The 53263-nt window shown below is 30.2% G+C and carries 55 protein-coding genes and 2 pseudogenes (1 of these 57 running past the window's edge); 36 read left to right on the top strand and 21 right to left on the bottom strand.

The window, feature by feature from the left end; translation table 11 throughout:
* Positions 1 to 380 precede the first annotated feature (380 nt).
* Positions 381 to 1292 carry an AEC family transporter gene (locus tag CLRAG_RS02225; RefSeq protein ID WP_065076878.1) on the bottom strand — a complete coding sequence of 304 codons (912 nt, stop codon included), beginning with the start codon at positions 1290 to 1292 and terminating at the stop codon, positions 381 to 383.
* A gap of 348 nt (positions 1293 to 1640) precedes the next feature.
* Between CLRAG_RS02225 and CLRAG_RS02220 the strand changes: the two genes are divergently transcribed.
* The 3 genes from CLRAG_RS02220 to CLRAG_RS02210 are packed head-to-tail and all read left to right on the top strand — an operon-like array spanning position 1641 to position 3784.
* The gene (locus CLRAG_RS02220; RefSeq protein ID WP_242872076.1) at positions 1641 to 2753 is read left to right on the top strand and encodes an SLC13 family permease; all 1113 of its coding nucleotides are present in this window, start codon (positions 1641 to 1643) and stop codon (positions 2751 to 2753) included.
* 16 nt (positions 2754 to 2769) lie between these two features.
* Positions 2770 to 3318 carry a LytTR family DNA-binding domain-containing protein gene (locus CLRAG_RS02215; protein WP_065076876.1) on the top strand — a complete coding sequence of 183 codons (549 nt, stop codon included), beginning with the start codon at positions 2770 to 2772 and terminating at the stop codon, positions 3316 to 3318.
* A 31-nt stretch (positions 3319 to 3349) separates the two neighbouring features.
* Positions 3350 to 3784 (top strand): hypothetical protein, encoded by a 435-nt coding sequence (locus tag CLRAG_RS02210; RefSeq protein WP_065076875.1) that lies wholly within the window; start codon positions 3350 to 3352, stop codon positions 3782 to 3784.
* 74 nt (positions 3785 to 3858) lie between these two features.
* On the opposite strand, the gene CLRAG_RS02205 is transcribed toward CLRAG_RS02210, so the two are convergent.
* From CLRAG_RS02205 to CLRAG_RS02185, 5 genes are all read right to left on the bottom strand, one after another.
* Positions 3859 to 4308, bottom strand: coding sequence for a hypothetical protein (locus CLRAG_RS02205; protein WP_065076874.1), 450 nt, complete (start codon positions 4306 to 4308; stop codon positions 3859 to 3861).
* Between the two features lie 36 nt (positions 4309 to 4344).
* Positions 4345 to 5520 carry a 4Fe-4S binding protein gene (locus CLRAG_RS02200; protein WP_065076873.1) on the bottom strand — a complete coding sequence of 392 codons (1176 nt, stop codon included), beginning with the start codon at positions 5518 to 5520 and terminating at the stop codon, positions 4345 to 4347.
* Positions 5517 to 6152, bottom strand: coding sequence for a sulfite exporter TauE/SafE family protein (locus tag CLRAG_RS02195; RefSeq protein WP_065076872.1), 636 nt, complete (start codon positions 6150 to 6152; stop codon positions 5517 to 5519). Before CLRAG_RS02195 ends, CLRAG_RS02200 begins: the two co-directional genes overlap by 4 nt.
* A gap of 170 nt (positions 6153 to 6322) precedes the next feature.
* Entirely contained in the window at positions 6323 to 7150 is an 828-nt protein-coding gene (locus CLRAG_RS02190) for a methyl-accepting chemotaxis protein (RefSeq protein WP_065076871.1), read from the bottom strand.
* 303 nt (positions 7151 to 7453) lie between these two features.
* The gene (locus CLRAG_RS02185; protein WP_065076870.1) at positions 7454 to 8092 is read right to left on the bottom strand and encodes a phosphoribosyltransferase; all 639 of its coding nucleotides are present in this window, start codon (positions 8090 to 8092) and stop codon (positions 7454 to 7456) included.
* A gap of 329 nt (positions 8093 to 8421) precedes the next feature.
* Between CLRAG_RS02185 and CLRAG_RS02180 the strand changes: the two genes are divergently transcribed.
* The 7 genes and pseudogenes from CLRAG_RS02180 to CLRAG_RS21360 form a co-directional block, all read left to right on the top strand.
* A complete protein-coding gene (locus CLRAG_RS02180; protein WP_065076869.1) occupies positions 8422 to 8886 on the top strand; it encodes a GreA/GreB family elongation factor in 465 nt (154 codons plus the stop codon).
* Between the two features lie 201 nt (positions 8887 to 9087).
* Entirely contained in the window at positions 9088 to 10491 is a 1404-nt protein-coding gene (locus CLRAG_RS02175; protein ID WP_275507567.1) for a TrkH family potassium uptake protein, read from the top strand.
* Positions 10492 to 10519: 28 nt separating this feature from the next.
* On the top strand, positions 10520 to 11167 hold the full coding sequence (locus tag CLRAG_RS02170; protein WP_065076887.1) for a potassium channel family protein: 648 nt from the start codon (positions 10520 to 10522) through the stop codon (positions 11165 to 11167).
* A gap of 55 nt (positions 11168 to 11222) precedes the next feature.
* Positions 11223 to 11354 carry a transcriptional regulator gene (locus CLRAG_RS20365; RefSeq protein ID WP_207644781.1) on the top strand — a complete coding sequence of 44 codons (132 nt, stop codon included), beginning with the start codon at positions 11223 to 11225 and terminating at the stop codon, positions 11352 to 11354.
* A 10-nt stretch (positions 11355 to 11364) separates the two neighbouring features.
* Positions 11365 to 12675 carry an acyl-CoA thioesterase/bile acid-CoA:amino acid N-acyltransferase family protein gene (locus CLRAG_RS02165; RefSeq protein WP_065076886.1) on the top strand — a complete coding sequence of 437 codons (1311 nt, stop codon included), beginning with the start codon at positions 11365 to 11367 and terminating at the stop codon, positions 12673 to 12675.
* Positions 12676 to 12741: 66 nt separating this feature from the next.
* Positions 12742 to 13083, top strand: a pseudogene (locus tag CLRAG_RS02160) (flavodoxin family protein); the annotation flags it as partial.
* A pseudogene (locus tag CLRAG_RS21360) lies at positions 13073 to 13180 on the top strand (nitroreductase family protein); the annotation flags it as partial. The pseudogenes CLRAG_RS02160 and CLRAG_RS21360, both read left to right, overlap by 11 nt.
* Positions 13181 to 13218: 38 nt before the next feature.
* Here the strand turns inward: CLRAG_RS21360 and CLRAG_RS02155 are convergent.
* Positions 13219 to 13761 (bottom strand): CGNR zinc finger domain-containing protein, encoded by a 543-nt coding sequence (locus CLRAG_RS02155; protein WP_065076867.1) that lies wholly within the window; start codon positions 13759 to 13761, stop codon positions 13219 to 13221.
* Between the two features lie 129 nt (positions 13762 to 13890).
* Here CLRAG_RS02155 and CLRAG_RS02150 point away from each other — a divergent pair, with 129 nt between their 5' ends.
* Together CLRAG_RS02150 and CLRAG_RS02145 are read left to right on the top strand one after the other, a co-directional pair.
* Positions 13891 to 14832: a 4Fe-4S double cluster binding domain-containing protein gene (locus CLRAG_RS02150; protein ID WP_065076866.1), complete on the top strand. Its 942-nt coding sequence runs from the start codon at positions 13891 to 13893 to the stop codon at positions 14830 to 14832.
* Between the two features lie 78 nt (positions 14833 to 14910).
* Positions 14911 to 15645 carry a histidine phosphatase family protein gene (locus CLRAG_RS02145; protein WP_065076865.1) on the top strand — a complete coding sequence of 245 codons (735 nt, stop codon included), beginning with the start codon at positions 14911 to 14913 and terminating at the stop codon, positions 15643 to 15645.
* Positions 15646 to 15666: 21 nt separating this feature from the next.
* On the opposite strand, the gene CLRAG_RS20820 is transcribed toward CLRAG_RS02145, so the two are convergent.
* The 3 genes from CLRAG_RS20820 to CLRAG_RS20810 form a co-directional block, all read right to left on the bottom strand.
* On the bottom strand, positions 15667 to 15813 hold the full coding sequence (locus CLRAG_RS20820; protein ID WP_167351547.1) for a hypothetical protein: 147 nt from the start codon (positions 15811 to 15813) through the stop codon (positions 15667 to 15669).
* A 15-nt stretch (positions 15814 to 15828) separates the two neighbouring features.
* Positions 15829 to 15987 carry a hypothetical protein gene (locus CLRAG_RS20815; RefSeq protein WP_023161945.1) on the bottom strand — a complete coding sequence of 53 codons (159 nt, stop codon included), beginning with the start codon at positions 15985 to 15987 and terminating at the stop codon, positions 15829 to 15831.
* Positions 15988 to 16049: 62 nt separating this feature from the next.
* Positions 16050 to 16187 (bottom strand): CPC_1213 family protein, encoded by a 138-nt coding sequence (locus CLRAG_RS20810; RefSeq protein ID WP_167351546.1) that lies wholly within the window; start codon positions 16185 to 16187, stop codon positions 16050 to 16052.
* 208 nt (positions 16188 to 16395) lie between these two features.
* Between CLRAG_RS20810 and CLRAG_RS02140 the strand changes: the two genes are divergently transcribed.
* Complete coding sequence (locus tag CLRAG_RS02140; RefSeq protein WP_065076864.1) at positions 16396 to 17397, top strand: DUF4003 domain-containing protein; 1002 nt, start codon at positions 16396 to 16398, stop codon at positions 17395 to 17397.
* Between the two features lie 132 nt (positions 17398 to 17529).
* Here CLRAG_RS02140 and CLRAG_RS02135 read toward each other — a convergent pair whose 3' ends face one another.
* The 4 genes from CLRAG_RS02135 to CLRAG_RS02120 all read right to left on the bottom strand — a co-directional run bounded on the left by CLRAG_RS02135 (position 17530) and on the right by CLRAG_RS02120 (position 22486).
* Positions 17530 to 19365: an ABC transporter ATP-binding protein gene (locus CLRAG_RS02135; RefSeq protein ID WP_065076863.1), complete on the bottom strand. Its 1836-nt coding sequence runs from the start codon at positions 19363 to 19365 to the stop codon at positions 17530 to 17532.
* Positions 19359 to 21089: an ABC transporter ATP-binding protein gene (locus tag CLRAG_RS02130; protein WP_065076862.1), complete on the bottom strand. Its 1731-nt coding sequence runs from the start codon at positions 21087 to 21089 to the stop codon at positions 19359 to 19361. Before CLRAG_RS02130 ends, CLRAG_RS02135 begins: the two co-directional genes overlap by 7 nt.
* A gap of 130 nt (positions 21090 to 21219) precedes the next feature.
* Positions 21220 to 21741, bottom strand: coding sequence for a CDP-diacylglycerol--serine O-phosphatidyltransferase (gene pssA, locus CLRAG_RS02125; protein ID WP_065076861.1), 522 nt, complete (start codon positions 21739 to 21741; stop codon positions 21220 to 21222).
* A gap of 28 nt (positions 21742 to 21769) precedes the next feature.
* Positions 21770 to 22486: a TVP38/TMEM64 family protein gene (locus CLRAG_RS02120; protein ID WP_065076860.1), complete on the bottom strand. Its 717-nt coding sequence runs from the start codon at positions 22484 to 22486 to the stop codon at positions 21770 to 21772.
* A gap of 168 nt (positions 22487 to 22654) precedes the next feature.
* Here CLRAG_RS02120 and CLRAG_RS02115 point away from each other — a divergent pair, with 168 nt between their 5' ends.
* The 3 genes from CLRAG_RS02115 (at position 22655) to CLRAG_RS02105 (ending at position 25675) form a co-directional block, all read left to right on the top strand.
* Positions 22655 to 23344, top strand: coding sequence for a response regulator transcription factor (locus CLRAG_RS02115; protein ID WP_065076885.1), 690 nt, complete (start codon positions 22655 to 22657; stop codon positions 23342 to 23344).
* Entirely contained in the window at positions 23337 to 24662 is a 1326-nt protein-coding gene (locus CLRAG_RS02110; protein ID WP_065076859.1) for a sensor histidine kinase, read from the top strand. The genes CLRAG_RS02115 and CLRAG_RS02110 overlap by 8 nt, the downstream gene beginning before the upstream one ends.
* 164 nt (positions 24663 to 24826) lie before the next feature.
* Positions 24827 to 25675 (top strand): MerR family transcriptional regulator, encoded by an 849-nt coding sequence (locus tag CLRAG_RS02105; RefSeq protein WP_065076858.1) that lies wholly within the window; start codon positions 24827 to 24829, stop codon positions 25673 to 25675.
* Here CLRAG_RS02105 and CLRAG_RS02100 read toward each other — a convergent pair.
* A complete protein-coding gene (locus tag CLRAG_RS02100) occupies positions 25659 to 26072 on the bottom strand; it encodes an Lrp/AsnC family transcriptional regulator (RefSeq protein WP_023161938.1) in 414 nt (137 codons plus the stop codon). The genes CLRAG_RS02105 and CLRAG_RS02100 overlap by 17 nt on opposite strands.
* A gap of 106 nt (positions 26073 to 26178) precedes the next feature.
* Between CLRAG_RS02100 and CLRAG_RS02095 the strand changes: the two genes are divergently transcribed.
* The 3 genes from CLRAG_RS02095 to CLRAG_RS02085 all read left to right on the top strand — a co-directional run bounded on the left by CLRAG_RS02095 (position 26179) and on the right by CLRAG_RS02085 (position 28736).
* On the top strand, positions 26179 to 26934 hold the full coding sequence (locus tag CLRAG_RS02095; protein ID WP_065076857.1) for an MBL fold metallo-hydrolase: 756 nt from the start codon (positions 26179 to 26181) through the stop codon (positions 26932 to 26934).
* Positions 26935 to 27142: 208 nt separating this feature from the next.
* Positions 27143 to 27805 (top strand): TetR family transcriptional regulator, encoded by a 663-nt coding sequence (locus CLRAG_RS02090; protein ID WP_065076856.1) that lies wholly within the window; start codon positions 27143 to 27145, stop codon positions 27803 to 27805.
* 19 nt (positions 27806 to 27824) lie between these two features.
* Positions 27825 to 28736, top strand: a complete 912-nt coding sequence (locus CLRAG_RS02085; protein WP_065076855.1) for a nitroreductase family protein — start codon at positions 27825 to 27827, stop codon at positions 28734 to 28736.
* Positions 28737 to 28971: 235 nt separating this feature from the next.
* Here the strand turns inward: CLRAG_RS02085 and CLRAG_RS02080 are convergent, their stop codons facing one another.
* Positions 28972 to 30009: a threonine aldolase family protein gene (locus CLRAG_RS02080; RefSeq protein WP_065076854.1), complete on the bottom strand. Its 1038-nt coding sequence runs from the start codon at positions 30007 to 30009 to the stop codon at positions 28972 to 28974.
* Between the two features lie 289 nt (positions 30010 to 30298).
* Between CLRAG_RS02080 and CLRAG_RS02075 the strand changes: the two genes are divergently transcribed.
* The 7 genes from CLRAG_RS02075 (at position 30299) to CLRAG_RS02045 (ending at position 39226) form a co-directional block, all read left to right on the top strand.
* Positions 30299 to 31126 carry an ABC transporter permease gene (locus tag CLRAG_RS02075; RefSeq protein ID WP_065076853.1) on the top strand — a complete coding sequence of 276 codons (828 nt, stop codon included), beginning with the start codon at positions 30299 to 30301 and terminating at the stop codon, positions 31124 to 31126.
* 1 nt (position 31127) lies between these two features.
* Positions 31128 to 31910 carry an ABC transporter permease gene (locus tag CLRAG_RS02070; protein WP_013239263.1) on the top strand — a complete coding sequence of 261 codons (783 nt, stop codon included), beginning with the start codon at positions 31128 to 31130 and terminating at the stop codon, positions 31908 to 31910.
* 16 nt (positions 31911 to 31926) lie between these two features.
* Entirely contained in the window at positions 31927 to 32988 is a 1062-nt protein-coding gene (locus CLRAG_RS02065) for an ABC transporter ATP-binding protein (RefSeq protein WP_065076852.1), read from the top strand.
* Between the two features lie 3 nt (positions 32989 to 32991).
* Entirely contained in the window at positions 32992 to 34050 is a 1059-nt protein-coding gene (locus tag CLRAG_RS02060) for an ABC transporter substrate-binding protein (RefSeq protein WP_065076851.1), read from the top strand.
* Between the two features lie 33 nt (positions 34051 to 34083).
* The gene (locus tag CLRAG_RS02055) at positions 34084 to 35850 is read left to right on the top strand and encodes an adenine deaminase C-terminal domain-containing protein (protein WP_242872075.1); all 1767 of its coding nucleotides are present in this window, start codon (positions 34084 to 34086) and stop codon (positions 35848 to 35850) included.
* Positions 35851 to 35881: 31 nt separating this feature from the next.
* Positions 35882 to 37186, top strand: a complete 1305-nt coding sequence (locus CLRAG_RS02050) for an amidohydrolase (RefSeq protein ID WP_065076850.1) — start codon at positions 35882 to 35884, stop codon at positions 37184 to 37186.
* 327 nt (positions 37187 to 37513) lie between these two features.
* Positions 37514 to 39226 (top strand): sensor domain-containing diguanylate cyclase, encoded by a 1713-nt coding sequence (locus CLRAG_RS02045; protein WP_065076849.1) that lies wholly within the window; start codon positions 37514 to 37516, stop codon positions 39224 to 39226.
* A 140-nt stretch (positions 39227 to 39366) separates the two neighbouring features.
* On the opposite strand, the gene CLRAG_RS02040 is transcribed toward CLRAG_RS02045, so the two are convergent.
* Positions 39367 to 40131 carry a DeoR/GlpR family DNA-binding transcription regulator gene (locus tag CLRAG_RS02040; protein WP_065076848.1) on the bottom strand — a complete coding sequence of 255 codons (765 nt, stop codon included), beginning with the start codon at positions 40129 to 40131 and terminating at the stop codon, positions 39367 to 39369.
* Between the two features lie 179 nt (positions 40132 to 40310).
* On the opposite strand from CLRAG_RS02040, the gene CLRAG_RS02035 reads away from it, so the two are divergent.
* From CLRAG_RS02035 to CLRAG_RS02005, 7 genes are all read left to right on the top strand, one after another.
* Positions 40311 to 40748 (top strand): PTS sugar transporter subunit IIA, encoded by a 438-nt coding sequence (locus CLRAG_RS02035; protein ID WP_065076847.1) that lies wholly within the window; start codon positions 40311 to 40313, stop codon positions 40746 to 40748.
* Between the two features lie 252 nt (positions 40749 to 41000).
* Positions 41001 to 42101: a PTS fructose transporter subunit EIIC gene (locus CLRAG_RS02030; protein ID WP_065076846.1), complete on the top strand. Its 1101-nt coding sequence runs from the start codon at positions 41001 to 41003 to the stop codon at positions 42099 to 42101.
* 198 nt (positions 42102 to 42299) lie between these two features.
* Positions 42300 to 42620 (top strand): PTS fructose-like transporter subunit IIB, encoded by a 321-nt coding sequence (locus CLRAG_RS02025; RefSeq protein WP_065076845.1) that lies wholly within the window; start codon positions 42300 to 42302, stop codon positions 42618 to 42620.
* Between the two features lie 70 nt (positions 42621 to 42690).
* Entirely contained in the window at positions 42691 to 43668 is a 978-nt protein-coding gene (locus tag CLRAG_RS02020) for a Gfo/Idh/MocA family protein (protein ID WP_065076844.1), read from the top strand.
* A gap of 137 nt (positions 43669 to 43805) precedes the next feature.
* On the top strand, positions 43806 to 46160 hold the full coding sequence (locus CLRAG_RS02015; protein ID WP_065076843.1) for a glycyl radical protein: 2355 nt from the start codon (positions 43806 to 43808) through the stop codon (positions 46158 to 46160).
* A 14-nt stretch (positions 46161 to 46174) separates the two neighbouring features.
* A complete protein-coding gene (locus CLRAG_RS02010) occupies positions 46175 to 47086 on the top strand; it encodes a glycyl-radical enzyme activating protein (protein ID WP_065076842.1) in 912 nt (303 codons plus the stop codon).
* Between the two features lie 41 nt (positions 47087 to 47127).
* Complete coding sequence (locus CLRAG_RS02005; protein ID WP_065076883.1) at positions 47128 to 47805, top strand: fructose-6-phosphate aldolase; 678 nt, start codon at positions 47128 to 47130, stop codon at positions 47803 to 47805.
* A gap of 313 nt (positions 47806 to 48118) precedes the next feature.
* On the opposite strand, the gene CLRAG_RS02000 is transcribed toward CLRAG_RS02005, so the two are convergent.
* From CLRAG_RS02000 to CLRAG_RS01985, 4 genes are all read right to left on the bottom strand, one after another.
* The gene (locus tag CLRAG_RS02000) at positions 48119 to 48673 is read right to left on the bottom strand and encodes a rubrerythrin family protein (protein WP_063601064.1); all 555 of its coding nucleotides are present in this window, start codon (positions 48671 to 48673) and stop codon (positions 48119 to 48121) included.
* 106 nt (positions 48674 to 48779) lie between these two features.
* Positions 48780 to 49442 carry a chloramphenicol acetyltransferase gene (locus CLRAG_RS01995; protein WP_065076841.1) on the bottom strand — a complete coding sequence of 221 codons (663 nt, stop codon included), beginning with the start codon at positions 49440 to 49442 and terminating at the stop codon, positions 48780 to 48782.
* A 360-nt stretch (positions 49443 to 49802) separates the two neighbouring features.
* Positions 49803 to 50630 carry a pentapeptide repeat-containing protein gene (locus tag CLRAG_RS01990; protein ID WP_065076840.1) on the bottom strand — a complete coding sequence of 276 codons (828 nt, stop codon included), beginning with the start codon at positions 50628 to 50630 and terminating at the stop codon, positions 49803 to 49805.
* A gap of 31 nt (positions 50631 to 50661) precedes the next feature.
* Positions 50662 to 50889 carry a DUF2164 domain-containing protein gene (locus CLRAG_RS01985; protein WP_065076839.1) on the bottom strand — a complete coding sequence of 76 codons (228 nt, stop codon included), beginning with the start codon at positions 50887 to 50889 and terminating at the stop codon, positions 50662 to 50664.
* Between the two features lie 208 nt (positions 50890 to 51097).
* Between CLRAG_RS01985 and CLRAG_RS01980 the strand changes: the two genes are divergently transcribed.
* The 3 genes in view from CLRAG_RS01980 to CLRAG_RS01970 are tightly spaced (at most 5 nt apart) and all read left to right on the top strand, a layout consistent with a single transcriptional unit that may run on beyond the window.
* Positions 51098 to 51628, top strand: coding sequence for an RNA polymerase sigma factor SigX (locus CLRAG_RS01980; protein WP_065076838.1), 531 nt, complete (start codon positions 51098 to 51100; stop codon positions 51626 to 51628).
* A 3-nt stretch (positions 51629 to 51631) separates the two neighbouring features.
* Positions 51632 to 52738: a zf-HC2 domain-containing protein gene (locus CLRAG_RS01975; RefSeq protein WP_065076837.1), complete on the top strand. Its 1107-nt coding sequence runs from the start codon at positions 51632 to 51634 to the stop codon at positions 52736 to 52738.
* 5 nt (positions 52739 to 52743) lie between these two features.
* On the top strand, positions 52744 to 53263 hold the 5' portion of the coding sequence (locus tag CLRAG_RS01970) for an ABC transporter ATP-binding protein (protein ID WP_065076836.1). It continues 386 nt past the right edge of the window; 520 of the gene's 906 nt are visible here — the first part of the coding sequence; the start codon lies at positions 52744 to 52746; its stop codon lies off the right edge, out of view.

Here is a 53263-nt window from a genome sequence, read left to right as displayed (position 1 = left end):
CATACAGTGATTCTATTTCAAATGATTTTCTTCCCATAATTAAAACTCCTTTCTCCGTACATTTAGTATTTGGAGAAGAATTTTAATTATTCTGTATAAGTTAATATTTTAGTTAGAAACCCTATATGAGTGATTCTAATTGAAATTTAACTTATACATAAAATATACTAACAAAATTGAAAGCACATTTAAAAACTTTTTTTATAAGTCTTAGTGAGGTATTTTAGAAAATCTTAGAAGCTTATATATGTCTGAGGTACGAGTTTATATAAGCTCCTTTAGATTTTCAAAATACCGAGCTTTAGACTTATAAAAAGTTTTTAGTGTGATGAAATTTGTTAGTATATGGCTGGTATAAGTTGATTTTCTGGTTAGAAACTCTATATGAAAAGTTTAATTACAATTGGTATAGTAACTATTGAGAGCAGTGATGAAAAGGATACTATAAAAGCAGAATACTCTTTGTTTTTGTTAAAGTTTTCTGCAAAAATTGTTGTAAATGCTCCTGCAGGCATAGCTTGCATTAAGATTAATGTCTTTAATACCATAGAATGTTCTTTAAATAAAAGTGAAACTACGTATAATGCTGCTGGTATAAGTATAAGTTTTATGAGTGAACCATAGTACATACTCTTGTCTTTAATAATCTTACTAAGCTCACTTCTTGACAATAAACTTCCTATTATGAGCATAGATATAGGAGTTGTGAGACTTCCCACCATTTTCATTGTGTTCATAAACATAGGGGGGATTTTTATTGAAAATACCATAATTAGAAGTCCAATTATTGCAGAAACTATTCCTGGATTTTTAAGAGATTTTATTACTTCTTTAAAGCTGCTTGTATTATTAAATAGCATTACACCATAAGTCCATACAAAGATATTGAAAACCATGTTAAATATAGCAGCATAAACAACTCCCTCATTTCCAAAAATACTTTGAGCTACAGGAAATCCCATAAAGCCGCAGTTTGAAAACACCATTGCAAATTGAAGAACGTTCTTCTTATTTTTATCAACTCCTATAAGTAAAGGCTTTACGAATAGTGGAGTTAATGTAAATATTATAAAGCTGTAGATAAAAGCCCTTATAATATTATTTGCAACATTTGAACCATAAGAAATACTAAATGAAGAAATAACTAAAAAAGGAGTGGTTATTTCTACTAATAGCTTGGACAATCCATTTGATAAATTTTCATCTATAATATTTTTCTTTCCACCATAAAAACCTACTAATGCAACTAAAAACAACGATATTATTTGAGTTATTACTGTATTTGTTCCCATATATTAACCTTCCTGCTATTTATTGTTTTATAAAAAATTATATAAACAAATTTATCATATACAGATAAGATGTAAGTTGTCAAACATTAAGTTAGCAATTGAAAAGCTTTTATATCTGACTCAAATAGCGTATAAGGGGGGATAGATAAGAAATTGAAATAAATATTGACTTATTAGTAAATAAGATTTACACTAATGTTTGATAAACTGGTTCTTTCTATACAATTCGTTAGAATTATGGAATAGAAAAGTTTAGCGGCAATAAGTTTTACATTGCGGCAACGTAGACAAGCCTTGTGCTGATTTTGAAGTACGGGTAATTTTTTGATGTTTTCTCTAGGGGGAAATATGGCTATAAATGTGTTAAATAAAATAAAATTAAAATTATGTGAAGATATTTTTTTCTCGGCTTCTTTATTAGCAGTAATAATTACTTCTTTTTTTAATATTCCTCGTATAGATTACATAGATTTCAAAGTAATAGCTTGCTTATTTGAATTAATGATTATAATAAAAGTTTTTGAAGAATACTCTTTGCTTAGTTATATTTCGGTAGCTATTTTAAATAGTTGTAAAAATCAAAGAATATTAACTCAAGTATTGTGTTTAATTTCATTCGTATTTTCAATGCTTTTAACAAATGATGTGTCATTATTGACGGTGCTGCCTATTATGGTATTAATCTCACAAAAAAGTGATTTTAATATTATTATACCTTCAGTTATGGTAACAATTTCTGCAAATTTGGGAAGCAGTGCAACACCCATGGGGAATCCACAAAATCTTTATATTTTTTCATTTTTTAAATTAAATGCAAAAAGTTTTTTCGATTTTTCACTACCCATTTGTATCATTAGTTTAATTTTAATCATATTAATAAGTTTTATTATTAAGCCAAAGCAAATTAATTGTGATATGAGTTGTATTAAAGTAGTTGAAAAAAAGAAAATTGGTATATTTTCAATATTATTTGTTCTTATAATTTTAAGTGTTTTTGGTATGGTGTATTATTTAGCTTCATTATTTGTAGTGGTACTAATTACTTTCATTTTAAACAAAAGTACATTTAAAAAGGTTGATTATAGATTGCTAATTACTTTTATATGCTTTTTTATTGCAGTTGGCAATATATCAAATATATCTATTTTAAAAAGTAATTTATCAAATATTACTCAAACCATGGGAGCAAGTTATATTGTCTCGATTATTTTAAGTCAAATGATCAGCAATGTACCGAGCACAATTTTGTTGGCTCCTTTTACCAAGTATAGCTATGCTCTGTTTTGTGGTGCAAATATTGGTGGGCTTGGAACTCCAATTGCTTCTTTAGCTAGCCTTATATCATATAAGATATTTGTCAATGAATATCCAGAGAAGAAGAAGGAATATTTAATGAAATTTACTATTTTAAACTTTTTTTTCTTAGTTGTTTTAGGAACTTTTTTTTATAGTAGAATGTGAAAAATGAGGTTTTATCATGGAAATGAATTTAATTTGTTCTCAAAATATGACCAGAGTATTAGAAGAAATACTTAATACCCGGAAAATAAAAATTAGTAAGGATGCCAATGTGTGTGTAATTGAAAAAGGATTTCCTTTAGAAAAGGGAAAAATAGGCATATATTTTGATATGACGACCATAAATGTTTTAATGGATTATTTAGATGAAATTTCAACAAGTAAAGAGGAGTTTAAAAATATAATTACAGGAAGATGCGAAAAAGATGAGCTTAAAGTATTAACTTACGATGACATTTATTATTTTGAAGCTATGGGTAATGACGTTTTCGGTAGGACAAGGGACAAAAAATATAAAGTAAAGGAAAAGCTTTATGAGTTAGAAGAGAAGCTAGAAAGTAAAGGATTTATAAGAGTGAGTAAATGTTTTGTTGTAAATATAGAGAAGGTAGATCGTATAATTTCTTGGTTTAATAGTAAGCTTATATTAAAAATTATGAATATAGATGAAGAAGTTTATGTTACACGAAAATATTTGAACGATTTTAAGAAATTCCTCGGCGTATAGAGAGGTTTATAAATTTTGAGGTGATTTGAATATGAAGGAAAACGTAAAAGACTTTTTATTTAACTTAATAATATCTGTATTTATTGGATTATTTGTTGGTATGTGCCAAGTAACGGTTGTAAATATGAATGGCGTAGTTGCGTCTATATTAATTATATCTTGTATACTTGGTGGTGTTATCGGAACAATTTCCAGGTTTGTATTCATTTATATGTTTGGGATAAAACAAATTGATGCAAAATTATCTTTTTTAGCAGTGTTTGTTATAATAGGAGTTATTTCATATATACCATCGTTTTATAACTATTTAGTTTATGATGAAAAAATTGTAACGGTGACATTAGCCTCAATTTTAATATCAGCGGAATTTCTAGGAATGGGCTTTTGCTACTATTCCTATAAAAAATATTTGAAGTTTAATTTGAAACTTATAAATAAGAAGAAACAACTAAGAGGAAATCGTTAAATGTGTCAAAAAGTAACTAAATAAAAGTAAGGTTCGAGACTCTATGTGAACCTTACTTTTTATCTGATGGCTACCTACTTTCTTAAATTTACTCTGACAGCATATCCAGTCGTTATTTTATATACTCCTTGCAGAGAAACTACATTTTTATTTAAAGATTTAAATTGAGGTTTATCATTTTTAGTATCATATTTAATATAAAAATCATATTTACCATCGCTGTCAAAATCTATACTTTGAGAAATTACTTTAGGTATATTTTTACCCACATAATCAATTTCAACAAAGCCTTTAGACCTATCAGAAAAAAGACCCTGAAATACAGGTTTGTGTATTTTTATGTTATAATCCTTAAAAGAAATAGTCTTATTTACTTCACCGCCGGTATATATAGGAGAAACTTTTAGTGAAGTTATATTAACAAACTCTTTAGCCCAGAAGTCATTAGCTATAAAAGTGGCTAGTACTACAAATAAGGACAAAACAGCAGCAGTATATCCTAAAAAAGCTTTCAATTTGATCATTTTTAATCCGCCTTTCTTTTTATTATTTAATTGCTTCTAAAAAAAGCTGCCTGTAGTTATAAGTTTTAAAAGTCTATAGACTCCCTTAATCATAGCTCCACCACCAATTGTAAGTGCAAAAATATATGCAGGATAGAGAAATAAATACCTTGATAAATTAGTTTTCACACCTATTTTTGTACCTTTTATGTGATAAGATACAGCAGAAGCAGGACATGTATCTATACATTTTCCACATTTGGTACAGGTCATTAAAGCTTTCCCATTTGCAAGACTGTTCTCATCTATTGAGTAAGTTGGGCATTCTCTTACACACTTTTTGCAATTTAAGCATTTGTTTTTATCTATTCTTATTTCAAATATATTTATTTTGTTAGAAAAGGATTGGAAGGCTCCAAAGGGACAAAATAGTCCGCATTGAGTTCTTTTTCCAGTAAGTATAGGTAGTATTATAACTAAAATTAAGAATAAGGAGTAAAAAACTATAGTTTTAATTAACACTATTGTGGAAGTTATTTGTTCTGCTTCCGTAACTGCTTTAAAGGGACAAAGCCAATCACAGTAAACAGGAGCAAGAGTAGCAGCAGACAATAAAACAATGGATATTAAAATAGCAAAGGATAAATAAGTCCACTTCCTATTTATTTTCAACTTTGGTTTTTTACATAGTGAAGAACAGCCTTCATCAAGTCCTCCATAAAAACAAGCCCAACTGCACCAGCCCCGTCCAAAGGATATACTAGCTCCAAGCCAAATTACTATCATACTTGCAATGCTAGCAAATCCATTTAAAAGAGAACCAGGGAAAATTATGGTTTTGGTTAAAGCAGCAGGTATTATAATCATTGGAATAACCATATGACAAAATGGGGTTTCTCCATTAATAAAGGTGGATTCATTATAGAAAATACTTCCTCTTACTTCTATTAAATTAGTCATAAAACTGACTGCAAAAAGTAGGGCATAGACTACAAAAAATATCTTCCTATATTTATAAGTTTTCTTTGTGTACACCATAAGAAAAAATATTATATTTATAAAAATATAGCCTATGGAAAAAGAAATTTTCATTAAAGGTTCCTTTGGAAGGGAACTGCCGCCACTTAACAAAACAATACTTAACAGTAATATTGGTATACAAGCAGCTACTGATTTTGCAAATTTTTTGCCTGTACTTGTTTCTGCTATTTTTTTAGTTTCTAAATTATTCAACTTAACATCATCTCCTTAAAAAGCATCATTATTCCTGAATACATGTAAAACACTCCAATTATCAAAGAACACATTTGACCTATTAATTTAATTTGCTTACCTTTTAAAACACCTATAAATGGAATGGGTATGAAATAAACAGCAGTGCCTACGAAAAAGGCAGCAAAGTACAAAATGCTACTGATGATATTAGTAAAGAAAGCAGCATCTGAAAAAGCTAAAATGAATGGTGGACATACATTTATACCTGTTAAAAATCCTAAAAGAACTACAGTAGTAAAGCCCTTTTCTTTATTTGAGTAGTTAAAAAACTTATTAAAGTATTTAATATTGCAAAATCTATGTGACTTTGAAAATGTGTAAACTATAAGTGTAAATGATAAAAATATATAAGACAGTGCAAATATAATTTCTTTATAGTGAGATTGTTTTATTATAAAGTTTCCTGTAATCCACGCCAAAAGAGCAAATAGTATATAACCAAGAAGTCTTCCTAACATAAATTTGGATAAACAAATAAAATTCCATTTTGTCTTTTTGTCTTCACTTAAAATATAGGGAACAAATACAGGAATACAAGAAGCAAGGCAGTAGCCACCGCTTGAAAGTCCCAAGATAAATCCTTTGAACATAAGTTAACCTCCTTTTTATTACAAATTTATTATATTGGGTTTTATAAATGTAAACTATAGTTTTCTTTTAACATGCAATATAGAGTATATAAGATGCATTTTTGAAATGCTTGCACAAAATAAAAATAGGGTGCATATGGCACCCTAAAATACAATTTATTAAAATAAAATTATAGATCATCTGCAAATTTTTCTAACAGTTTTGCAGTAGAATTTAACTGTTCAATGGATGAAGAAATTTTTTGTAAAGCTGCTGATTGTTTGGATGATATACTTTCAACATTAGCTACTTTATCATTTACTTTTTCTACTGATGAGGATATACTTTTAATAACATGTTCTATTTTTTCTATAGATTCATTAGATGATCTGGATAATTTCCTAATTTCTTGTGCAACAATATTAAATCCTTTTCCCTGATCTCCAGCTCTTGCTGCTTCAATAGATGCGTTTAACCCTAAAAGATTTGTTTGAGATGATATGCCTTTTATGAAGCTAACTATATTATCTGTACCACTAGTCATATCTTTTGCAGTATTAGTTTCACATAGTATTTCATTGTTCATATTATCTAATTCTTGAACTTGAGATGAAATGTCAGTTATAACTGTTTGTACGTTTGACAGTTTTCCTAATAATGTATTTGTAATATTGGTTACAGCATTTTTTTTAGAAAGGCTTTTCCCAATGGCTAGTGATCCTATAACAGTTTGTCCATCTTTTATTGGAATCATATATGACTTAAATGCTACTCCTATAAAATCTTCAGGAATGATTTTAACATCAACTTTACCTAATTTCATTGCTTCTTTCACAAATTTTCCTGCTGGCGATCCTTCTTGAATTTTAGCATCTATTTCTTTACTACCTTGATAATATAATACCTTTTCTCTGTCAGTAAGCATTATTTCTATGTCATTATCAAAAAAAATATTAATATAAGGAATATTATTATAAACGCTCTTTAATATATCATTTGAAAAATTCTTTTTTAGCATAGTCTACTTTCCCTTCTATGGTATTTAATTTATCTGATGGCTACCTATTGTAACACTCCCGCTTCTATCAAAGTGGGAGATAACAGTAGCTACGCCCCTAGATAATTCATCTAAACTTAGTGGGAGGAACAAAACTCTAAAGAGAAAGTGACTATCATCAAATCAAAGATTTGAGATATCTGCTTTTCCCACTAAGTAAGATTCATTGATGAAATAGTGTAGTACATAATAATATATTATATAATAGTGGTATAAAAATGTAAAATTAAGTGTACCTTTGAATGAAAATCCAAGACGACTTATTTAGATATCTCTTTTTAATTCACGTACTATAGCAAAGACTTCCTCATCAGTAGTTTGTTCAAAATTCTTATAGTGTAAGCCTACAGCATAAAATTCATCGGGTATAAATAAGCATATAACTTCATCTACAAATTCTTTTAATAGAGAAATTGTATCTCGTGGGGCTACTGGTACAGCTAGAATAATTTTTTTTGCACCATGTTTTTTGATTGACTTTATAGCTGCTTGTATTGTAAAACCAGTTGCAATTCCATCATCAATAATTATTACTGTTCTATTCTTTACATCAGGAAAACTTTCATTTCCTTTATATTTATTTAATCTTCTTTTAATTTCTTTTATTTGATTAGATAATTCTTTTCCTATATACTCATCGGATATATTTAGCATATGTATATATTCTTCATTTAAAAGATAAGTTCCATCCAAGGATACAGCACCAATGGCAATCTCTTTATTACGAGGTGAACCGATTTTTCTTGGAATGATTAAATCCCATTCGAATCCAAATTTTTTTATAGTTTCATAAGCTGTTACTATTCCACCTCTTGGGACAGCAAGAACAATAGGATTATCATCTTTAAATTTCTCAAGTTCTATAGAAAGCTTTTCGCCAGCATCTTTTCTATCTACAAACATATTATCAACTCTTCCTTAATTTATCCGATTGCTACCATTGCTAACACCCCCCATCGCACTCTGTGAAAGCGACTATCACCAAATCAAAGATTTGGGACATCTGCTTTTCTTCAAAGTGGGGGATAAGCACTGCTACGCACCTGGGTAAATTCTTCTAAGGTTCAGATGGAGCAAAGGTATTCCTTATAAGCAAACTCCACCTGAACCTAAGAATCACTTGATATGGATTAGTTTAAGTTGAAACTATAAAATTATGCAAGAGATTTTAAATTTTTCTCTATATATTATATAATAGTAACATAATATATGGCGGGGAGGTTTGTCCTTATATGAAGAATATACTAACACAAGAAAATATTGATAAATTAAGAGAAGAATTAGACTATAGAATGACCGTAAAAAGGGCTGAAATAGCAAAGGAAAAATTAGTAGCTGCTGCACATGGTGATAGGTCTGAAAATGCAGAGTATAAAGAAGCCTGTGCAAACTACAGAGAAAATGACAATAGAATCCAGTATCTATTAAGTATGATTTCAACTGCAACTGTAATAGATGTTAAAAGTGCAGATAAATCGATAATAGGTGTTAATAGTAAATTTAAAATTAAATTTGTAGAGGATGAAGATGAAGAAATTGTATCATTAGTAACTACTATAGATGCTGACCCAGAAAATATGCTTATAAGCATAGAGTCAGATTTAGGAAAAGCATTAGTAGGCAAAAAAGTTGGAGATACAGTTGAAGTTAATGCTCCAAGTGAAAAATATACGGTAGAAATATTGAAAATGTTATAGTAAGTTTTATTTCAAATGATACATACGTTAGCTGTTCTAATATGAAAGATCACTGGATTGCGAAATTAAAAGATAAATATTTCTAAAGTGGGACTGTAAAATGTAGCCTCCTATGATAAAATCAAAATATCATAGGAGGCTATTATAAATTTAAATGATGGTTATAGACTGAAAACTTTATTTTTGTATTATACTAAAACTATTGGCTTTTTCTATAAGAAATTAATAAGGAGATTAGAACTAATGAAAACGAAAAATAAATTTTGCAAATTATTCAAGATAAATGAAATACAAACTTTAGTACTTGGGTTTTTAATAATAATACTATTTGGTACAGTACTTCTGCATCTTCCTATTTCATCTACAAACAGGTCATATACAAGTTTTATAGATTCTCTATTTGTATCAACCTCGGCTACATGTGTAACAGGACTTGTAACTGTAGATACGGGAAATCACTGGAGTTATTTTGGAAAAGTAGTAATTATGATACTAATTCAAGTCGGTGGATTGGGATTTATGTCATTTTCGACTCTATTTGCACTAATTATTGGAAGAAAAATTACATTAAAAGAAAGGATGATAATACATGAATCTTTAAACTCATTTAATCTACAGGGACTTGTTAAAATGTCAAAATACATATTAATTTTCACCTTTTTAATTGAATTTATAGGAGCTGTAATTTTATCTATTCAATTCATACCTGAATTTGGATTTATTAAAGGATTGTTTTTTTCAGTATTTCATTCTATATCTGCTTTTTGCAATGCAGGTATAGATTTATTTGGAGATGGAAAAAGTTTAACTCCTTATAGTAACAACTACCTTGTTATATTTACAATAAGTTCTTTAATTATAATTGGAGGTCTTGGATTTTATGTATGGCAGGAATTGTGGAGTATATTTTATAGCTCAAAGCGAGTTAAGTTATCACTTCATTCAAAAGTAGTACTTATTACAACTTGCATTTTAATAGTTTCAGGTACAGTATTGTTTTTTATATTTGAAAGAAACAATACTGCAACCATAGGAAATATGAGTACAAAAAATAAAATATTATCTTGTGTATTTGCATCCATTACACCAAGAACTGCAGGTTTTAACTCTATTTCACTTGCCGATATCAATGGAAATAGTAAACTGTTAACTATGATACTTATGTTTATAGGAGGCTCACCAGGTTCTACAGCTGGGGGTATAAAAACAACTACCTTAGCTATCATTATATTAACGGTTTTATCTATAATAAGTGGTAGGGAAAATACTGAAATTTGTAATAGAACAATAGATAAAAATACAGTGTATAAGTCACTGGTAGTTTTATCTATAGGAATAATTATAGTATTTGTATCTTCAATCATGTTATCTATAACTGAAAGTGGAACTACTATGGAAAATATATTGTTTGAAAGTGTATCTGCTTTTGGAACTGTAGGACTTAGTTTAGGGATTACACCAAATTTAACTCCTTTTGGTAAATTTGTTATATCAATGGTGATGTTTTTAGGGAGATTAGGAGGCCTTACAATAATATTATCAATAGTAAAGAGAACAACCCCTAATTCTATAAAATACCCTAAAGGTAGAATATTAATTGGATAAAATAAACTTAAGAAATGGAGGAAGTATGATGTCAAAAAAACAATATATAGTTTTAGGTTTAGGTAAATTTGGAGCTTCAGTAGCTACAACACTTTATAATTTAGGTAATGATGTACTAGCGGTGGATTCAAAAGAAGAGGTAGTACAGGAAATAAGCCCTTATGTAACTCAGGCTATGCAAACAGATATATCTGATGAAGAAAATTTAAAATCTCTTGGTGTGAACAACTTTGATGCTGCCATAATAGGGGTAGGTACTAATCTTCAAAGTAGTGTTATTGCTACTCTTATATTAAAGGAAATGGGTGTAAAATATATTCTTGCTAAAGCAAATACAGAAATTCAAGCAAAAATCTTATATAAAATAGGTGCTGACAAAGTAGTTTTTCCTGAAAGAGATACTGCGTTTAGAGTTGCTCATAGTCTGGCATCAGAAAATATACTTGAACTTATAGAGTTATCTTCAGAATATGGTATAACAGAAATATTTGCATTTGAAAAGTGGTACGACAAAACTTTAAAAGAGTTAAACATAAGATCTAAGTATGGAATAAATATTATAGCTATAAAAAGGAATGATTCCATTTATGTATCTCCTAAATCCGATTATAAAATATCAAAAGGTGATATTTTAATTGTCATAGGTAAGTATAATGAAATTGAAGATCTGAAGTAGATTATATGTAATAGAGAAAAATATACGGTAGAAATATTACAAATGTTATGAACTTATGAGCACTATATTTAGAGACTTTGATGATGAAGAATTAGAGACATTGTGGAAACTTTTAAATAAATTAGCTGCTTATGATGGGTCTAACTGGACAGGTTATGGGGAAATAGCAGATTTTGATAGAAGGTAGAGGAGAAACTATGAATAATGATAATTGTACAATAAAAATAACACCAGAAGTATCAAGAGTAGATGAGCTAGTTGATATAAAAATAAATGGTCTTCCCAAAAATGAAAAAGTTACAATTCGTGCGGTAAGCAGCGATTACTATTGTATTAATGCTTCTATACTTGAAATAGGAGATAACACGTTGTGGGAGTCTTATGCAGTTTTTGAAACAGATGAATGTGGAAATATTAACTTGGAAAATGCAGTGCCAGTTGATGGAACTTATAGTAATTGTGATAAAATGGGATTATTTTATTCTATGAGGCCAAAGCAGATCCGTAAGAGCAAGTTAATACAAAAGTTAAGTAATATAAATGAAAATAGGAAGTACAAAATTACATTTACAGTAGAGAAAAATGGAAAAATAATTGCATCAAAGAAACATACAAGGGTTTACTGTGATGACACAATCGAAAGTGTTGATGTAGTAGAAAAAAATCTCTTAGCAAGATATTTTACTTCAAAAGATAATATAAAACACCCTGCAATAATTGTTTTAAGTGGAAGTGATGGCAGAATTGAAAAAGCACAGGCAATTGCTGAACTATTTGCCATGAGAGGATATTCTGCATTAGCGGTTTGTTATTTTGGACTTGAAGGAACACCAGAGGATCTTAACATGATACCTCTTGAGTACGTTGAAAATGCAGTAAAGTGGCTAAAGAGGCAGGATACTGTTGACGAAAACAAGATAGCTATATATGGAAGATCTAAGGGTGGTGAACTGGTGCTCCTTGCAGCATCTATGTTTAAAGATATCACCTGTGTTATTGCAAATACTCCAAGTTGTTACGTATATGAGGGGATTAAGAATGGAAAACTTCCCTCTCATCATTCTTCATGGATGTATAGAGGTCGCGAAATACCTTATCTAAAATTTAGTTTTCATATTATACTGCGATTGATAATAAAAATGATGAAAAAAGAAAAAGGAGCACTGGCATGGATGTATAAAAAACTAATTGAAGAAGGCGATAGGGACAAGGCTACTATTGCATTGGACAAGATAAATGGATCTGTTTTAATGATATCATCAGCAGCAGATGAAATATGGCCTTCAAAAATGCATTCAGAAACAGCTTGCAGTATATTTGAAAAATCACATTTTAAACGTGAATATAAGCACATTACCTTTGCAAAGTCAGGTCATATGTTGACAGTGCCTTTTCAGTCAATATATCCATCAGAGAAATATCCATATGATGTAGAAAGTTGGGCAAAGGCAAATATGGACTCGTGGAATGAAACAGTCAAATTTTTAGAGAAGTGGGCAATTAAATAAATATTAAATATGAAATTTTATTGAATTGAAAATTATGTAAACTTATTATACAAGGAGGATTGTGATATGAGAGTAATAGCTATTAATGGAGGTCCTAGAAAAAATCATAATACAGCAACTTTATTAAATAAGGTTCTTGAAGGAGCCGCTTCTCAAGGGGCTGAAACAGAAATTATTCATCTGTATGATTTAAACTTTAAAGGTTGTGCTAGCTGTTTTGCATGTAAATTAAAAGGAGGTAAAAGTTACGGTAAATGTGCCAGGGTAGATGATCTTTCTCCTGTACTGAAAAAGCTGGATACAGCAGATGCAGTGGTTTTAGGTTCACCTATATATTTGGGTAATGTTACGGGTGAAACAAGATCATTTATAGAAAGGTTATTTTTTCCGTTGATAGAGTATACTAAAAGACAAAGTAATAACAGGTGCACTTATGGTTGGATATCCTAAATACAAGTATAAAAGGTTAGTAGATCGTGATAAATTGGATGTTGCATTTATATAAACAAAAAAATGGCATGATCAAATTGAGTTTTGATCATGTCATTTTTTCTGTTTTCTATTTTTTCTAAATCTGCGAACTTTTATAAGAGTTGCGCAGGTATTGTCACACCATTTTCGTGTATGACTTTTACTTTCGTCATAAAAAACCCATCTACATTCAGGATTTTCACAAAGTTTAATTCTGTCTATATCGTATTTTGAAATCATTTGAGCAAAAGAAGAAATGATTTCAAATATGATAAAATCTGAACAGGATTTAACTGGAACAGTTTTTATACAGAATCTATCTTCACTTTTTTCTAATATCTTATAAAATAAAGAAGCTTTAAGATAATCATTTATTTTATTTATGTCTTTTAAATCTAATGTTTTTTTTGTACATAGTTTATTTGTAACATAACTTAAAAAATCCCTAAGTTCTAATAATTTATTAATCATTTCTTTATCAGGTATATGAGTATCTGTTAAATTCCATTTTACACAAAAATCTTTTAACCAATTTTTATCCTTTAGGGGATCCTTAAAAATTTTATGAGTTTTGTACCATTGACTATTGATAAAATCCATACATAAGAACTCCATTTTATGTAACCTCCATTAATTATATTGACCGTTACTTAGATTGATGTTATTATCCAATTATACCAATGTAACTGTATTATGTAAAATTGATAGTTACACTATACATATTAAGAAGAGGGGTGCAGGCAAATGAAAAACTATGCAAATAATTTCATAAAGAAGGTTGAAGAATATGGTTTTAAGGCACAAGTTATATCCTTTAAACATATGGAAGAAATAAGATTAGAAATAGAAAATATGAAACAAACTTATGAAGATATAAATGTTAATATTGGAAAGTATTTAAATAAATTTGATTATAAGGTATCAGATGATTTTTTAAAACCAAAATCAATTATTATTATAGCGGTTCCACAGCCAGTAGCAAGAGTATATTTTACTTTAGGCTTAAAAAAGTATGCTGTAATTATGCCGCCAATGTATTTATTAAATTCAAGCAGTGAATTTGAGAAAAAACATAAGAAAATATTTGAGATAACTGAAATTGTTGAGAAGATACTTTCCTATGAAAATTTTAAGGCAATTAAGGTTAATATTCCATGCAAACCTTTAGCAGTAAAAAGTAGATTAGGTACATATGGAAGAAATAATATTTGTTATATAAATGGTGAAAGCAGCTTTTATTGGCTTGGAGTATATGTATCAGATATGCCCTGGAAAAATGACTCATGGGGGGAGTATACCGTTATGAAAGCATGTAAAAATTGTGATCTGTGTTTAAAAAATTGTCCTACAGGGGCAATAGCAGAGGATAGATTTATAGTACATGCTAATAAATGTATTACACTTCAAAATGAAGATAGCGGAGATTTCAAAAAAAGCTTAAGACCAGAGTGGCACAATTGCTTAATAGGTTGTATGAGATGTCAAATTATATGTCCTGTAAATAAAAAATGTATAACTAGCATAAAGGATATTACCGAATTTAATGATTGGGAGACAAGAAAAATACTTGCTAAAACTCCATTAGAGGAATTGCCAGAAACAACCTACAAAAAGCTAGAATCAATTAGTTTTATAGAAGACTATAAATTACTTCCACGCAATTTGAAAGTTTTGATAATGAAATGATTTAAAAGATAAGTTATAATAATCATAATATGGCATATATTGTGCAGATATTGTGCAGATATAATTATGGAGGAAAAAATGAGCAGTAATAATAAAAGTAAAATTACTTTATATTTAATGAGACATGGACAAACCATTTTAAACAAAGCTAATAGAACTCAGGGATGGTGCGATGGAGTTCTTACCAAGGTAGGAATTGAGGTAGCTGTAAATACAGGGCTTGGACTTAGCAATGTTAAATTTAAAGCAGCCTACAGCAGTGATTTGGGTAGGGCAGTGAAAACTGCAAAAATTGTTATAAAGGAAAATAAGGCAAGTGAAAATTTACAGTTAAAAGAACTTGAAGGACTAAGAGAAATGTATTTTGGAAAATACGAAGGAGAGCTTGAGAGTATAATGTTTAACGATATACTTAGCTATCTTAATGTAAGTTCTTTTAAGGAAGCAGAAGAAAAGTATGATTTTCAAAGAGAATACTGCAATTCATGTGCAACTTTGGATGATACAAAGGAAGCGGAGTGTTATGATACAGTAATAAAAAGAGTTATGAAAACACTAACAGGGATATGCATGGAAAATTCTGATGGTGAGAGTGGAAATATACTTGTAGTAGCTCACGGGGGAATAATTAGATTGATTATTGATTATTTGGACAAGAATTTTAATGTGAGAGATATGGATAATTCAAGTATATCCAAGATTACATATGAAAATGGAAATTTTAAAGTAGAATCTGTAAATGACACTAGTTATAGTGAAAAAGGTAAAGCTATTAAAAATCAATTAAGTGTGTGTGAAAGGACTATCAGTTAAAAAACTGTTAGTCCTTTCATATTAAAAATGATTTGTAATTCCCTGTTGTATTCTGCTTATTTCTTTAGGTCTTAGTCCAGTTTCGTCTTTGATTTCTTTATCGGTTTTACCAGAAATAAGCATTTCTCTAGCTTTTTTCTTTTTTTCATCTAAGCTATCATCACTCATGCATAGAACCCCTTTCTACATTTTGCCTTCCATTTTCATTCTAGCTTTAGTTACATCATGTTCATTGAGACCAGTAACTTCTTTTATCTCTCCCATACCTGTACCTTTATGAAGTAAATCTTTAGCTTTTTCCATGGCTTTTTCATGATGACCTTTATTTTGATGTGATTTCATCGCTTAAGCCTCCTAATTTGTTTTATTAATAACTTTATATATAGAATGTTAATTTTCAAAAATTAATCTAAATGTTTTTCTGGTGGAGAACCAAACTTTATTCTTGAACTTTCATCCTGAGGGTCATGGTTTATATTTTTCTTTTTAAATCTATTGTCTTCTTTTTTATTATTAGTAGTCTTACGCATTTTATTTTGCACAATTGTCTCTCCTTTCTAATACAATGTAGGTTTTCCCCAAAACTAGTTTTTATGCTTGGTTTTAAATAGTATAAGTTTACTTTCCTAATATATTTAGTAAATCTTAAGATTTACTTTATTATTTTTTGAATATTTTATTTTAATATGTATATACAAAATAAATATTTTAAGTAATAATGATATTAAGTTAAATAGGGAGGGAATTATAGTGGATATAAGATTGAAAGAAAAGGTAGAACTAATGGTAGAAAACTATAGTGAACTTAAAAGTAATTTTAAATGGGATACAAGCTTGTTAAAGCACTTTTGTGCAATGATGCATGCAACAAGAGGTGAAAAGGTAAATATAGATAAAATTGAAGAAATAAAAAAGTATATAAAGCAGGAAACAGGATGGACATCTGATTATAGAGGAAATAATGAGCTTATTATGGCTACCCTTCTATGCTTTGAGGAAGATTATAAAGGATTTTTTCAAAAAATGCTTGAAATTCATGAAAAAATGAAGGGGGAAGGTTTTAAAAAAAGCGCATATCTGCCGCTGGCTACTTATACTTTTGCAAAAGATGTTACTAGAGAGTATTGGAATTCTAAAATCGAGAGAATGAAAGAGTTCTATAAAAATATGAAAGAAAATCATTTTTGGCTAACTTCTACTGATGATTATGTTTTTGCTGCAGTACTTGCTGCTTCGGATTTAGATGTAAGACAAACTATGGGAAAAGTAGAAGAGTGCTATAAAGAATTAAATAAAGAAGGATTTTGGAAGGGAAATGATCTTCAGATATTATCTCATATTTTGTCACTTGGAGAAGAATCTGTTTATGAAAAATGCAAGAAGGCAAATAGACTTTATAATAAGCTTAAAAGTGAAAAATGCAGTCTTAGATACAATGGCCTGGCAACACTAGGAGTGTTAACTCTTATTGCAGATGATGAAGATCAAATAGTTAGAGAAATAAAAGAAGTCAATGATTTTATTCATAAGAAGCCTGGATATGGAATGTGGAGTTTAGATAAATATACTAAAACAATTCTTTCAGCTAATTTAGTTTGTGACTTCTATGTAGATGGTATGAAAAGGGGAGTAATTAAAGTAGCTTTAGCAAATAGTATTAATGCTATTATTATTGCTCAAGAACAGGCAGCAATTGCAGGATGTGTTGCCGCTGCAGCTGCTGCGTCAGCTTCTTCATCGAGTTCATCATAGATAAATTCAAACAGGGATTTTTTGTTAGGCAGGATTGTTTTAGAAATAATCAATCCTGCTTGACTAGCTTTACCATAAGCCAATGTTATTGTTGTGAATTTTAGGTAAGTTTTTAACTTACTCTCAGTAGCTTCACTTATTTTGGTGTATAAATTGGCTGTTATATATATCACTATACAAACCACTTTTAGCTAATAATTCGCTATGGTTTCCTTGTTCAACAATATTTCCTTTGTCCATGACTAGTATCTTATCTGCATTTTTTATTGTAGATAATCTGTGTGCTATTATAAAGCTTGTTCTTTCTTTCATCAGATTATCCATGGCATTTTGTATTTCTAATTCTGTACATGTATCTACACTTGAAGTTGCTTCATCAAGTATTAAAATATATGGACTTGCTAAAATAGCACGGGCAATACATAAAAGTTGCTTTTGTCCTTGTGATATTGAAGAGTTTTCATCATTTAAAACTGTATCATAGCCATGAGGAAGTGTTCTTATGAAATAATCAGCTCTGGCAAGTTCTGCGGCTTCTTTGATTTCTGAAATTGTAGCTCTTTCTCTGCTGTATGCAATATTATCTTTAACACTTCCATCAAATAGCCATGAATCCTGCAGGACCATTCCAAATAAAGATCGCAAATCACTTCTTTTAAGTTCAGTTATATCGATACCGTCAATTTTAATTTTCCCATCATTCAATTCATAAAATCTCATAAGCAGGTTTATTAAAGTAGTTTTTCCTGCACCTGTTGGTCCAACTATAGCAACTTTTTGTCCTGCTTTTACCTCTAGGTTTATTCCTTTAATTATAAGCTCTTGTCCATATCCAAACTGTACATTTTCAAAGGTTACATTGCCCTTTGGATTTAGTATAGTTTTATAGTTTATAGGGTCTGTTTCTGACTCATCCTCATCTAAAATTTCAAATACACGCTCAAGTGAGGCAATAGCTGCCTGCATTGAATTTAAAATATAAGCTGCTTCAGTTAACGGCTCTGATGCTTGATCTACATATTGAAAGAAGGCTTGTATTAGGCCTATTGAAAGCCTTCCTTGAATAACAAATACAGCACCAAGAGATGCTATTAGCACATATCCTATTTGATTCATCAGACGGATTAAAGGATCTATAGCATAGGTAATAAATTGTGCTTTTTTTTCATCAGAATACAATTTATTATTAGTTATTTCAACGCGATTAATTATTTCCTCTTCCATATTAAAGGTCTTTACAACCATCTGACCGGTAAAATATTCTTCTATTTGTCCATTAAATTTACCTAAGGATTCCTGTCTGTTTGAAAAATAATTTATACTCTTTTTCCCAATTATAGAGGTGGCGATACCTCCCATGATAATAGTGAAAATGGCGATTAAAGTTAGTATCCAATTTATTGAGAGCATGAGGGATACAGCTCCTATAATTGTGAGTACTGCTGTAATAAATTGCATCATACCTGACTGCAATGTCTCAGATACTTTTTCTAGGTCATTTGATATTCTGCTTAGAATTTCCCCTTTTTTGTGTGTATCATAATATTTTAAAGGAACTTTTGAAAGTTTTGTACTTATATTTTTCCTTATAGATAATACCAATGTTTGAGATACAGCAGCCATTATGTTCTGCTCAATATAATTAGCAAATGAGGATAGTAAATATATAATAAGCAGTATCAGTGAAAGCTTTTTTATGATATTAAAATTTATATTGAAGTAACCAGTATGTGATACATTCTTTATTCCGTCATAAATAGTATTGATAGCTTTGCTAAAAATTAATGGAGCAGTCATTGTAAAGGCTAAGCTTATAATAGTAAAAAATATAACAATAATTATTTTCCACTTTTGATTTAGAAGTAATTTTATTAATCTTATAACAGTTTTCCTTGTGTCTTTAGCTTTCTCTACGGACATTTCAGTATCAAAAGAAATTGCATCTGTTGAATTTTCTTCATTTAGCATACCAGCTCCTCCTCACTTAATTGTGATTCAGCTATTTTTAAATATATGGGACAATTTTTAAGAAGTTCTGTGTGGGTACCTATTCCTGCTATTTTTCCTTCTTCTAGGACTAAAATTTGATCTGCCTCCATAATTGTGCTTATTCTTTGGGCAATGGTTATGACAATTGAATCTTTTAATCTTGGTTTTATGGCTTCTCTTAACTTTGCATCTGTTTTATAATCCAGGGCAGAAAAACTGTCATCAAAAATGTATATATCACTGTCCTTAATTAAGGCCCTTGCTATGCATAATCTCTGCCTCTGCCCGCCTGAGAAATTACTGCCACCTTGTGATACAAAGGATTCATAGCCTAGATTTAGCTCAGAAATAAATTTATCCGCCTGAGCCATTTTTGCAGCACTTTTTATCTCATTTATAGTTGCATCCTTTTTCCCGTGCCGTATATTGTCAACTATGGTTCCACTAAATAGGAATGCTTTTTGAGGTGAAAAACTTATCATATCTCTTAAATTTTTTTGAGAAAAATATTTTGTATTGACACTATTAATCAAGATTTTACCATCTTGTATTTCATGTAATCTTGGTATTAATTTCCCAATAGTACTTTTCCCTGAAGCAGTGGCTCCTATGATTGCAGTAGTTTTACCACTTTCACATACAAAGCTAACATTTTTTAAAACAGGCTTTTCGGCATCTTTATAGGAAAATGTGACATTTCTAAATTCTAAGGTCTTTCTATTATTTGAAATGGCCTCAGTTACTTTTTTATCTACTATTTCAGGTTTGTATTGTAATACTTCTAATATACGCATTGAACAGGTACTAGCACGTGGTATATTAATTAATACAATAACAGCCATTACCAGGTAGACCAATATTATTATTGCATATTCAATAACGGCCATAATGTCTCCTACCTGCATAGTTCCTCTACTTATTCTTATTGTTCCAAACCATAAGACAGCAACAGCACAAACATTCATTATAGCCATTATAGTTGGCATAACTACAGCAAATGTCTTATTAAGCTTTACATTAATATCTGCATAATTTGTAAATGCAGCATCTATTAATTCTTTTTCATGCTTTTCTCGATTAAAAGCACGTATAATTCTTATTCCTGAAATATATTGCCTTACTCTAGAATTTATTTTATCTAACCCAACTTGGATTTTATTCGATAAATTTATTACTTTTTTACTTATAAGCATAATAAATATTATAAAAATTGTTCCTGCTATAGAGATTATAAGAGCCATATATTTATCTTTGGAAAAAGCTAAAAACATTCCTACCAGAGTTATAAATGGAACTGGAATAATCATTTCGAAAAACATGGTTAATGTATTTTCAATTTGATTTACATCACTTGTACATCTTGTAATTAAAGATGAGGTGGAAAAATGTTTAAAATCATTTATTGACAGTTCTTGTGCGTGAGAAAATATTTTGCTTCTAATATCTCTGGAAAGTGTTGATGATAAATTTGAGGAAAAATATGTAGAAATTATAGCAAGTATGCCTGTAAATACAGCAGTGCCTATCATTATTCCACCAGTTCTTAATACATAATGAATGTTACCTTTTATTACACCATTATTTATTATATCTGCAGTTAATGTGGGGATATATAAGGTACCTACAGTTTTAAGCAAAATTATTACGAATAGTGAACCTAAAAGTATTTTATTAACTTTAAAGTGTTTAAATAGCTTTAGCATTATAGTATCCTTTCATATGTAATTTTTATGTATAAGAAATAGTATAAACTGTACAGTAACTTGACAGTCAACACTTTTCAAGATAGCATATTACTTTTCCTCAACAAGTTCTTTCTAATAAAGAATTAAGTTATACTTTTTTAAGCTTAAATTTTGAGAGCATAAGATAAGCAAGAATCCCTATTAAAACAGTTGATAAAAGTATAGACCTCCCATTACTAGGTGCAACTAATGAAAATAATGCAATAATAAAACCTGCAACTGTTATAGGCACTCCAGTAAAAACACCATCAAATTCACTGATATTATATTTAGCCAATCTATAAGCTCCACTCATAATGTATGACAATATGAAACAACCACCAATAACTTCAATGTAATCTAAACTAGAAAAATAGTACTTAATGAACATTAAAAGAGCTGGTGCAACCCCAAAAGAAACTAAATCTGCTAAGGAATCTAACTCTTTTCCAAGATTTCCTGATATATTTAAAAATCTAGCAATTCTACCATCGTATCTATCTATTAAGGCTGCAATCACTATTAATATTGCAGCACAAAAGTAATTTTGCCTAAAAGTTTCAAGTATTGAGAGAACTCCAAATGATAGATTAGTAAGTGTAAATAAATTAGGTATAGCCATTTTTAGCATATAATCACCCCTCGTCAACTGAATTAAATTAATTTGCTTTAGCTTTATATGATTCTTGAACATTTTTATCATATGAAAGCTTATTTATAAGTTTATCTTTGTAAACTATTCCTAAAACAAATGATATTAAGGCTATGAATGATACTACCATTGTTGATACATAGTTACCATAATGAAGATTGGAGCCAATACTTACAGATGCTAAAAGCCATGGAAATCTGCTAACAAGTAAAATTCCGAAAAACCTTAATGGCTTTATAGATGTTAATCCTGCAACATATATCAAAAAATCTTTTGGTAGTCCAGGAACTAAGAAAACAATAAATAAAATAAAAGAGAATTTTTTACTATCCATAATATTCTTCATCCATTGAGAATTTTCTCCCTTAAGTAGTTTTTGTATAAAAGAGCCACCTATAAGCCTAGTAAAATAAAAAGCTATAATAGCTCCCAATAGCATCCCTACTGTGGTATAAATTATACCTAAAGGTACATCATATATATATCCACCAGCAACTTGGATTACTTCTCCTGGAATTGGCGCAATCACCGTTTGTAGTATTTGGAAGAAAATGAATACAATAGATCCACTTCTACCTAAGGAAACTATATAACCCCTGAATTTATCAAGTGATACAGTTAGTTCAATAATACGTGGTAAATATTTCATAACTAATGTAATTGTAAAAATACCTAATAAAACTAACAATATTTTATAAATTAAAAGTTTTCTATTTTTATTCATAATTTTACAATCCTTTCTATATTCTATTTTCAATTAATAGTATATTAGAAACATATTAAGATCTCTCTATAATAAATCTTAATAATTCTTAAGTCATTTAAATAATATAGATTTTAACTATATTGCAGTATATACTAATAGTAAAATGGAGGTATATAAATGAATACTATGAAGAATATTTTGATTGCAGATGATAACGAAGAAATAAGAGAAATAGTTCGTATTTTATTGGAAAGTGAAGAATATAATGTAATAGAAGCTGCAGATGGTGAAGATGCTGTAATTAAAGTTGATGAAAGTATAGATTTAATAATACTTGATATAATGATGCCTATAAAGTCTGGATTTAAAGCTTGTGTAGAAATTCGTAAAAAAACAAGTGCTCCTATTTTGTTTCTAACTGCTAAAACTCAAGATTCAGATAAATGCATGGGATTTTCTTCTGGATGTGATGATTATCTATCAAAACCATTTTCATATACAGAATTAGTTTCAAGAGTTAAAGCATTGCTTAGAAGGTATTACGTATACAAAGGAAAAGATAGAGTTGATTCAACTGAGTTTATTAATATAAATGGATTAACAATAAACACAATTTCAAATGAAGTATCAATAGATCAAGAAGAAGTTATCCTAACCGAAATAGAATATAAGCTATTGTTGCTTATGGCACAGAATCGAAAAAAAGTATTTTCAGCACAAAATTTGTATGAAAGTGTTTGGGAAGAGCCTTATTTTTACTCTTGTAACAATACAATTATGGTACATATAAGAAACTTAAGAAGGAAATTAGAAAAGGATCCACAAAACCCTAAATATATACAAACAGTATGGGGAAAGGGGTATAGAGTTGAATAAGAACTTTTTATGCAAAAAACTAGAAATCAAATTAATTCTATGCCTAATATTTTCATTTGTTATAGCTGTTAGTATATTCTTTTTACTAACAACAATAGGGGAAAATATGCTGGATAACCATTTTAATAAAACTTCTTTTATAAGCAGTCAAAAAAATCAAGCCTTATCCGATTTCAGAAGATATATATTAGATAACAATTTGACAATAAATGATTATGATAAAATAACAGAATGGGTTCGTAAAGAGAAATATGTAAGCCTTTATATATACAAGGACAAACAGTTAATTTATAATTCTGATAGAAACAATTCAGCTATCGATTATGGAAAATATGAAGAGAATCCATTTTTACCCGATATGTCACTTTATGATATTAAATTTGCTGATGCAGACGCAAAAATGTATGTGGAATGCTTTTTTCAATACAAGTATTATTATATTGTAAGCTTTTTGAATGCTTCGATTTCCTTTTTCTGCTTTATATCAATTATGTTGTTTTTCATAAAAAGAAAAACAACGTATATTGGAATGCTTGAGAGTGAAATAAAAATATTAGAAGGTGGCAATTTGACTCATGAAATTACTGTTAATGGAAATGATGAACTTTCTTCCTTGGCGCAAGGTATTAATGAGATGAGAAAATCATTCATTGAAAGATTGGAAAGTGAAGATAAAGCAAGACTTGCAAATAGCGAACTGATTACAGCAATGTCACATGATTTAAGAACACCTCTCACAGCACTGGTAGGCTATTTAGATATTATAGAATACAAAAAATATAAGACAGATGAAAATTTGAGACAGTATATTCATCGTAGTAGAGAAAAAGCATACCAAATTAAATATCTTTCTGATAAATTGTTTGAATACTTTATAGTGTTTAATACTAATGATGATGATTTGGAATTAGAAGCTTTTGATGGAAATGAACTTTTAGATCAACTACTTGAAGAACAAATTTTTATATTGGAAGACAATGGGTTTATTTCTCAAATTGATTCCTGTAATACGCCTTTTCTTATAGAAGTAAATTTAATTTCTATACGTAGAGTTTTTGATAATATTTTCTCTAATATCATGAAGTATTCAGATAAATCGAAGATAGTTAAAGTTAAATACTATATCAAAAACCAACTATTATTTGTTTATATTGAAAATGAAATAAATAATAATTTAAAAACAGTAAGTAGTACAGGAATCGGTCTAAAAACATGTGAAAAAATTATAGAAAGACATAGTGGAAAATTTGTTATCACAAAAGCGAAAGATACCTTTTCTGTCCAAATTAGTTTAGCTATAAAACTACATAATGACTAAATAGAGTCTATAAAAAAATTGTTTTTTATAGTTTATTGACTATTTTATTCATAGAAAATATTGTAAACTGTACAGCAACTTGACAGTCAACACTTTTCAAGATAGAATATCTTCAAAAAGAAAGTTATTATTAAATATTATAATAATTATAAAAGGTATAGGTTATGAATGATTTTATAAGTTCAAAAAAATATTTAACTATAGGGGCTTTTTCTAAGCTGTCTGGCATAAACAGAAAAAATTTAATATATTATGATAATGTAGGAATATTGAAACCTATATTTGTGAAGAAAAATGGCTATAGGTATTATTCCTATAGTCAATTAGACGAAGTAAGCATTATCCTTGCTCTAAAAGATTTAGATATACCATTAAAGAAAATAAAGAATTATATGGAAAATGTATCTCCTCATAATCTTATTAACTTAATTACTGACCAGAAGCAAAAAATACTAGAGGAACTCAATAGGTTAAATCAAATGAATTATATTATAGAACAGCGAACTAGTAATATTCCTGTTATATCTAATATTAGTTGTGACAAGATTTTTTTGAAAAATTGTAAGCAAGAATTGTTGTTTTTAGGACCGAAAATGAAATTTGATATTGACAATTTTGAAGAAGATTTTGTTAGTTTTATAGATTATTCGAAAAGTAAGAAATTAGTTTATGGTTATCCATTAGGTGTCTATCTTGATTATGATGGGGCAATTGAGGATAGCATCAAAACTTATAGATATTTTTATAAGGTTTCTCAAAATGTAAATGTAGAAAAAACCATAAAGCCAGCAGGACTTTATGTTATAACTTATGATAATAGCTATTTAGCTGAAGATATGAAAAATTTTGATAAATTAAACGAGTTTATAGAGAATAATCATCTTAACATTTGTGGAAGTGTTTACATAGAAAATATGTCAGATGAAATAATAACTAAAAACCCCAATAAATATTACTCAAAAATTTCTGTGAAGGTAAAAAAATTGGACGATAGAGTTACTTTATCCTACTAATAGATATATTTAGACGATAATTTCCAAAGTCTAAAATTTTATTTAATAAGCACATAAGATTTTCTTCATCAGTTACATTTACCTTTAATAAATAGCAGCCATCTCCGCTTATCCTGTGGCACTCAATTATGAATTTATTGTTTTTAACAAATTGTATAAAAGCAGGATGATTGGAGGTTTTCATAAAAACAGTTATATAGGCAATTAAGCTTTTATCAAGTTTTGTGTTATTTAAATTTATGGTATACTTTTCAATGATTCCTTCTTTTTCCATTTTCTTAATTCTATTTGCTACTGCTTGTCCTGTTAAATGAACTAACTCTCCAATTTCACGCCATTGAAGTCTAGAATTTTCTTTTAATAAGGTTAAAATCTTTATATCTGTTTGGTCAAGCATAATTATAAATTTCCTTTCATGATGAAACTGAAAATAGGCAATTACTTTCTCCAAGTAAAAGCAGTATGACTTATAATTAATATATCATATACAAGGAGGAAAAACTATGAGAATTCAGCTTATACGCCATGCAACATTAAGGCTAATTATAAATAATAAGACAATTCTAGTTGATCCAGTGCTTAGTAAAAAAGGAACAATGCCTTATATTCCTAATGTGTCAAATAAAAATAGAAATCCACTGGTGGAATTGCCCATTGATGTTAATGATATTGTAAGAACTGATGCAGTCCTTTTAACCCATATGCACAGCGATCATTTTGATGAAACGGCAGCAAGATTATTACCTAAAAATATACCTATATTCTGTCAGAGTGAGGATGAAGTAAAAGTGAGACAAAAGGGATTTTACTCTGTTAATCCAATTGAAAAAGATTGTCGTTGGAATGATATTATTTTTAAACGTGTAGGGGGTCAACATGGTAAGGGTGAAGTTGCAAAACAAATGGGGATAGTTTCAGGATATGTTATTAAAACTAAAAATGAACCCTTATTATATATAACAGGGGATACAGTATGGTGTTTGGAAGTAGAGCAAGCATTAAAAACTTATAATCCTGAATTAGTTGTTATTTTTGCAGGTGCTGCGCAGTTGACAGAGGGAGGTATTCCTATTACCATGAGTAAAGAGGATATATTTCATATTTGCAAAAAAATGCCAAAGTCTAAAGTGATTGTTGTTCACATGGAGGCATGGAATCACTGCAGCCTTATGAGAGAAGAACTAAGAAGTTTTTTGAAGGATAATTCACTTTCAGGACAAGTTTCTATTCCAAAGGATGGAGAGTATATGGAATATTGAGTAATAAATAATAATATAATAGGAGGAAGGTTTGTACAGTTAAAGTCTACAGATGAAGTTGAATTTTAGATAGGTACAGCAAAATTAACAGTAAACAATATGACAGTTTTTTATAAGTGTTGTCATATTGTTTTTTTATTATAAAGGTGGTATTGTTATTTTAAGATGACTGGTCAAAATAAAATAATCGCATATTAGGGGGAATTGTATGCCTAAAGTTGGGATGGAGCCTATAAGAAGAAGTCAAATAATTAATTCAACGCTAGAGTGTATTTGTAAGGTGGGTATAGAAAAAATGTCACTGGACATGGTGGCAAAAGAGGCTAATTGTTCTAAAGGTGTTATTAGTTACTATTTTAAAAGTAAGGGCAATCTTATTATTGAAGCCTTTAAAGCATTTTTAAGCTATTATGGTACAAAGATAAATAGTGAAGTAAGGAAGAATATGACCCCATTTCAAATTCTGAAAATAGTTCAGAAAAATGCTTTGCCAGAGTATTACAACATTGATAAGAAATCTGAACTTAAATTAAATGTATCTGAAATTCATGGGGTGGGGGCAATGAATATTCCGCCAGCAAAAAAAGCTAAGTTATTTGTAAGTTTCTTTTCAAGGGCAATGGTAGATGCAAAGCTGCAGGCAGTTTTACATGAAGTATATAAAGGCGATTGTAAAGGAATTTCATCAATTATTAATTATGGAAATAAGGTTGGCGACTTTAAAGAAACGGATATAAATAAGTCTGCTTATGCAATAATAGCATTGTATATAGGTATAAGTATGCTGAGAGTAGTTGGCTTTAAACCAGAAGAAATCGATGATGATGTTGATGTATTTTGGAGTGTTTTAAATAGCATGTTTGGTAAATAGTGAAAGGAGTTGAATATCTATGGCATTAAAAACTGGTCGATTTTATGAATGTGCTGAAGTTAAAATAGATAAAAACAAATGTACAACCTGTGGACTTTGTGTAAAAGTATGTAAGGGAGCACCATTATTTATAGAAAATAAAATTGTTAAAGTAGACCATAGTCGAGTATTTGGATGTATTGCTTGTGGACAATGTATGGCAGTTTGTCCAAATAAAGCGATAAAAGTTATTGGCAGAGATATGACGCCAGATGATGTCATGGAATTACCAAAGTTTCAAGACAGGACCAATTATGAAAGTTTAAAGTCGTTAATGATGTCCCGTAGAAGTGTAAGAAATTATAAAAAGCAAAAAGTAGAACGTGAAATAATAAAAAAGATATTAGAAGCATCCACGACCGCGCCTAATGGTCTTGGAAGTTCTGATGTTGAAGTTTTGGTTTTAGATGGAAATGAAAAAGTGGAAGAGTTTACACTGGATTTAATCAATGTTTTGAAAAAAAATAGGTGGCTATTTTCCACTATAATGCTTAAAATCTATAGGCCATTTATAGGAAAGGCTGCATATGATTCTTTAAAAACTTTTGCCTCAACTGCTATAGAGACATTTATAAGAAATTATGATGAAGGAAGGAACTGGCTAACATATTCTGCACCGTTAGCAATGTATTTTCATGCTTCTCCATATGCTGATCCTGCTGATCCATATATTCCTGCAACTTATGCAATGCTTGCAGCACAATCATTAGGATTAGGAAGTTGTATGCTTGGTACACCAAATGTACTGTTAAACCTTTTTGGAAAGAAAATAAAAGAAAAGTATGGGATACCATTGAAAAATAAAAATGGTATTATGGTCATATTTGGCTATCCTGATGTTAAATATAGCTTTGCGATAAAAAGAAGATTTTCAAATACTAAATTTTATTAGTATGGCAAAAGAGTTTAATTTTGAATGAAAGATGTTTTAGTAAAAATATATGTTTATTTTTATATTAATTTTGGTATAGTATAAACAATAAATGATTAGTGTTGATAGCACTAATCATCCTTAGAACATTTATTTTGTTTTAGGGCTATTGGATTAGATCGTAAACTATAGATCTAAAAAAAGTGCTAATCTTGTGAGGATGGAGCACTTTTTTCTTTGCTTTTGATTTAAATAGTTACATATCAATTTCAGTAAATTTTTTTAAATCATTAATAAAATCTAAAACCATAGACTCTTTTGTTGCCCAAGAAGTTACAAGGCGAATAACAGAGTTATATTCATCTGATTTTTTCCAAATTGTAAAAGAATATTTATTCCCAAGCTTTTCAATCAATTTGTTTGGTAAGATTGGGAATATCTGATTTGAAGGCGAGTGGGTCAAAAATGAATATCCAGCCTTACTGATTTCCTTCCTAAGTAAATCTGCCATGGCATTTGCATGCCTTGCCAAATCAAAATATAAGTCATCTTTGAAAAGTTCTAAGAATTGTATTCCAAGAAGCCTACCTTTTGCAAGTAATGCTCCCTTTTGTTTAATATAAAATCGAAAGTCTTCTTTAAGTGAGTTGTTACATATGACCATAGCCTCACCCATTAGCGCACCATTTTTAGTTCCACCTATATAGAACGCATCTGCTAATCTAGCTAAATCAGAAAGTTCAACATCATTTTCTTCTGAACATAGGGCCGAACCTAACCTTGCACCATCTATGTATAAAAGCAGTTTATTTTCTTTGCAAAATTTGCTTAGTTTTTCTAATTCGCTTTTTTTATATATAGAACCAATTTCTGTAGAGTTTGAGATGTACACTAGCTTAGGTTTTACCATATGTTCATCGGCATGTTCATCTAAGGCAGGTTTGATGTCTTCGGGACTTAGTTTGCCATTGCTTACTTTTATAGAGATAATCTTATGCCCTGTAGCTTCTATAGCTCCTGTCTCGTGAACTAGTATATGTCCTGTATTAGCAGCAATAGCTGCTTCATGGGGTCTTAAAAAAGCTGAAATTGCAGTGAGATTTGCCTGTGTGCCTCCAACAAACAGGTGAATGTGGGCATCGTCTCGCTTAATTTTTTGCTTCAAAAGCTTAACAGCTCTTTCTGTATATATATCTTCACCGTAACCTGAAGTTTGCTCCATATTTGATTCAACTAAAGCATTTAATATTCTTGGATGAGCTCCTTCACTATAATCATTTTTAAAACTATACATTGCCAAAAATCTCCTCTTACATTTTCATTAAATCTCTTTTCCTTATTACTAAAAATGTTATACCTTATGTTATAAAAGTCAATACTATTGGAACTTCTTTACTAAAACCCTTATTTCGACCAAAATCTCTTGACGTTTCCAAGGTGAAGTGATAATATTATGAATATTGTAGATAAAAAATGTAATAACATTCGTATAGCACAAACATATATTAATACTTTGTTTAATATGAAGAGATTCTTAGATTAAGATCAAATAAACTTAAAAATATAAAGGAGGGCTACTTATAATGAGAAAAAAAGTACTTTATTTAATGTTAGTACCTGGAATTTTAATAATTTTGTTCTTTTTAATGGCACCACTTATAAATATATTAATTCCTACAGTTGTAAGTGATAAAGGTATTACACCTAAATTATATTTATCTTTCTTTAAAGATAGTTATTTAATGAACATATTTTTTCGTACTCTTAGAATAGCAATTATAACGACTATTGCTTGTATAGTACTTGGAGTACCAGTTTCTTATTATTTATCAAGAAGTGATAAAAAAATAAGAGGATTACTTCTTGCACTTACAGTATTTCCACTCTTAACCAACTCTATTGTTCGTGCATTTGCGTGGATGACTATACTTGGTAAAAATGGAGCTATAAACACACTACTTATAAATTGCCATATTATAAGCGAACCACGAGAAATTCTTTATACGGAGTTTGCAATAATTATAGGAAGTGTATACTTATTTTTGCCTCTTATGATTGTTTCTTTGGTTGGAGTTATGGAAAATATTAATAGCGATTTTGTAGAAGCTGCCCAAAGTCTTGGTGCTAGTAGAATAGCAGCCTTTTTTAAGGTCATTTTTCCATTAAGTGTTCCAGGAATGATAGTTGGAAGTATTCTTGTTTTTACTGGTGCATTAACAGCATATACAACACCCCAACTTCTTGGAGGAAATAAAAATACAGTGCTTGCAACGCTCATATATCAAAAGGCTATGACGCTAAGTGATTGGACAGGCGCTTCTGTAGTTTCTGCTGTTATGATCATAGCTACATTAATTGTTATGTTTGGAATCAATAAATTTGCATCAAGATTATATGAAAGGGGTGTATAGAATGAAAAAAAATAAGTTGCTTACATTATTCGTATTTCTTGTATACATATTTCTATTTGGACCGCTTTTGATAGTTGCTGTAACAGCTTTTGGAACAGATAATTTCATAGCATTTCCACCTAAGCATATAGGAATAAGATGGTTTATACATGTTTTTCAGTCACCAACTTTTATGACTACGTTAGGTATAAGTTTGGAAGTATCCATAGCTGCCACTTTAATTGCACTTATTGTTGGAATACCTGCTTGTTATGTAATTAGTAGAAATGATTTTAGAGGAAAAAAGTTTATTAACAATATATTTCTATCACCAGTTACAATACCAGGAATAGTACTTGGATTTGCACTTTTTAGATTTATAACAATTACTCTTAAAATGAATATTTTAACTAGCTTATTAATTGGACATGTTGTTATAGTAATTCCATATATAATAAGGGTCATTGGCTCAAGTCTTGGAGGATTGGATTATTCTATTGAAGAAGCAGCTATAAGTCTTGGAGCTTCTAGAATAAAAACATTTTTTCTAGTTGTCATGCCAAATATAACATCTGGCATAATTGCAGCCTTTATGTTGGCATTTATAAATTCCTTCAATAATGTACCTGTATCTATATTTTTAACAGGACCGGGAGTCAGTACGCTGCCAATAAGTATGATGAGTTATGTTGAATACAATTATGACCCTAGTGTTTCAGCTCTTTCAGTCATATTGATGTTTATGACTATTATAATAATGTTTATTGTTGAGAAAACTTTGGGATTAAATTATTTTACAAAATAAAATATGGAGGTGCTACATGGCTTTAATAAATTTAAAAGATATTGCAGTTTCTTATGATGGAAAAACAAATATATTAAAAAAATTAAACCTTGATATTGAAAAGGGAAAGTTGGTTTCACTTCTTGGACCAAGCGGGTGTGGAAAGACTACTACATTGAGAGTAATAAGCGGCTTTTTAGAGCCAACAGGTGGAAAGTTTATATTTGATGGTAAGGATTATACTAAAATACCTGTTAATAAGAGAAATTTTGGAATGGTATTTCAAAGTTATGCACTTTTCCCTCATCTCAATGTTTTTGATAATATAGCTTTTGGACTCAAGATGAGAAATGTAGATAAAAAAACTATAACTGAGTCAGTTAACAAATTTCTTGAAATAGTAGATTTAAAAGAATATGGCAAAAGGTATCCTGCAGAATTGTCAGGAGGACAAAGACAGAGAGTTGCTATAGCTAGAGCACTGGTTATAAAACCTGATCTTCTTTTGCTGGATGAGCCACTTAGTAATTTAGATGCTAAATTGAGATTAAAAATGAGAGTAGAAATTAGAAAGTTACAGCAGCGTTTTGGAATTACAACTGTTTTTGTAACTCATGATCAGGAAGAATGTTTTTCCATATCAGATAAAGTTGCAGTAATGAATAAAGGTGTAATTGAACAATATGATACTCCAGAAAAAATATATTCAAAGCCTAATACAGAATTTGTCGCAAAGTTTGTAGGATTCGAAAATTTTATTGACTTAGAATATGTTAAAGATGATGTATTTAATGCAGATTGCAATATTGAAATTCACATTAAAAATCATGAAAATGTTCCTGGTAAAATAAAAGCTACTATAAGACCTGATGATATTAAAATATTAGCATCTGATTTTACAGACAAGGAAAATATACTAGATGGAACAATCGAAGTTAGAACATATTTGGGAAAAGCATACCAGTATTCTGTCAATACAAAGCTTGGATCAATTATTGTAAACAATGGAAATGATGAAGTGTATGATATTGGAAATGAGGTAAAGCTTTATTTACCTTCAAATAAATTAATAATTGTTAAAAAATCTGAGGAGGAATAAAAGATGAAAAAATTACCTTTAGCTTTAGCATCTATATTTTTGCTATCAGCCCTTTCTGGATGTGGAAGTGCAGCGCAAAGTACAGATTCAAAAAGTGATCAAAAGCAGCTTGTAATATCAACATGGGGGCTAAATGAAGATGCTCTTCAAAAAGATGTTTTTAAGCCTTTTGAGAAAGCAAACAATGTAAAAATAGTTTTGGAAACAGGAAATAATGGAGAAAGATTAACTAAACTCAAAAATAATCCAAACAGTAACGTTGATATAATGTACCTTGCAGAATCTTTTTCTGAAGAAGGCATACAAGATGGATTATTTGAAAAAATTGATTATAGTAAAGTACCAAATGCAAAGAAAGTAATACCTAAGGCACAAAAGTTTATAACTGAAGGATATGGTCCAGCATATACTTTAAATAGAGCAGCTATAGTTTATAATCCTGAAAAAGTAAAGGGAAATATAGCTTCATGGAAAGATTTATGGAGTCCTGATTTTAAGGGTAAAATAGCAATACCAGATATAACAACAACATTTGGACCTGCTATGGTTTGTGCAGCTTCAAAGAAGGATGGTGTTGATGTAACAAGTGATAATGGTGCAGATGCATTTAAATCACTTCAAGCTTTAAAACCAAATGTAGTTAAGACATATACTAAATCTTCTGATCTTGTAAACATGTTTTCTAATGGAGAAATAACAGCTGCAGTTGCTGCGGATTTTGTTTATGGTTCAATTAAAAAAGCAGTTCCTTCAGTAAAATTTGTTGATCCAGGCGAAGGAGCATATCTTAACTTTAATACTGTAAATATAGTAAAGAGTTCAAAAAATAAAGAGTTAGCACTCAAATTTATAAATTATGTATTAAGTGCAGAAGTTGAACAAAAAACATCTAAAGATGTAGGCGAATCACCAGTTAACAGCGATGTAAAATTGCAAGGTACGGAAACACAGGGTCTAACATATGGAGATGAAGTTGAAAAATCAAATGTTTTAGATTTCAAATTTATAAATAAGAACAATAAAAACTGGATTGATCAGTGGAACAAGATTTACAATAATTAGTTTTAATTTTAAATAGAAGACATCTGAAAAATAATGAATCCATATGCTGATGAACTTATTTTTTCAGATGTCTTATTTACGTTTAAGAAAGGTGATCATATGAAAGCAGATTTAATCATAAAAGATGTTTATGTTTTTAATGCTTATTTTAAAAAATTTATATACGGTGATGTATCAATATTAAATGGAAGGTTTTTATATATAGGTAAGGATTGTCATGAAAAAATAAGTGCAAGAAAGATTATACAAGGTAATAAGAAATATCTAATACCTGGCCTTATTGATATACATATGCACATTGAAAGTTCAATGACTACACCAACAAACTTTGCAAATGCTGTTATTAAAAATGGAGTTACAACAGTTGTTGCTGATCCACATGAAATTGCAAATGTATTTGGAATAGAAGGAATAAAAGCTATGATAAATTCTGACAGGCAGCATATAATGGATATATTTTATGGCATTCCAAGTTCTGTACCATCAACATCAGCTAAAATTGAAACTACAGGTGGACAAATAGGGATAAAAGAAGTATCAGAACTTATAAAAAACGACCGTATATGGTGCATTGGCGAAGTTATGAATTTTAAGGATTTAGTTTATAGTGAAGATTCACTTATAAATAATATAATTAAATTGATAAAAAAGGAAAAACCTCATTTCAAAATAGAAGGACACTGTCCTAAAATATCAGGACTTGATCTAGCAAGATACATATATCAAGGGGTAGATGCAGATCATACTCAGCAAACTCCAAAATCTATTGAGGAAAAGATATTAAATGGTATGTTTTTAGAAATTCAGGAAAAATCAATGACGGAAGAAAACATGGAATATTTAATTTCCAATGATCTATATGAGCATTTTTGCTTTGTTACTGATGATACAATGGCAGATAAATTAATTACTTCACATTTGAATGGACTTGTTAAAAAAGCTATTGGCATGGGTATGAAGCCGGAAATGGCTGTTTACGCAAGTACTTTTATTCCAGCAAGAAGAATGAATTTTTACGATAGAGGAAGCATTGCACCTGGGAAAATAGCTGATTTTATTTTATTGGATGATTTAAAATCATTTAGTATAAATGAAGTATATAAAAATGGCCAACTTGCATGTAAGGATATTGGAGGGAAAAAGGAACATGAGTTTCCAGATCATTTTTATAAAAGCATTAAAATGAATCCAGTTAGTGACTCAGATTTTTCAGTTAAAGCACCTGTAAAAGAGGGTAAAGTAAAATGCAGAATAATGAAGGTTCAAAGTGATAGTACATTTACAAAAGAAGAAAGTGATTTTGTAGAAGTGAAAGACCAGAGGCTTTCTTTTGAAACTTCTAAGTATGCACTTATTACGGTTTTTAATAGATACGATAATACTAAAAAAAGATCTTATGGACTTGTTTCAGGCAGCATAATAGAAAGAGGAGCAGTTGCTTCTAGCTATGCTCATGATCATCATAATTTAATGGTAATGGGAAGAAATACAGAAGATATGAAAGTAGCAGCAAATTGGGTTATTAAAAACAATGGGGGTTACTGTGCAGCTTTGGATGGAAAAGTTGTAGCAAGTCTTGCTCTTCCTGTTGGCGGCATATTGTCTGAAGAGCCAATCGAGTCTATAGCTTTAAATTTAAAAGAAGTGAGAATGGCATTAAAGGAACTTGGATATAAGCATAATAATGAAATAATGTCTTTTAGTACGCTGTCTCTTCCAGTAAGCCCAGAACTAAAAATTACGGATAAAGGTCTTATAAGAGTTAATACCCAGGAAATAGTAAGCTTATTTTGTGAGTAAATAACAAAATTATTTATATGAGGATGATTTTATGGATAGAACGATAATAAAAAATGTAAATATAATTACTATGAATAAAGAAAAAGAAGTAATAGAAAATGGAGTAGTAGTTGTAAATGGAAGTATAATTGAGGATATAGGAAAAAGTGAACTTTTAAAAAAGTATGATGGAGAGAAAGTAATAGATGGAAATAACGGAATATTAATGCCTGGTATGGTAAATACCCATACTCATGCATCTATGCTGCCATTTAGAAGCCTTGGAGATGATTTAGCTGACAGGCTTAAGAAGTATATATTTCCACTTGAAAGCAAGTTTGTTGATAGAAAATTTGTTTATGAAGGAGCAAGAGCTGGAATAGCAGAAATGCTTTTAGGAGGAGTTACAACATTTGCTGATATGTATTACTTTGAAGATGAAGTTGCAAGGGCTGCAAAGAAAATGGGAATCCGTGCAGTACTGGGCGAAACAGTACTTAATTTTCCATCACCAGATTCTAAAGAATCCTATGGAGGAATTGAATATGGCGAAGAGTTCATTAAAAACTGGAGGAAAGAAGAATTAATAACTCCAGCAATAGCACCTCATGCTCCCTATAGTAATGATACTGAGCATTTAGTAAAAGCACATAATATTTCTCAAAAATACGATATTCCAATGATGATGCATGTGGCAGAAATGGATTATGAAACTGAAAAGTATGAAAAAGAATACAACATGACACCTGTACAATATTTAAATAGTATAGGAATTTTAGATGAAAATTTTGTAGCAGCACATTTAATAAATATAACGGGTGAAGATCTGGAGATTGCTTGTAAAACTAAAATTGGAATAGCTCACAATATGGGTGCAAATTCAAAAGGAGCAAAGGGAGTTTCACCAGCAGTTAAAATGTATAAAAGAGGTATGAAAATAGGACTAGGAACTGACGGACCAATGAGTGGCAATACTCTTGATATAATAACTCAAATGTCTCTTGTTGGCAAAATTCATAAATTAGTTAATAGAGATAGAACTCTTTTCCCAGCTTCTGAAATAATCGAAATGGCAACTATTGGTGGTGCAAGAGCATTAAATATGGATAAGACTATAGGATCTATTGAGAAGGGAAAAAATGCGGACTTAGTTATAATAGAAACCAAGTCCATTAATATGCAGCCTATATATGATTATTATTCAGCGGTAGTTTATTCCGCCAATCCAGCAAATGTGGATACAGTAATTATAAATGGTAAAGTCCTTGTAAAGAATAGAAAACTTATAGGTATAGATATTGATGATATTATAGATAAGGTAAATAGCATTAAAAATAGTATAATTAAATTTTTCTAAAGAAAAGTGAAATATATGAAGAAATCCAATTCTCTATAAATCTTAAGGGCAATGCCCTTAAAGTAGGAAAACATAAGGTAGATGTTGTTCAATATAACAACAATAAGACAACAGACAGTGTTATAACACATAAAATAGCCTATTACGAAGTTAAATCTAAATAATAAATGTTGTTATTTATAGTGTAAATGTTAATTACAAATGGCATTTACACTTGTTCTATTTATATATAGAAAAACCTATAAATAGTATGTTAATTTGTGACATTGATAATTCAGTAAGTATGTAATAATATTTTAGTAATACACTGTTAACCGGAGGTATCGTATGAAAAAATTTATTTTACCTATTATTCTTATAGCTTTATTAGTAGGCATATCTCCAGCTTTTAATGACTCTAATATGCATAGTCATATTAAGGCAGATAAAGGAATTCTAAATTTAAATAATTATGATTTTGAGCGAAGAGGAAATGTAAAGATTGAAGGACAATTGGAGCTGTATGTGAATAAACTTCTTAAACCAGAACAAGTGAAACATGAAAAAGCTGATAAGTATTTGACTTTACCAGATAAACTGACAACACAGCTAAATGGAAAAAATACTGGATATATGACAGTACATTTGAAAATATTTCTTCCAGAAGGGGTTGTCTATGGGCTTAGAATAGGAAGCTTTTTGTCAGCTTCAAAGATTTGGGTGAATGGTATTTTACAAGGACAAGTGGGACAAGTAGGTAAAAGTTATGAAAAAGAAAAATCTATATACTTGCCAAGTTATACATATTTTACAGCACAAAATGGAGTTGCCGATATAGTAATTCAAGCATCCAATTACAGAATCCTTTATCCAGTATTAAAACCTTTTGATCTTGGACTTAAGGATAGAATTATGAATAAATTTATAGTAAATGCAGGCGGTGATTTAATTATAATAGGAGTCCTATTTATTGTAGAATTGCTATTTTTATGCTTGTATACGCGTTTGAAAAATAATAAGTTTTGCCTATATTTTTCTATATTATGCTTGCTTACGCAGCTAAGGTGTTTGGTTTTAAATGAAAGAATAATTGTGCATATTTTTCCCAATATGCCTTTTGAATTGCTTAGCAAAACAGCGGCAATTACATACTATTTATACATACCAATTTATGTCTTACTTTTAGGAAAATTATTCTCAGATTTTCCTAAAAAGTTAGTTAATATATCATTGTGCTTTTCAATACCTTTTACTATTATATGTCTTATAACTAATAATACTTTTTATGATAGATTATCCTTTTTAGGTGAAGCTATTTTGATATTTATTGTGATTGGTATATTGTTATTTTTTATAAAAAAAGTAAGAAAAAAAGAAGGAATAATATCATTTGTAGCATTCATTGCTTTAATTGCTACAGCAGCAAATGATATACTCATAAACAATGGAATGATATATGGCAGGTATGGTTTTCAGGTAGGTATGCTTATTTTTGCTTTTTTAGAAACCTATGTAATTGTAATGCAATATTCTGATGAGATAATTAATGCAGAAAAACTAAAGATAGAAAATCGTATTATATATGAAAAGTCTATTAGAGATGACCTTACGGGCTTATATAAAAGAAATTATATTGAAGAAATATTAGATAAAGTTATGATAAGGTATATAAATGAAGGTGAAATATTTAGTATAATGATGTTTGATGTGGATTATTTTAAATTGATTAATGACAATTATGGGCATCTACAGGGAGACAAGGTTTTAACTGATATAAGTAAAGTAATAATGGAATGTATAGGGGACACGGATTATGCAGGAAGATATGGTGGGGAGGAATTTATTGTTATTTTACCCAATACAAAGCAGGAAAGGTTAGTAGAAATAGGAGAAAGAATTAGAAATAAAGTCAATACTTTTCCATGGGAAGATGGAATAAAAGTTACTATAAGTGGCGGACTGTATGAAAATAAGTCAAATACAAATATGGAATGTATAAAAATTGTTGATGATTTATTATATGAAGCTAAGAATAGTGGAAGGAATAAAATTGTAGTATAGCTAAATATGTTGCACTAATTAATTAGTATGTCAACCTTTTTAACACGTATACATGTTTTTAAACAGTTGGCAATTAATTGCCAACTGTTCATTGTCAATTCTTAACTTTTAAGCAGATTTATCTACAAAAGTTTTTTATATTAGATAAATTTAGTATCAGTTTTAGCTAATAGATTTGTAATTTCCTTGTCTGGTGGAGACTCTGTAATAATTGTATTTATATCATAAAGGGTAGCAAATTTATAAGTACCATCAATATAAAATTTACTATTTTCCATAACCAAAAATATTTCTTTACTCCCATTTATTATGGCTTTTTTTGTGTTTCCATCTTCTACATCAAAAGTAGTGACACTTTTGTCAAATATGTTTACTCCACAGCTTCCTATAAAACATTTGTTGGGCTTGTAGTTAATGATACTTTCAATAGCCATTGAACCTGTAAATCCATCTAAATCTTTGCTAAGAACTCCTCCAGTACAAATAACGTTAATATTATTATCTTGTTTATTTAGTATTGAGATTATATCAAGCATATTGGTTACTACTGTGAGCTTTTTTGGGCTCTTTGAAAGCTTTTCAGCCAACATCATATTTGTAGTTGATATATCTAGAAAAATCGTTTCATTTTCGAAAATAGAATTAAAAGCTTTTTCAGCTATAACTTCTTTTGATTCTACACTAATATTTTTCCTTATAGAAATGTCCTGCTTGGGAGCTGAATGTCTAACAGATACGGCACCTCCATAAGTTCGCTGCAGCAAATTTTTATTTTCTAATATTTTCAAGTCCTTTCTAATGCAGTCCTCTGTTACATTAAATTTGGAACTTAAATTTTTGACAACCACTTTTCCTTCTTTATGTAAAATATTTATTATTTTATCATGTCTTTCTTCTGGAAACAAAAGTTACCTCCCCTTTATGTTACATAATTGAATCTTATTGATTCATACTAATATTATTATATCAAAATTTCATTTATAATGTGGAAATACATTGAAGAATTCAAAAAAGATTATGATTGAAACAAATGTAAAATGGCATAGATAAGATAATTAATGTTTTTACTGAGGAGGATATAATAATGAATGACATAATAAATAAAGACCTTGTTGTATTAGATTTAGAAGCTTCTTCTAAAGAAGAAGTTATTAGAAAGCTTTCAAAGCTTATAGAAAAACAGGACAAATTAATAGATTTTGATGGCTATGTCAAGCAGGTATTTAAAAGAGAAGAGGATTTTCCTACATCTATAGGATTTGATGTAGCTATTCCCCATGGTAAATCTGACTCTGTAAAAAGTGCTGCAGTAGCTTTTGCTAGACTAAAAAAGGAAGTTAAGTGGAGTGAAGAAGAATCGGTAAAGTATGTATTTTTAATTGCTGTACCAGAAAAAGAAGCCGGAGATAGGCATTTGCAGATTCTTGCTCAGCTCTCCAGAAAGATTATGAGAGAGGAGTTTAGAACTAAGCTGCGAGAAGCTTCTAACATAGAAGAGATATTAGAAGCATTGGATAGTTAAGAATTAGTAATGAAAAATTAATAGTGAAAGATGATTTTTAGCTGTCGCAAAAAATCTTTTAATTTATATAAGTCAGTGCTTAGTAATGTTTTGCTTTAGCAAAACGAGCTTTCAAAAATTTAATTAAAGATTTTTTGTAGTGTAACGGAAAAAAATCCACATTAACTATTAATTCTTCATTCTTAACTATTAATTTAAATTTTATATGTATGAAAGTTGATATATTAAACAATAAGAGTGGAGGTAAGTAAAATGGATGATTTAAAGGATTTATTAAAAAATACGAGACAGCATCTAATGACAGGTGTTTCATACATGATTCCTTTTGTTGTATCAGGAGGAGTTTTATTAGCACTTTCAGTTTTATTATACGGTTCAGCAGCAGTTCCACCTAAAGGAACAAGGTTGAATGATTTGTTTAATATAGGAGCAGCTGGACTTGGATTAATGGTTCCTATACTAGCAGGATTTATAGCATTTTCAATGGTAGATAGGCCAGGTATAGCACCAGGAGCTATTGGTGGGTATCTCTCAAATCAAATTGGAGCGGGATTCTTAGGAGGAATTATAGCAGGTTTGCTTGCAGGTATAGTAGTTTTTTATTTAAAGAAAATAAAAGTTCCTTCAATTATGCGTTCTGTAATGCCAATATTTGTTATTCCACTAATAGGTACATTTATCATAGGTACACTTATGGTTTGGGTTATAGGAACTCCTGTTGCAGGAGCTATGACAGGAATGAAGGCTTGGCTAGAAGGGTTAGGTACTGGAAATTTGGTACTTTTAGGAATAGTTTTAGGTTCAATGATAGCTTTTGATATGGGAGGTCCAGTAAACAAAGTTGCATATGGATTTGGAGCGGCAATGGTAGGAACGATAAATCCTACAACTGGAATGGCAAGTCCTATAGCACTAAAAATAATGGCAGCCATAGGTGTTGCAATATGTACTCCTCCAATTGGGATGGGTGTAGCTACTTTCTTAGCACCTAAAAAGTACTCAACTGAAGAAAAAGAAGCAGGAAAAGCTGGTATATTGATGGGGTTAATAGGAATAACAGAAGGAGCTATACCTTTTGCTGCATCAGATCCATTGAAGGTTATTCCTTCTTTAATAGTGGGTTCTGCCAGTGGGGCAGTTACTGCAATGTTATTAGGGTCTGGAAATCCTGCACCTTGGGGTGGATGGATAGTATTGCCAGTAGCTACAGGTAAATTTGGTTATATTATAGCTACTTTGGTAGGTGTTGCTGTAACAGCATTGATGGTAAATATTTTAAAGAAACCAGTCACAGAAAAACGTAATGATGACCATGGTGGAGATGGTGAAGAGCTAAATTTGGATTTCGAATAAGGCATTTGAAAGAAAATAACAAGTCAAAGATGCGACGAATATTTTTTATCAGACAAGGAGGCAGGTTCCGCAGATAGTGAATCCTATCTAAGGGTTCTACCGACGCAGTATGATAAAAAATAGGCTAGCATACTGACTAGTTATTTCTTTGAAAATGCCTAATATAGGTTAAAACAAGATAATAGGAGATGAATTAAAATGAAGATATTAGCAGTTACGGCTTGTCCATCAGGAGTTGCACATACTTATATGGCTGCAGAGGCATTGGAAAAAGCAGCAAAAGCCAAGGGAATTGAAATAAAGGTCGAAACTCAAGGTTCAATAGGTATAGAAAATAAAATTACTATGGATGATGTAAAAGATGCAGATGTAGTTATATTAACTAAAGATATTGGTATAAAGGAAACGGAAAGATTTAACGGATTGCCAACCGTCAAAGTTGGAGTTAGCGATGTAGTTAAAAAATCAGATCAAATAATTGACAAAGTTGAAGCGTATGTTAATAGCAAAAAACAATAATAAATAAGCTGTTGGTTATTCCAACAGCTTATTTGATATAATTAAATATTTGAAAGAAGTGGGAAGCATAATGGTGAAGTTTGCTGTAATAGGAACAAGTAAAATCACTGATAGGTTCATAGAAGCAGCTAAGTTATGCAAGAATTTTGAACTCACTGCAGTGTATTCAAGGACAAAGGAAAGAGCTTTAGAATATGCAAGTAGATACGAAGCTGCATTGGCGTATGATGATTTAGATGAACTTGCGGAAAGTAGAGAAGTAGATGCTGTTTATATAGCTAGTCCAAATAGTTTTCATGCTTTTCAGTCAATTAAAATGCTAAGGGGCAAAAAACATGTATTATGTGAAAAAACTATAGCATCTAATAAAAAGGAATTAGAGCAGATGATAAAAGCATCTAAAGAAAATGGAGTAATTCTTTTAGAAGCAATGCGTTCTATATTTGATCCAGGATTTAGGGCCATAGAGAACAATCTTATTAAGCTTGGAACTATTAGAAGGATTACATTTCAATATTGTCAATATTCTTCCAGATATGATAATTTCAAAAAAGGAATTGTTGAAAATGCATTTAATCCTGTTTTTTCTAATGGGGCACTAATGGATATTGGGGTATATTGTATTCATCCATTAGTTAAGCTTTTTGGAATGCCTAAAAGTATATGGGCAAGTTCTGTAATTTTAAAAAACGGAGTGGATGGTGCTGGAACTATTATGGTGAACTATGAAAATATGCAGGGGGAACTTTTATACTCCAAGATTACAAACTCTAAATTACCAAGTCAAATTCAAGGTGAGAAGGGATGTATGATCATAAAAGAAATACCAGATACAAGGCAAGTTACTATTATATATAATAATGGGAAAAAAGAGTATATAAATATCAATAAGTATGATAACAATATGTATTACGAAGTAGAAGAGTTAATTAGACTTATTCAAATAAAGGAAAATGCAGATGAGTATAATAAGTGTTCTCTTATGGAACTTAGTATAATGGATGAAGCGAGAAGAAAAATGGGAATTAAATTTCCGGCAGATGTTTAGAAAGAATATAAAACAATAATAAACAATAAATAATAATACAAATATTGTTGTAAAAATCTAAAAATCACTGTATAATATAAGTGTAAATAATAGATAACAATAAAAGTATTCTATAGGTAATAAAGAAGGTGAGTTGTATGGAAGAGTTAATTCAAACGGACAGAATAGCCTGGCTAAAGAAAAAAATGATGGATGAGCCAAAATACGTATCTATTGAACAAGCACTTATTATCACCAAAACATATAAAGAAAATGAAGATAAACCCATTATTATTAAAAGGGCACTTGCTCTAAAAAATGTATTGACACACTTGAATATTGCGGTAGAGCCAGAAGAGATGATTGTTGGAAATCGTACAATGGGTGTAAGACATGGTGTTGTATTTCCTGAAAGCGGAAGTTCTTGGGTTGATCGTGAAATAGAAACCCTTCCAACAAGGCCTCAAGATAGATTTAATGTAAGAAAAGAAGATATTACTACTTTTAGAGAAGTTATTAAGCCATATTTTAACGGAAAATCCTTGGAAGATGTAATTAGAAAACGGTATGGAAAAGAGATAGATGAAATTGCAAAGGTAGTTAAAATCAATCAAAAAGATCATGCACAAGGTCATATTTGTCCAGATTGTGAAAGCTGGTTAAAATACGGACCTGAGGGATTAAAAAATCAAGCTGTTTTGAGATTAGAAGGTGCTTCTAAAGAGCAGCAGCATTTTTATAACAGTGTTATTTTGGTAATGGAAGGTACTCAAAGGTTTATGATGCGATATCATGATCTTTTAATAGAAAAATCAAAGGAAGAATCAAATGAAGAAAATAAGGCCAATATGCTTCAAGTTGCATTAAATTGTAAAAGTTTGAGTATGAATTCTCCAAATTCTTTTCATGAAGCTGTACAGTCTATTTGGTTTTTATTTGTTATTCTTCACATGGAATCAAATGCATCTTCTTTTTCACCAGGCAGAATGGATAAATTCTTATATCCCTTTTATAAGAAAGATATTGACAGTGGAAAAATTGATAATCAAAAAGCTTTGGAAATTATAGAATGTCTTTGGCTTAAATTCAATCAAATTGTCTATTTGAGAAATTCACACAGTGCAAAGTTTTTTGCAGGTTTTCCAATTGGGTTCAATGTTGTAATTGGCGGCCAAGATGAAAAAGGCAATGATTTTTTTAATGAACTATCTTTTCTGTTTTTAAAAGCACAAGAGCATTTAGGATTACCACAGCCTAACTTATCAGTAAGGCTTCATAAAAAAACTAACGAGTGGCTTTTAAAGGAAGCAGTAAAAGTAGTGTCAAAGGGAAGTGGAATGCCGCAATTTTTTAATGATGAGGCTATTATTTCTTCCATGATGAAGTTAGGTGTAAAAGAAAAAGATGCAAGGGATTACGCTGTTGTAGGATGCGTGGAAATCACTACCCAGGGCAATAATCTTGGGTGGAGTGATGCTGCTATGTTCAATTTAGACAAAGTATTGGAGCTAACCTTAAACAATGGAAGGTCTCTATTAAGTGGAGATAAAATTGGCCCTGATTTAGGGAATTTAACTGATTATGAAACTTTTGAAGAATTAGAAGAAGCTTTTGCAAATAGTATCACTTATTTTATGGATAAAATGATACTAGCCTGTGAAGAAGTAGAAAAAGCACATATAGATATATTGCCATCCCCATTTTTATCTTCTGTAATTGACAATTGCATTGAAAAGGGAATGGATGTTACAAAAGGAGGAGCTGTTTATAACTTTTCAGGAATTCAGATGATACAAATAGCTAACCTGGCAGACAGTTTAGCTGCTATTAAACTTTTAGTATATGAAGAAAAGAGAATATCAAAAGAAGATTTACTAAAAGCACTGCAAAATAATTTTGAAGGATATGAAGTAATACGTACTATGCTGCTTAAGCGTGCACCAAAGTATGGCAATGACATTGACTATGTTGATGAACTTGGTGCGAAGTGGGCAAGATTTTTCAGTAAAAAGTTAAGCTGCTATACAAATTATCGCGGGGGCAGGTATCATACAGGAATGTATACAGTCTCTGCTCATGTACCTATGGGAGAAAATGTTGGAGCTTCACCAGATGGAAGATATGCAAAAACACCTCTGGCAGATGGGGGTATGTCTCCCGTATATGGAAGAGATATTGCCGGTCCAACAGCAGTACTAAAGTCAGTTTCTTCATTAGACAATTACTTAACTACTAATGGTGGACTCTTAAATATGAAGTTTTTACCTGAATTCTTTAAGACCGAAAGTAATATAGATAAGTTTGCTAAATTTTTAAGAACTTTTGTGGATTTAGAAATACCACATATACAATTCAACGTAGTGAGAAAAGAAGATTTGATTGCAGCACAAAAGAATCCTGAAAATTATAGAAGTTTAACTGTTAGAGTTGCAGGATATACTGCTTATTTTACAGAACTGGCAGGAGAACTTCAAAATGAAATTATTGCTAGAACAAGTTATGGTAATATATAAGTGCAGGTGATTAAGTGATTGGTAAAGTATTTGATGTTAGGAGATTTTCAACACATGATGGAGAGGGAATTAGAACCACAATCTTTTTAAAGGGATGCCCACTTCGCTGTGTGTGGTGCCAGAATCCAGAGAGTTTTTCCTTAGAGCCTAAGCTCATGTACTTAGAAAATCAGTGTATACACTGTGGAAGCTGTACTAAAGTGTGCAAAAATAAATCCATTACTTTAAAGAATAACAAGCTTTATATTGACAAAAGTGCCACAGATGAGTGGAAAGATCCTATAGATGCATGCCCAGCAGGATGCTTGACTATGGATTGTAAGTTATATACTGTGGAGGAATTAGTGAAGTTTGTGTTAAAAGATAAAGCATTTTTTAAATATGGTGGAGGAGTTACCTTATCAGGAGGAGAACCACTTTTTCAGAAAGACTTTGCAATATCCCTACTAAAGATGTTAAAAGAAAATGGAATTCATACAGCAATAGAAACTTCACTTTACGCAGCTAAAGATACGATTAAGGATGCTCTTTTTTATTTGGATTCTATTTATGCAGATTTAAAAGTATTTAATAGGGAAAAACATAAAGAGTTAACTGGAGTTTACAATGATGAAATAAAAGAAAATATAAAATTTATATTGGAATCGAATAAAAGAAATAAGGTAATTATTAGAACGCCGCTTATTCCCAAAATGACGGCAACTAAAGAAAATATCTATGTTATAGCTAAATTTATCACTGGTATTTATCCAGATGTAAAGTATGAATTATTGAATTATAATCCTCTTGCCAAGGCAAAGTATAATTTAGTGGAAGAAGAATATTGTTTTTACGATAATCCTAAAATGTATAATGAAGATGAAATGAACGAGTTTAGAGAAGTGGCAAGAAATGCAGGAGTAAAAAGCCTCATTATTGAAGCTTAAAATAAATTGCAATATGCAGTGGAAGAAAGGAAATGAGATTTATGAAACTTATTGTAGATTTTGCAAATTTAGATCGAATTAAGGAAATGTATGATTATTATCCAATAGATGGAGTAACTACTAATCCATCTATTCTAGCTAAAGAAGGAAAAAATCCCTATGAGGTATTAAAGGCAATTAGAAAATTTATTGGAAAAGATGCAGAACTTCACGTACAAGTTGTTTCCAAAGATGCTGAATCAATGGTTAGAGAGGCACATAAAATTCAACAAGAATTGGGGCCTAGTACTTATGTAAAGGTTCCAGTATCAAGAGAAGGATTAAAGGCAATAAAGGCTCTTGCAGCAGAAGGTGCTAATATTACAGCAACTGCTGTCTATACACAGATGCAGGCTTATTTGGCAGGAAAAGCTGGTGCTAGCTATGCAGCTCCATATGTAAATAGAATTGACAATATAGGTGCAGATGGTATAAAAGTTGCAAAAGATATTCATGATATATTTAAAAAGAATGATTTAAAGACAGAAGTTCTTGCAGCAAGTTTTAAAAATTCACAACAAGTTTTAGAATTAGCTAAATATGGTGTTGGAGCCGCAACAGTTGCTCCAGATGTAATTGAAGGATTAATTAAATTAGATGCAGTTGATTGTGCAATAAAGGCATTTACAAAAGATTTTGAAAAGCTGTGTGGTGAAGGAAAAACTATGCTAGATTGTTAATTTAAGATTGAGCCTGTATCAAAATTATTTTGATACAGGCTCAATGTATTTGTCCGATGGCTACCAGCCGTAATACCCCCATCGCACTCTGTGAAAGCGACTATCACCAAATCAAAGATTTGGGATATCTGCTTTTCTTATAAAGTGGGGGATAACGGCTGGTACGCCCCTGGATAACGATTTCCCCTAAAGGATAACGCCTTCTAAGTGCTAAAGCACTAAGAATCCTGTTAATAAGTTTCAGATGGAGAAAAAAACTCCACCTGAAACCAAGAATTCTGTTTATGAGAAAACGTTAAAAATATTGTTGATATTAAAATTCTTTGAAGATTTCTTTCTTTGCGCCACAAACTGGGCAATCACTGACATTATCACCCATGTATGTATATCCGCAAATTGGACAAACATATATCTTTTGATTTGGAATATCTTTTCCTGATTTAGCTGCTTCCTGTGCCCCCTTAAACATATTGGCATGTATTTTTTCAGCTTCTAGTGCAAAATGAAATGATCTTTCAGCATCTTTTTCATTTTGAAATCTTGCAGTTTCAAGATATACAGGATACATTTGATCTACTTCATGAAGTTCTCCATTTATTGCTCCCTGGAGGTTTTCTACAATATCGGTATTTCCAAATACAGCACCAGCTGCAACTGTATTGTCACCAACTTGATTTTTAAGTACATTGAAATGATTTTTAGCATGTGCCCATTCTGCATAGGCTATGCCTCTAAAAAGTCTGGCAATGTTAGGATATCCAGCTTTCTCAGCATGATCTCCCCAAATGAGATATCTCATATGAGCCATACTTTCTCCACCATATGCAGATCGTAAAAAATCAGCGGTCATTGCATTATTTAATGCCATTTTGTACACATCCTTTCATATCTGTAATATATATTATTATCTATAATATATGTTAATATTCATATGGTAAATTAAATTGACTACATAACTTGCAATAGCGCATTAATCATAAAACTGCTTTATTTTTCTCAATATTAAATTTATCTATTGTTTCTTGTATGCTGTTAATTAACTTGCTTACATGATATCCATCAGCGGCTGCATGTGATATTGTCACAGTAAATGGCATTAACCATTTTCCGTTTTCTTCATGATATTTCCCATAGGTTATAATTGGCATTAAAGATGGACTGGATTCACTGCTGTATGTTGAATATCCTGTAAATGTGAGCCATGGAACACAAGATATGCAGTAGAAATTTTTAGGCTGGTTTGCCTTAATTTTTACACCTTTAATATGTGAGTATTTTTCCATATCACATTTATAATTATCATAAAATTTATAAAAGTCATCTGTATATTCTGACCAAATGTCTGAGAATGTATGATCATCTTTATGAAAAATTGTATAGTTAGGATGGACAATATCATATACAATTAATTGATTGTTTTCCCCAAGACGCATACGGAATTCTGGCATAGAATTTATGTTATAACTAACACAATATATAAATGAAGGATAAAATTTCAAATTATTCTTTTTTAATGATTCCTTAAATAAAGTAACATCAAGATTTGCGGTAATACTATAGGCACATTTAAGCTGTTCAGTATAATATTTAAAGTGTTCACGCCTTTCCCATTTTTCAAAATCAACTACATGAAACATAAACTAACCCCTCGTTCCTTGTACTATATTATAGCTTATTTACTCAACTTTCGCAGTTTAAAAATATTGCGAAGCAAAGCTTCGCAAGTTAAGAATTAATAATGAAAAATTAATAGTGGAGGATGATTTTTAGCTGTCGCAAAAAATCTTTAAATTTATATAAAGCAGCAATGTTCTGCTTTAGTAAAACGAGTGATGAAAAGCTTAATCAAAGATTTTTTGTAGTGTAACGGAAAAAAATCCACATTAACTATTAAATCTTCATTATTAACTATTAATTAAAATCTTATATGTGCAAAAGTTAAGTTATTTATATTCTAATTATAACATAGGATGTTTGTTTAATAATATTAGCTATAATTATTTTGACCAATAGCTTGGGCGGATTATCATTATAGGCAGTTTTGTATGGGAATTACCTTTAGCTGTATTGATTTGAGACTGAGTAAGAAAGATGCTTTTTGAGAGATTGGCTCCACTGAGATCAGCATCTCGCAGGTCAGCTCCAATGAGATCAGCATAACTTAAATCAACTCCTCTAAGGTTTGCAGCAATAAGGCACGTTCCCCTTAAGTCTGCACCTCTAAGATTAGTTTTTCTCAGGTCTGCACCAAAATAATCTAATTTATGAGATAAAGGGTTTTTTCTATGAACTTTGGAACGTATAAGCTCGCTTGTATTTCTAAGTATTACATTAACCTTGTTTCTATGAGTTTCTACATCTAGTGATAATAGAGAATCAATATCAAGAAGAGTAAGGTCTTCGGTATTGTCGATTAAGGAGTTTATATCTTCTTTGATACTGTTATCTGTTTGCAGGGTATATGCTTCAGAAAGATACCATAGTATTTCGTGAAGCTGTCTCATAATTAAGAAGGCATCAAACATTTTCTTAGCGTATTCAGAGCTTTGATGCCAATCACGTCCGCTGCAGGTAATCTGGGCTAATTTCTGACCAGCACCAAAACAATCATATGCAGTACAACCTTTAAGACCTTTGTTCCTAAGGTTTTTGTGAACAGAACAGGCAAAGTCAGGTTGTAAATTTATACAGGGGGTACCTGCGTTTTTATTCGTTGGAAAACCTTCGGATGCTGAGAAGTATAGTGCAATGCAGCATAATCCAAAACATTTTTTACAGTCAACTCTTAATTCGTTATTGCGTTTATCTTCATGTGTATATATCATATTTTTAGCATTCTCCTAATTTGTATATAAGTTAATATATTTGAAGGGATAATAAATCTTCATTTCTATCAGCAACATATTTATAACAATCATAAACTCCCTGATTATAAAATTCTGGAGCTAGTTCTTCTACTATAAAATCTAGCATCAAGCTTGAGGCCAAATCACCTAATTCTTCATCTCTTTCATTTAGAAAATAGTTCTTTATCGTAGAAATCATTTCCTGTTTTTTCTCTTTGTTTAATCTAATTTTGTTCATTATAGCATACCTCCATTTAAAATTGTTATTTTTCATGATTTTAAAATAGTTTATTAATTATATCATAATTCTTGTCATAATTTTTAATACTTATGTGTTAATATTATAGATACCAAATTTAGCAAAAAAGGTATCAAGTATATTCTAGAATATATTAATCAAAAACTTTTGAACAAGAATACCTAGAAGGAGGAATACAGTCAAAAATATGGGTGTTATCAGTTATTTTAAGAAGAAAAAATATGAGCAAAATTTTAAAGCTATATATGAGAAATATTATGACACCATCTTCAGAAGAATTTCCTACCTTACTGGGGACATGCATGCAGCTGAAGACTTGGCACAGGAAGTATTTATGAAGTTATATGATTCACCACCTGACCACAATAACATTGCTGCATGGTTAAATAAGGTTTCTACCAATACTTCCTACAATTATATAAGAAATAAAAAAATTCATGAAGGAAAAAATGAGATGATTTATAAAAAAGAAACAGATAACGTTATTTCAATTGAAGAAGTTGCAATTAATAATTGTGAAGTAGATTTAACTAAAAAAGTACTGAATGCACTTCCACCTAGGGATCGTATGTGTCTGGTTCTTAAATTTTCAGGATACAAATATAGTGAAATCGCAGAAATAATTGGAGTAGATAAAAACTCTGTAGGCACACTTATATCAAGAGCACAAAGAAAATTTAAAGAAAGCTATTTAAGCTTAGAAGAGAGAGGTGAATAAAAAGTGAAGTGTCTAAGTGAAGGAAGCATTCAAGCATATATTGATGGAGAACTTAGTAATGCTGAAATAAAAGAAGTGGAAATGCACCTTTTTCAATGTGGAAAATGCAAAGAAGTTTATAAAGAATTGAAGTCTATAAATAGTTTTGCCGTGGAAAAGCTTCAAGGTTATGAGAGAGATTTTAAAATAAATCATGTAGAAATAGAAAATAGGGATATTGAAGTAAAAAATAAAAAAGGAGAGTTTAAAATTATGAAAAAATATAAAAAAATAGCAGCAGCAGCTTGTGCAGCACTTGTCATAACTACTTGTGTTTCTGTAGAGCCTATAAGAGCATCAGTTATTAATGCAGTTTCAATTTTTAGAGCAAAGGATATCAAAAGTGTAAATATTTCATTAGATGATATTACAAAACTTAAAAATGAACTTATAGACCATAAGGCAGATATTAATATTGATAAAATAGGCAAAGTTAAATATCAGGGCGGCGAACAAAAAAATGTTACTATAGATGAAGCAAAAAAAGCACTGCCATTCACAATATCTATACCTCAAAATATGCCATCAAAAGAAGTAAAGAATATTTCAATAGATAAGCCTTCCAAAATGGATTTTACTTTAAATGTAGAAAATATAAATGGGCTTCTTAAATCTTTAGGAGGGAAAAAACTATTTCCTAAAGACTTAGATGGAAAAACTTTTTCTTTAAGCATGGCTGGAGGGTTAAGCATTATGTATGAAGATTCAACAAATGGCGAGCGTATAGCTGTGTCAGAAACCAAAGTACCGGAAATTGTGGCACCTGATGGTGCAGATGTGGACGAAATATTTAATGCTCTTTCAGATCTTTCAGTATTGCCGCAAGATATGCAAAATCAGCTGAAATCCATGAAGGATTGGAGAAGTACTTTGTATATTCCAAATGTAGGAGATAAATCTGAAGAAATGAATATAAATGGTATGAAAGCCATTGGGTGCTTTGATAACAGCCAAAATGATAAGGAAAAGAAACATTCTTCTATTTTAATTCTTAAGGACAATGTTTTAATTAGTATTGATGGTAATGCAGACAAAAATGAATTGCTTAAAATAGCAGAGTCTATGAGGTGATAAATTTGGTAATTGAAACAGAAAATCTTTCTAAAATATATGAAAATAATAAAGGATGCAGAAACATAAATATATCTGTATCTAAAGGTGAAATTTATGGGTTTCTAGGACCTAATGGTGCAGGAAAAAGCACATTTATAAAAACCCTTGTGGGGCTGCTGTTTCCCACTTCAGGAAATGCACGTATATTAGGTAAGCCTATTGGAGATTTGGAAACTAGGAAGAGGATAGGATATTTACCTGAACTTTTTAAATATCAAGAATGGATGACAGGATTAGACCTCCTGTCCTTCCACTCTTCATTATATAAACTTGATAAGAAGACTTCTTCTATAAAAATAGAAGAAGTCCTTGAAATTGTCAATCTAAAAGGTGCTGAAAAAAGTAAAATAGGTACTTATAGTAAAGGCATGCAGCAGAGAATAGGAATTGCCAGTGCTCTTCTTTGTGATCCTGAGCTTCTTTTTTTGGATGAGCCTACTTCTGCATTAGATCCTATAGGTAGAAAAGAAGTTAGAGATATTA

Source organism: Clostridium ragsdalei P11, from assembly GCF_001675165.1.
In the GTDB taxonomy this organism is placed as follows: domain Bacteria; phylum Bacillota; class Clostridia; order Clostridiales; family Clostridiaceae; genus Clostridium_B; species Clostridium_B ragsdalei.
Note: the sequence above shows the minus strand (reverse complement) of the source record. Positions and strands in the feature narration are given on the sequence as shown.

Coding starts and splice junctions, on each gene's coding strand:
- CLRAG_RS02225 (WP_065076878.1), bottom strand. CDS start 1,292: ATGGGAACAAATACAGTAATAACTCAAATAATATCGTTGTTTTTAGTT.
- CLRAG_RS02220 (WP_242872076.1), top strand. CDS start 1,641: ATGGCTATAAATGTGTTAAATAAAATAAAATTAAAATTATGTGAAGAT.
- CLRAG_RS02215 (WP_065076876.1), top strand. CDS start 2,770: ATGGAAATGAATTTAATTTGTTCTCAAAATATGACCAGAGTATTAGAA.
- CLRAG_RS02210 (WP_065076875.1), top strand. CDS start 3,350: ATGAAGGAAAACGTAAAAGACTTTTTATTTAACTTAATAATATCTGTA.
- CLRAG_RS02205 (WP_065076874.1), bottom strand. CDS start 4,308: ATGATCAAATTGAAAGCTTTTTTAGGATATACTGCTGCTGTTTTGTCC.
- CLRAG_RS02195 (WP_065076872.1), bottom strand. CDS start 6,152: ATGTTCAAAGGATTTATCTTGGGACTTTCAAGCGGTGGCTACTGCCTT.
- CLRAG_RS02190 (WP_065076871.1), bottom strand. CDS start 7,150: ATGCTAAAAAAGAATTTTTCAAATGATATATTAAAGAGCGTTTATAAT.
- CLRAG_RS02185 (WP_065076870.1), bottom strand. CDS start 8,092: ATGTTTGTAGATAGAAAAGATGCTGGCGAAAAGCTTTCTATAGAACTT.
- CLRAG_RS02180 (WP_065076869.1), top strand. CDS start 8,422: ATGAAGAATATACTAACACAAGAAAATATTGATAAATTAAGAGAAGAA.
- CLRAG_RS02170 (WP_065076887.1), top strand. CDS start 10,520: ATGTCAAAAAAACAATATATAGTTTTAGGTTTAGGTAAATTTGGAGCT.
- CLRAG_RS20365 (WP_207644781.1), top strand. CDS start 11,223: ATGAGCACTATATTTAGAGACTTTGATGATGAAGAATTAGAGACATTG.
- CLRAG_RS02165 (WP_065076886.1), top strand. CDS start 11,365: ATGAATAATGATAATTGTACAATAAAAATAACACCAGAAGTATCAAGA.
- CLRAG_RS02155 (WP_065076867.1), bottom strand. CDS start 13,761: ATGGAGTTCTTATGTATGGATTTTATCAATAGTCAATGGTACAAAACT.
- CLRAG_RS02150 (WP_065076866.1), top strand. CDS start 13,891: ATGAAAAACTATGCAAATAATTTCATAAAGAAGGTTGAAGAATATGGT.
- CLRAG_RS02145 (WP_065076865.1), top strand. CDS start 14,911: ATGAGCAGTAATAATAAAAGTAAAATTACTTTATATTTAATGAGACAT.
- CLRAG_RS20820 (WP_167351547.1), bottom strand. CDS start 15,813: ATGAGTGATGATAGCTTAGATGAAAAAAAGAAAAAAGCTAGAGAAATG.
- CLRAG_RS20815 (WP_023161945.1), bottom strand. CDS start 15,987: ATGAAATCACATCAAAATAAAGGTCATCATGAAAAAGCCATGGAAAAA.
- CLRAG_RS02135 (WP_065076863.1), bottom strand. CDS start 19,365: ATGCTAAATGAAGAAAATTCAACAGATGCAATTTCTTTTGATACTGAA.
- CLRAG_RS02130 (WP_065076862.1), bottom strand. CDS start 21,089: ATGCTAAAGCTATTTAAACACTTTAAAGTTAATAAAATACTTTTAGGT.
- pssA (WP_065076861.1), bottom strand. CDS start 21,741: ATGCTAAAAATGGCTATACCTAATTTATTTACACTTACTAATCTATCA.
- CLRAG_RS02120 (WP_065076860.1), bottom strand. CDS start 22,486: ATGAATAAAAATAGAAAACTTTTAATTTATAAAATATTGTTAGTTTTA.
- CLRAG_RS02115 (WP_065076885.1), top strand. CDS start 22,655: ATGAAGAATATTTTGATTGCAGATGATAACGAAGAAATAAGAGAAATA.
- CLRAG_RS02105 (WP_065076858.1), top strand. CDS start 24,827: ATGAATGATTTTATAAGTTCAAAAAAATATTTAACTATAGGGGCTTTT.
- CLRAG_RS02100 (WP_023161938.1), bottom strand. CDS start 26,072: ATGCTTGACCAAACAGATATAAAGATTTTAACCTTATTAAAAGAAAAT.
- CLRAG_RS02095 (WP_065076857.1), top strand. CDS start 26,179: ATGAGAATTCAGCTTATACGCCATGCAACATTAAGGCTAATTATAAAT.
- CLRAG_RS02090 (WP_065076856.1), top strand. CDS start 27,143: ATGCCTAAAGTTGGGATGGAGCCTATAAGAAGAAGTCAAATAATTAAT.
- CLRAG_RS02085 (WP_065076855.1), top strand. CDS start 27,825: ATGGCATTAAAAACTGGTCGATTTTATGAATGTGCTGAAGTTAAAATA.
- CLRAG_RS02080 (WP_065076854.1), bottom strand. CDS start 30,009: ATGTATAGTTTTAAAAATGATTATAGTGAAGGAGCTCATCCAAGAATA.
- CLRAG_RS02075 (WP_065076853.1), top strand. CDS start 30,299: ATGAGAAAAAAAGTACTTTATTTAATGTTAGTACCTGGAATTTTAATA.
- CLRAG_RS02070 (WP_013239263.1), top strand. CDS start 31,128: ATGAAAAAAAATAAGTTGCTTACATTATTCGTATTTCTTGTATACATA.
- CLRAG_RS02065 (WP_065076852.1), top strand. CDS start 31,927: ATGGCTTTAATAAATTTAAAAGATATTGCAGTTTCTTATGATGGAAAA.
- CLRAG_RS02060 (WP_065076851.1), top strand. CDS start 32,992: ATGAAAAAATTACCTTTAGCTTTAGCATCTATATTTTTGCTATCAGCC.
- CLRAG_RS02055 (WP_242872075.1), top strand. CDS start 34,084: ATGAATCCATATGCTGATGAACTTATTTTTTCAGATGTCTTATTTACG.
- CLRAG_RS02050 (WP_065076850.1), top strand. CDS start 35,882: ATGGATAGAACGATAATAAAAAATGTAAATATAATTACTATGAATAAA.
- CLRAG_RS02045 (WP_065076849.1), top strand. CDS start 37,514: ATGAAAAAATTTATTTTACCTATTATTCTTATAGCTTTATTAGTAGGC.
- CLRAG_RS02035 (WP_065076847.1), top strand. CDS start 40,311: ATGAATGACATAATAAATAAAGACCTTGTTGTATTAGATTTAGAAGCT.
- CLRAG_RS02030 (WP_065076846.1), top strand. CDS start 41,001: ATGGATGATTTAAAGGATTTATTAAAAAATACGAGACAGCATCTAATG.
- CLRAG_RS02025 (WP_065076845.1), top strand. CDS start 42,300: ATGAAGATATTAGCAGTTACGGCTTGTCCATCAGGAGTTGCACATACT.
- CLRAG_RS02020 (WP_065076844.1), top strand. CDS start 42,691: ATGGTGAAGTTTGCTGTAATAGGAACAAGTAAAATCACTGATAGGTTC.
- CLRAG_RS02015 (WP_065076843.1), top strand. CDS start 43,806: ATGGAAGAGTTAATTCAAACGGACAGAATAGCCTGGCTAAAGAAAAAA.
- CLRAG_RS02005 (WP_065076883.1), top strand. CDS start 47,128: ATGAAACTTATTGTAGATTTTGCAAATTTAGATCGAATTAAGGAAATG.
- CLRAG_RS02000 (WP_063601064.1), bottom strand. CDS start 48,673: ATGGCATTAAATAATGCAATGACCGCTGATTTTTTACGATCTGCATAT.
- CLRAG_RS01995 (WP_065076841.1), bottom strand. CDS start 49,442: ATGTTTCATGTAGTTGATTTTGAAAAATGGGAAAGGCGTGAACACTTT.
- CLRAG_RS01990 (WP_065076840.1), bottom strand. CDS start 50,630: ATGATATATACACATGAAGATAAACGCAATAACGAATTAAGAGTTGAC.
- CLRAG_RS01985 (WP_065076839.1), bottom strand. CDS start 50,889: ATGAACAAAATTAGATTAAACAAAGAGAAAAAACAGGAAATGATTTCT.
- CLRAG_RS01980 (WP_065076838.1), top strand. CDS start 51,098: ATGGGTGTTATCAGTTATTTTAAGAAGAAAAAATATGAGCAAAATTTT.